Here is a 57,671-nt window from a genome sequence, read left to right as displayed (position 1 = left end):
TGCGGTCTGCCTCAATCTTGATCGGCTGTAAATGACAGAGGCCGCTGGCTTGACTGGCTGTGCCGTACTGGCGCCTGGTTTTGGCGGATGCATGCCCTAAGCCACGACTGACGGCATCATCATCACCGACGTGTTTGGTGTCGGCTGACCACTGATGGCGAAAGCAATACGCTGTCACCGTGTGCTTGTGGTTGGGCCAAAGGCGTGCGGCCCGCCGCCTTATCTCAACGGTGAAGTTGTTGGCGTCGGCTATGCTCACTTGGGAGACCGGAGTGGCGCATGCATTGAGGTGCGCCTTCATGGCCGCGACCAGAGGGTGCGGGTCATGGGCCTCATAGCAAATCAATCGGTTAGGTTGACCTTGCTTGCCCTTCACCTTGCAGCCAGTGACATGGAAGCAGATCAAATCTTTGTCAAGCTGCTTGTCGTACTCGATCCAAGTCTTGACCCCTAACTGCAACTCGCCAGGACGGCAGCCTGTCAGGGCCATGACCAGCAACGCATGTGCGTATTTGCTTTGCCGAGCACTGACGCACAAGGCCTCTCGCCAGTCGGGTGGCAGTCCTTTCAGGGCAATGCGCTTGCTTTTGCGCTTTGATCGCTGGGTGTCGTGGCCTTGGCGCTGAATGGTGGCCACGGCTTGCATCTGTGCCAAGAGGTCGGTCAGATCAGATCGCAATCGCTGGTAATCAGCCTCTGGGCTTGCCTGCTGTGACAAGGTCATGAGATGGTCCAACTGGACGTGGCAATGAAAGCGCAGTGCAGCCAAACGTTTGAAAAAGGAGTTCTTGCTGGTCGTGCTTTGGACAACTTCAGGGAGCCCTCCTTTCGCCTTGCAAGCACGGCCGAGCAGGCTCTTTGCCACACGCAGGTAATCCAGCCTGGTTGCCGCTGAAGGGCTGCTGAAGGCACCCCCTTTGGGTTTGATCGGCTGCAGGGCATCCAAGCATTGCTGGGCAAGTGTCACCACGTCGTGAATGGCGCTCATCGCTGCCACCCCGCTTTTTGGGTTGACCGGATTCGAGCGCGAACGCGCGGTTCTACTACCAGTGAATTCATATGTGATAACCAACTTGTGAAACTACCTGGGGCAAGGCTTGACGCCGCCAGATGCCAGGCGCAGAGCGCCCTCTGAGTGATGACACGTCCCTCTGGCCGGAGTGATGGCACGTGAAACGCGGAGTGATGACACGTATTGGCGGGAGCGATGACACGTGGACAACTCGTGGCACCACCCCGCTTCGCAGGGGACTTGACCAGCGGCTGCACAGGAGCGATGACACGTGGACAAGTCACCCCAAACACAGGCTTATCCACAAGGCCTGGGGTCAATGTGTGCCCTGCCTGCGCGCAGGGTGAGGTGCCGCCCATCGGGTGAATCGACCACCAGGTTGCTGGCTTCGGGGTATTGGGCAAATACCTTGTCGAGCTGCAGCTTGAAGTTTTTCTTGAAGCTGTGCTGCCCTTGGTTGCCAGGCCCGTTGTAGTCGGCGCCAAATTGGCCCTGAAGACGCTGCCATGGGATCGTCACCGTCTGCCGGGTGCTTCGACCCAACACAAACAACCGGTACACCAGCCACGCGTAGATGTCCATCGCGAACGGCGATTTGGACAGACTCCTGTATGCCTCCATTTTCAAAGGCACGGCACTGGTCATGACCTCGTTAAAGAATCCCTCAGAAATCTGCAAGGTGTTGACCCACCCCGATGCCTGATTTGCATCAAGCGGGTCCCACAGCACGGTCAGCGCGTCGCTGATGAGTAACCGACGTGACTCCTCGCGGGCCCCTGCACTGTGAACCTCGATGGAAATCACACAGCAGAACAAGCGCATGCACTGCTCCTTGAACCGGGCAATGTTGCGGCTGTCGTTGTGACGCAGGCCCAACTTGCGCATGAACTCAGCCTGACACGATCCGAGGTCGAGCAGTCTGGACTTGGTCCGTTTGATTTCTGTGAACATCCACATCAAGGCCAGACGCGGTATGCGCCCGTAGGGCAGCCCGTATCGCGCTGACGTCGGGGCGATGGTCAGTGTGAGCAACCCAGTGCTTCGCGTGTACATCATGCCTGTAGGCAGCCGGGGGTCTTGGTGCGGCAGCGTAACTTGCACGAACACGCGCGCCATGTATGCGTCGGGGCACTTTGCATCAGCGCGTTCGCGCATGCTCAGTGCGTCCTCAATGATTTTTCTATGGCTAGGCGCGACGATTGAGGCGCGCTTTTTTGGTTTCCCTACGCCCTTGCTCATTGACCGCCCTCCTTTTCGAGAGAGGCGGTGGCTTGCCATCGCTGCCGTGCCAAATGCTCAACCTTCGTCGGACGCCCACGGGGCCGCCTGGGCGGCGGCGGAATCGCTGGTCTGCCGGATTGAATCCAGTGAAGAACCTCGTCTTCAAACCAGCACAGGCGCCGACTGTTCGGCATCTTCCACGGGCGTGGAATCAAGTGTTGATACTTTGCGTTGCTTGCGCAGGTTCGGATGGTCGTCGCCGTTTTGCCAATGATTTCGACCAAATCCTCGATGAACAGCACCTTCCGCTGAGAAGGTGCTGCGTGCTTTGAATGTTTCATGGACCCCACCAATGCTGGGAGGGCGAAGCTTGTTCGCCGATCAGCAGCGCGAATGGCCGCGCTGCGCCAAAAGTCAGCGAACGACTTGGCGCGGTGGTGGGGTAGGTGTTTCGACCAACGCTGATTCAATGGCGTTGGTGAAGGCAGGCCAGCCTTGTTGAGCGGGCGCGGGAAGCAATGGCTTGCTCAGGCTGTCAATGAGCCGATAGAGCGGCACACAAACGCCAGTGAACGTCAAAAGGCACACTGACAGGCAAACCAGTGCTACACCAGCCATGGCGATAACCACAGCGGCCGAGCCCGAAGAGGGCCCAAGCACCCAGCTTGAAACGATGGATCCAGTCATGCACAGCAACGCCACCAGGCTGACGCGAAATGCGAAAGCCAGTTGGGCTGTGTTGAGCTGACGAAGGAAAGATAGCACCGTTCGGAACTGCGTTGAGTTGCAACGAACGATACCGAAGACTGTTGCGCCAGTCAAACGGCTATTGCGACACTGGTGCGACAGTGCGCAACGAAATTTGCTCTAAATCGCCATGAATGCCGAATCAGAGTTATCTCGATAAATGATTGATTCAGAAGGAGAATTTTTGGTCGGGGTGAGAGGATTCGAACCTCCGGCCTCTACGTCCCGAACGTAGCGCTCTACCAGGCTAAGCTACACCCCGATCTGATCGATTACAACGCGTTGAAATCAAGCGTGTCGGTTGATCGAATCGAAGGCCAATTGTAGCAAAGCATCCCGGTATTCAGACTCGGGCAGCTTGGCCAGCGCGGCCTTGGCGCGCTCAGCCTGAACGTGCGCGGCTTCGCGTGTGGCGTCCAGCGCACCGGTAGCGCGCACCACTTCCACGATGTCATGCATGCGCTCGACTTCGCCATTGAAAATGGCGTTGCGGATCATTTCGCGCTGCTCGGGCGTGCCACGCGACATGGCCACCAGCACGGGGAAGGTTGGCTTGCCTTCACGCAGGTCGTCGCCCACGGTCTTGCCGAGTTCTTCGGTAGAACCATCGTAGTCCAGCAGGTCGTCGATCAGCTGGAAGGCCGTGCCCAGGGCGCGCGCATAGGCACCACAGGCGTCTTCGATGTCCTGAGGCGCATCAGACACGATGGCGGCCAGGCGGGCGGTTGCTTCGAACAGGCGCGCCGTCTTGTACTCGACCACCAGCAGGTAGTCATCCACCGTGATGTCGGGGTCGTGCATGTTCATCAACTGCAGCACTTCACCTTCGGCGATCACGTTGGTCGCTTCGGCCAGCAGCTCCATCACGCGCATGCGTTGCACGGAGACCATCATCTGGAAGGCGCGCGAATACAGGAAGTCGCCCACCAGGATGCTGGGCGCATTGCCGAACATGGCGTTGGAGGTCTTGCGACCACGGCGCAGGTCGGACTCGTCCACCACGTCATCGTGCAGCAAGGTGGCGGTGTGGATGAACTCCACGATGGCCGCCAGCTCGAAACGCTGCGGGTTGGTGCAGCCCAGCGCGCGGGCGATCAGCACCAGCAACATCGGGCGCAGACGCTTGCCGCCGGCGTTGACGATGTAATGCGAAATCTGATTGACAAGGGCCACCTCGGACGCCAGTCGGCGGTGGATAACCTGATCGACCTCTACCATTTCAGGGGCAGAGAGGATGCGATAACTGGCTTGTGGGGCGGAGATGGAGGTCACGCTATAAGCAGACTAAAGAAACCTGCTGACGCAGGCAAAACAAGGTGCACTGAAGGGAGATTATAGGAAGCAGACGGCGCCCGCCCCAAGTCGGGGCTGAATCCTTTCAGAAACAAGGTGCAAAGCGGCGGACAATAAACCCATGAACACGTCCATTCCGAACAAGGCGACGCCCGCAAACGCCCTCCGTCTGGCCATCATCGGCGCAGGCCCCGCCGGCCTCAGCCTGGCCCTGCAAGCCGCCCAGGCCCTGCCACAGGCCCACATCACCGTTTTTGATGCCCGCCCCGCCGACAAGGATGTTTCCGGCGACGCCCGCACCCTGGCCTTGTCTCAAGGCACCGTGCAGGAGCTGCAACGCATGGGCGTGTGGGATGCCATCGAGGCCACCGGCCGCAGCGCCCCCATCCTGCAAGTGCATGTCTCGCAACAACAACCCACCGTGTTGTGGCCGGGCGAGCAGCAACCTGAAGTGCGCATCACGGCCCGCGAACAAGGCGTGCCGCAACTGGGCGCCGTGGTCAGCTACGGCACCCTGGTCGCCCCGCTGCAACAGGCTTGGTTGACCCAGGTCGATGCCGACGAGCACCGATGCGCCATGCGTTTTGGCACGCCGGTGCGCGGCCTCAAGAACCTGGACACGGGCATCGAAGTGGATGCCGACATCGCCGAGCAGTTCGATCTGGTCGTGGTGGCCGAAGGTGGCGTGTTCGCCGATCAGGCCAAACTGAGCTGGCCCCATGGCGTCAGCCACGATTACCAGCAAACCGCCTGGGTCGGCCAGGTGTTGCTGGAGGACGATGGCCAGCCCGGCACGGCGTTCGAGCGCTTCACCACATCAGGCCCTGCGGCCTTGCTACCTCTGCCACCCGGCCCGGTCGTGCCCGGCGGCCCCAGCGGTCGGCGTGCGGCGCTGGTCTGGTGCGTACAACAAGGCGATGACCCGGTGCGCGCACTCAACGACGAGCAGCGCCTGACCCTGCTCAACACCATCTTCCACCCCGCGGTGGGCCGCATCAAACAGTTGTCAGCCTTGAAGGATTTCCCGCTGGGGCTCAACGCGCACCGCCAACTGGTCAACGAGCGCGCCATCGTGCGCATCGGCAATGCGGCGCAGACCCTGCACCCGGTGGCAGGCCAAGGCTTCAATCTGGGCATGCGGGATGTGCACGAGCTGCTGGAAGCACTCAAGCGCACGGTATGGGCTGTGGAGGATGACACCCCCACCAGGCAGATGAAGGTGGAGCGCGCCTTGAGGCAGTTTCAGCGTCGACGCCAGCCTGATCGCTGGGCCCTGCTGGCCACCACGGACTTCCTGGCGCGCAGCTTCACCTGGCCGGCGCCGGCACTGGCCACCTTGCGGGGCCTGGGGCTGGGTGCCGTCGGCAACCTCAGCCCGGTCAAGCGGCTGATCGCGCGCTCGATGATGTTCGGCTGGCGCTGACAGCGGCCCCAGCCAGATATCAGCTCAACGCAGGGCGACGTAGACCACGGACAGGTTGTCTGCCTCACTCAATTCAGGCACGGCTTGCGATTGCGCCATGTACAGCGCCAGGGCAGCCAGGGCGGCGAACAGGGTGTTTTGCAGCAGCTTCTTGCGCATGATTCGGCTCCTCGTTGGGAATGCCTTCATGCTATGAAAACGCCGCCCCGACCAAATCGTGAGAACGCGGGCGGAAGCAGCGCTGTTTCAAATCTCAGGTGCCGAACTTCATGGTCTGCGGCCGCCTCGGGCACTCGCAGACGCTTCGCTGGCCTCCTCGCCCTCTGAAGCCGCCTGCGCCACCTCCAGGCTGGCATCACAGCCACTGCCTGCCGAGATCATCCGCCGTGCCCAGCGCAGCCACAGCGCCCTGGGCCAGCGGCGCCACCAGGCCTGATCCGCCTCTACCGCCACCCCCAGCAAACCACAGCGGTAGCACCCTGACTCGCCAGACCACACCAGCGCCGCACACGCGCCATGGCGCCTGCGGCTGACGATCACCCCCACCGGGCAAGGCTCGGCCAGACAGCACACCCCGCAGCCATTGCAGGGCGCGCCCTGTGCCGGTTTGGGCGGCGCTTCAGGGTGAATGTGAATGATCTGGTGCATGAGTTGCAGAGTTTGAGACAATCTTGCCTTATGAACACCGCGACATCTTCATCTTCCGCCGACGTGACCGCCAACCAGTCGGTCGAACAGTACATGAACGCCGTGGGCCAGGCCGCCCGTACCGCCGCTGCCGTGATGGCCGCCGCACCGACGGCCGCCAGGAACAACGCCCTGCTGGCGCTGGCCGGCCAGATCCGCGCCCATGCCGGTGAACTCAAGGCCCGCAACGAGGCCGACATCGTCGCCGCCGAGAAAAACGGCCTGGCCGCCCCCATGGTCGATCGCCTGCGCCTGACCGACAAGGTCATCGAAACCATGGCCGAGAGCTGCGAACAGGTCGCCGCCCTGCCCGACCCCGTTGGCGAGATCACCAACATGCGCCGCCGCCCCACCGGCATCAGCGTGGGCCAGATGCGTGTACCCATCGGCGTGTTCGGCATGATCTACGAATCGCGCCCCAACGTCACGATCGAAGCCGCTTCGCTGGCCATCAAGAGCGGCAACGCCTGCGTGCTGCGCGGTGGCTCCGAAGCCATCCACTCCAACCTGGCCTTGTGGAAGCTGGTGCAAGCCGCCCTCACCCAGGCCGGCCTGCCCGCTGACGGCGTGCAACTGGTGCAAACCACCGACCGCGCCGCCGTGGGCCAGCTGATCACCATGCCGCAGTATGTGGACGTGATCATCCCGCGTGGCGGCAAGGGCCTGATCGAGCGCATCAGCAAGGAAGCGCGCGTGCCCGTGATCAAGCACCTGGATGGCAACTGCCACACCTATGTCGACAGCGAAGTCGATCTGGATCTGGCCGTGAAGGTGACGGACAACGCCAAAACGCAGAAGTACAGCCCCTGCAACGCCACCGAATCACTGCTGGTGCACGTGAACCAGGCCGCCAGCTTCCTGCCCCGCATCGGCGCCGTGTTTGCGGCCAAGGAAGTCGAGATGCGCGCTTGCCCACGCGCGAAGGCCATCCTGGCCGATGTGTCCGGCGCCAAGGTGGTCGATGCCACCGAGCAGGACTGGTACGAGGAATACCTCGCGCCCGTGATCGCCGTGAAGGTGGTGGACACGCTGGACGAGGTCATCGCCCACATCAACAAATACGGCTCGCACCACACGGACTCGATCCTCACGACCAACCACCCCAACGCGATGCGCTTCATCCGCGAAGTGGATTCGGCCAGCGTGATGATCAACGCGTCCACGCGCTTTGCCGATGGTTTCGAGTACGGTCTGGGCGCCGAAATCGGCATCAGCACGGACAAGTTCCATGCACGCGGCCCGGTAGGCCTGGAAGGTCTGACCTCGCTGAAGTTCGTGGTGCTGGGTCAAGGTGAAGTGCGCAACTGAGCTGCCGGCTGACAAGACCCGACACAAGCCCGGTTTCACGCCGGGCTTTTTCTTGACCTGATGAAACGCGACCGCACGTGCTGGACCTCACCCCGCTCAACATCGGCCTGATGCTGATCGCCTCCGCCGGCGCCGGCCTGGTCGACGCCATCGTGGGCGGCGGCGGGCTGATCATCGTGCCCTCGCTGTTCGGACTGTTCCCCCAAGCCGTGCCCGCCACCCTGCTGGGCACGAACAAGGCAGCCTCCATCTGGGGTACCGGCTGGGCGGCCTGGCAATACGCCAAACAAGTCACGCTACCGTCGTCCAGGTTGATGGGTGCCATCGTGGCGGCCATGGTGGGCGGGCTGATCGGAGCCTGGCTGGCCACGCTGGTGCCGGCATCGCGTTTTCGGGCGATGCTGCCCATCGTACTGACCGCCGTATGGCTCTACACCCTGTGGCGCAAGGACATGGGGCGCCATCACGCGCCACATTGGTCACCACAAACGGAAACGCTGCTGACCACAGGCATCGGCGCCAGCATCGGCTTTTACGATGGCATCTTCGGCCCCGGCACCGGCAGCTTCTTCGTGTTCGCGCTGGTGCGCGTGCTGGGCTGGGATTTCCTGCATGCCAGCGCCGGCGCCAAGCGTTTGAACTTCGCCACCAATGTGGCGGCGCTGGCCTGGTTCATTCCGCACGGGCATGTGGTGTGGGCACTGGCGCTGCCCATGGCGATGGCCAATGTGGCGGGCAGCGCGATCGGCACCCAGTTGGCCTTGCGCCATGGCGCGGGCTTCGTGCGGGGCGCCTTCCTGATCGTGGTGGGCGCGCTGATCCTCAAGACCGGCTGGGACGCCTGGTTGCGCTGAGCACGCCACCGCACCGGATCACCTCACTTGGGCGAGGCACCTTCCAGGTAGGACTCGACTTCTGCGCGCGGCACCTGCGGCCCCACATAGCGCAGCCAACCGATCGAATGCGCATGAAGGCTCTGGATGAAGAGTTTGCCATCCACCTCGGTGGCCGCAGTCGTTTCCGGGTAGGCGCCAGACGAATCCTGCAGGTCATCCACGGCCGTGCCATGCTCGTCATAGGCGATCACATGGCCATAGGCCTTGGGTACCGGCCACAGGAAACGCGGCAAGCGCAACGTGAGCTGACGCATGAAAGGATAGGTGGCCACCGCATCGATCACGGGGCTGCGCGGCTTGGTCAGCCCCACCCACAGGCGGTTGGACGCACTGCGCGTGAGGTTGTCAGGGAAGCCGGGCAGGTTGTCCACGAACACACGGGCGGCGCCTTGCTTCAAAGCCTGATCGAGCGTGGGCACGCCGTTGTCGCCCGCCGCCGTGCGCACCAGAGAGAGCTTGGCCAGGTCCACCGCGAGGATACGGTAAGTGCCCGTTTCCGACAGGTACATGGTTTTGCCATCACGTGAAAATTCAATGCCATTGGGGAAGCACATGCCTGAGATCGCCACGCGCGCCACCAACGTGGTGGGGTCCTGCGCGATGACGCGGCCCGTACAGCTGTGTTCCAGCACGTCCAGCACGCTGGCCTCGAAGGTGCTGCCCGATTCCTTGGCACCAAAGCGGCGCGAAGCATCGGTCAGCCAGATGATGCCGCCGGGGCCCACCTTGACCGCATCGGCGTAGCGCACGCGGTCATTGGCCACAGGGTGCGACACCTTGTCCAGCAGGGTTTCGACCTTGGCATCCACGCCACGACCCGAGACGCGCAACAAGCCCTTCATGGCATCGGCCACCAGCAAGCGGCCCTGGCCGTCCACATCCAGGCCCAATGGGCGCCCACCTGTGTTGACCACGACCTCAGGCTGCTGTCCATCGGTGTTGATCTTCAACACGTCACCATTGCTCAAGCCCGTGTAGAGCACGCCGCCATTGGCCACGATGAACTCGGGGCCTTCCTGGCCACTGGCCAGCGACAGTTGCTGCAGATCGGCCAGTTTCTGGTTGGGAGCATGCGCCCCCGTGTAGCCCGCATCCTTGGGTGGATGCCAGGCCACCGGATCAGCCGGCGTTGGCCAGAAAGCCAGATAAGCGACGAGTGCCACCACCGGCGTCCCCCAGGACACCAGCCAGTTGACCCGGCCATATTGCTTGTCGTTGCTGCGCATGTAGTTATGTCTCCTCAACGCCAGCAAGTGTCCATCAAATCCAAGCAAACCCGAACATTGTCCGTACCGCGCTTACAACTGGCGAGATTTGAAAGCTTTCAACTGAGGCTCGCTGCCCACACCGGCCTTGCTTCTGGCCTGTTCTCGTGCGAGGGCAATGCGTTGATTGGCGCGGCCCATCACCCGCCGCTGCCACAGGCGCTCGGCGCGCAAGGCCAGGTAATCGCCCGCACGCCAGGCTTGCTGCAGCAGGAACTTGCCAGCTGCCACGCTGTCAGGCGAACGGGTGGCGATCTCGGCGGCCAGTTGCTGCGCGTGGGCCATCGGGTCATCACTCAGGTGCGTCACCAGACCCAGGGCATGGGCTTCCTGGCCTGAGATCACACGGCCAGTGAAGGTCAGTTCCTTGGCCACGTCGATGGGCACCAGCTCGCGCAGCAAGGCGATGCCGCCCATGTCAGGCACCAGGCCCCACTTGGCTTCCAGCAAGGACAGCTTCGCGTCTGGCCGGCAGATGCGGATGTCGGCCCCCAGCGCCAGTTGCAGGCCCGCGCCAAAGCAGTTGCCCTGCACGACGGCGATCACGGGCACCCCGACCTTGCGCCAGCCCACGCTCCAGCGCTGAAACTGATTCGCAAAGGGCCACAGCAATTGCGTGGCGCGCAGCAAGGTGCGCACAGGCTGGCTCATCGCCGTCTTGAAATCCAGCCCGGAGCAAAACGATGGTCCATCACCACTGAGGATGATGGCGCGCACCTGACGGTTGCGGCGCATCTTTTTTTGCGCGGCCAGCATGGCATCGAGCATGGGGAAGTCCATGCCATTGTGTTTGTCGGCCCGGTTGAGCACGACGTGCGCCACAGCGCCCTCCACACGAATCAGAACCCGGTCATTCATGAGCACAGACTCCCTTGGTGCGACACCACATCAGACGCACCATCACATGGACAAACGGGGTGCCCCATGCGGAACACCCCGTGATTCGAACTGGATCAGTCAGCGCTTATTTTTCAACGAAAGCGCGTTCGATCACGTAGTCGCCGGCTTCGCCTTGAGAGGGCGAGATCTTGAAACCACGCTCATCCAGGATCTTGCACAGGTCGGTCAGCATGGAGGGGCTGCCGCACATCATGGCGCGATCGGTATGAGGGTTGAGCGGCTGCATGCCCAGATCGGCGGCCATCTTGCCGTTGACGATCAGGTCGGTCAGGCGGCCCTGGTTGCGGAAGGGCTCACGGGTGACCAGCGGGTAGTAAAGCAGCTTGTCGCGGACCAACTCGCCCAGCAGTTCGTGGTCAGGCAGCTCCTGCGTGATGTAGTCGTGATAGGCCAGCTCGCTCACGGTACGCACGCCGTGCACCAGCACCACCTTGTCGAACTTCTCGTAGGTGTAGGGGTCCTGGATGATGCTCATGAACGGCGCCAGGCCCGTGCCGGTGCCGAACAGGTAGAGGTTGGGCGCGGGCTTGAGGTCGTCCACGACCAAGGTGCCCACGGCCTTGCGGCTGACCAGGATCTTGTCGCCGACCTTCAAATGCTGCAGGCGCGATGTCAGAGGGCCGTCCTGCACTTTGATGCTCAGGAACTCCAGATGCTCTTCGTAGTTGGCACTGGCGACCGAGTAGGCGCGCATCAGGGGCTTGCCATTGACTTCCAGACCGATCATCACGAAATGGCCGCTGGCAAAGCGCAGCGCCGGATCACGGGTGGTCTTGAAGCTGAACAGCGTGTCGTTCCAGTGATGGACGTGGGTGACGGTCTCTTGGTTAAACGCGGCCATATTGTGTGAGTCCTGCGGGTACGTGCGCCACGGCGTGTTGCCCTGGGTTGCCTGACGAAAACCCTATATTCTCCCCCATATCTGCGCTGTGTGCAGACCGCCCCCGCGTATCCGGGGCCGTATCCGTGGCCTTTTGGCGGGCATAAGCTATGCTCGAAAAGTCATATGGCGCCCATGCGACCGCTGCGCCACGCTGCCCGCCTCATTCACATCCTGAAATCGACCGTGACCTGTTCTGCCTCCGCCCTTGACCCACGCACCGCCCTCGTCGTGTTTTCCGGCGGACAGGACTCCACGGCCTGCCTGGCCTGGGCCCTGTCGCGCTACAGCCGCGTCGAAACCATCGGCTTCGACTACGGGCAGCGTCATCGCGTGGAGCTGGACTGCCGCGTGCACGTGCGCACCGAACTGGCCCGCGCCTTCCCGCAATGGGCACCACGCCTGGGCGAGGACCACATGCTGGACCTGGGCCTGCTGGGTCAGATCTCCGACACGGCACTCACCGAATCGCGCGCCATCGAGATGCAGGCCAATGGCCTGCCCAACACCTTTGTGCCTGGCCGCAACCTGCTGTTCTTGAACTTCGCCGCCGCACTGGCCTACCGCCGTGGCGCATCGGTGCTGGTGGGCGGTATGTGTGAAACCGACTACTCCGGCTACCCCGACTGCCGTGACAACACGCTCAAGGCCTTGCAAGTGGCCATCAGCCTGGGCCTGGACAGCCCCATGACCATCGAGACCCCGCTGATGTGGCTGACCAAGGCTCAAACCTGGCAGCTCAGCCACGATCTGGGTGGACAGGCGCTCAACGAGCTGATCATCGAGCACACGCACACCTGCTACCTGGGTGATCGCCAGCATCGCCATGCCTGGGGCTACGGTTGCGGCACGTGCCCTGCTTGCCAGCTTCGTCAGGAAGGTTACGAGTCGTTCGCGCGACAGGCCTGACATGCCGATTGCCTGTAAAGTGCACGCGACTCGACCGGCACGAACCGGCACGCAAGGGACCGCATCTTGACCACCACCAACATCCTCATCCTCGTCGTCGTTGCCCTGCTGCTCTTTTGGGCAGTGGGCGCCTATAACCGCCTGATCCGGCTGCGCAACGAAATCGGCAATGCCTTTGCCCAGATCGACGTGCAGTTGAAGCGTCGGCATGACCTGATCCCCAATCTCGTCGAAGTGGCACGCAAATACATGGAACACGAACGCGAGACGCTGGAGCGCGTCACGGCGGCACGCGCGCAGGTGATCGCTGCCACGGACCTGGTCAAATCGAAGCCCAATCAGTCCGGCCCCATCATGAGCCTGGGCATGGCCGAAGGCGTGCTGTCCAGCGCCATGGGCCGCTTCAACGCCGTGATGGAGTCCTACCCGGAGCTCAAGGCCGACCAGCGCCTCAAGGACCTCAGCGAAGAGTTGACCCACACCGAGAACAAGGTCGCCTTCTCTCGCCAGCTGTTCAATGACGCCTCGCTGGACTACAACAACGCCGCCCAGCAGTTCCCGACCAATGTCGTCGCCAGCCTGTTCAGTTTTCAGGAAGCGGCCATGCTGCAGGCCACCAGCTCCGAGGCGGAACGCAACCCCGTCAAGGTCAGTTTCTGATCCATCGCCTGGCTTGTCATGCAGTTCCGACAACATCAGCGTGCCGCTCACATCCGCACAGCCCGGCTCATCGGGCTGTTTGTCTTGCTGCTGCTGGCGCTCTCGATCACCGTCAACCTCCTGCAAGCCCTGCTCTACAAGCTGCTCCTGCCTTTCAGCGTTGGCTTTCCTGCACTCTTCTTCGAAACCAATACCGGGCTGGTGCTGCTGTTCGTGCTGGGCGGCTGCGTCGTCGAGGCGCAACGCCTGCGTGACGGCGGCGGCCCCCGCGTGGCGCACTGGCTAGGCGGCAAGGAAGTGCGCGATCCCGACGACGCCACCGAACGCCGCCTGCTCAATGTGGTCGACGAGATGGCGCTGGCCAGCGGCCAGACCGTGCCTCGCGTCTACGTGCTGCACAAGGAAGACGCCATCAATGCCTTCGTGGCCGGCTGGGGCCCTGAAGACCTCGTGCTGTGTGTGACACGTGGCGCGCTCGATCGCCTCACCCGCGCCGAACTGCAAGGCCTGGTGGCGCATGAGTTCGGCCACATCAAGGAAGACGACCTGCCCCTGGCCATGCGCGTGTTATCGCTCGTGTGGGGGCTGTCGCTGGTTCACGGTTATGGGCAGAACCTGATGGCACCCGATGACAAAGGCCATGTGGGCCCGATGTCATGGTTGATCGGCCTCGTGTTTTCAATCACGGGCTGGCTGGGCTGGATGGCAGGCCGGATGCTGCAAGCGGCCGTATCTCGCCAGCGAGAATTTCTAGCGGATGCGTCGGCCGTGCAATTCACGCGTTCGCGAGATGGCCTGGGCAACGTGCTGCGCAAGCTCTGGCATGACCAACAGGTACTGGCCGGGCACATGCGCCACCCGGCTGCTGGCATGGTCTCCTACCTGCTCATGAACGAGCCTGGCCCAGCCAGTTGCATGTCGAGCCACCCCCGCCTGTCGGAACGCATCCGTCGGGTCTGCGGCACGGTCTTGCCGCCCATGCCTGCGCCCCTGGTGCGCATGGACGTGGTCGAGCCCCGGATGCCCCCCGGCGGCGGGCTCGCTCTGGCCGCCAGCCCCAGCCTGCCAGTGCCTGCGCTCACTGCGGCACAGATCCGTCAACGCCAGGAAGCCAACAGCCGAGAAGCACTGAGCCGCTTGCAGCACTTGGTAGGCCCGACCGAACGCCGCGTCATCACCCTTGCCTTGATGATGGACACCCACAATGAACGTGAATGCAAGCTGTGGCACCACATGGCCGAGGGTGTGCATGACGCGAAACGCATCCTTGAAGACGTTGCTGCACTGAGCCCCAACCGACGCGTACCGGAATTTGAACGCCTGACAGCCAGCATCGCCAGCGATCCGATCGAACACCGACGCACCCTGGTTGAAAGCGCGCGAGACCTGCTGCGAGCCGATGGCAAAGTCAGCCCCCGAGAGCGCCTGTGGTGGCTGGCATTGCGCCATCGCGTCAACGAGCGCCAGAACCGCCAGGCCTTCATGCGCCCGACCACGGGCCAAGGGCATGAGTTGCTGGACATGAGCCTGGATCAACTGAACCATGTCACCGCCCTGACCACCTACATGGCCCGCTTCATTCCGATGGACGAATCGAGCACGGGCCTGGCACCGACAGGGCTGGCCTGGTTCAAAGGCGTGATGACGCGCTGCGGCAGGACGGGCGACATGGCCCCCGGCCCGTCACCGGATGCGGACGCACTCATGCACGCGCTGGCTGGCGTGCAGGAACTGTCATGGATGATGCGGCCCCTGCTGCTCAAAGCCTGGGTGGAAGAGGCTGTCAATCACAGCAAGCAAGGCGTGTTGTCAGACCAGACGGCCGATGCCCTGCGGTTGGCAGCGGGCTTGATTGATGCCCCGCTGCCCCCCATGCTGGAAGCGCACTACCCCACCAAGCCCTGACCTGCGTCAGGAGCATGCGGTCGGTCAGTTGTCAGCGTCTCTGCTGCCAGCCTTGGGCAATCTGGTCAAGCCGAGCAAGCCGTTGCGCAAATCGTCAGGCGCAGCCTGGCCAATGTACATGCGCATGTAGATCTGATAGGCCAGCTCATCCTTGATGGACATGACGGTGCCGCCATCACCCGTCAAGGCTTTGCCGTTGTGCGTGGCCATCCAGCCAGTCCCGGGGACCCAATCCAGATTGACCACGTCGCCCTTGGAAACGCGCTTGACGTTCGAGTACGCCGCACCAATCTGACCAATAGGCCCGATCAGCTTCTTGAACTCATCTTCCGTGGCCGACTGCTTGAAGTCGGACAGGAAGATGCGGGTGATGGTCGACGAGGTGAACTCGCGCAGGATGTTCAACTGGATACGGCGAACACCGTCGAGCTTGTAGATGGCCTCCGGCGTGGTGCGCTTTTCTGGCAAGTACAAGGCCGTCACATCGGCCTTGAAATAACCACGCTTGCGCACAGCAGCGCCGTTTAGCACCAGCTTGTGGCCGTATGCCGTGACGGTTTCAGCCAGCTCCACCCCTTCCAGTTCCACAGCCGCATTCGCGGGTGCAGCCCAAGGCAGCAAGGTAGATGCTGCTGCGCCAGCCAGCAATTGGCGACGCAGCTTGTCAACAGGCTCGTTCTGATTCAAGTTGTCTGACATGAAGCCTCCAACCCGAGTAAGGGTGATTAAAGGGGCTTGGACACCGTCAACCAGAAGGCCTGGCCTTCCGTACGGTTGCGGGCATCGAATTCCTTGAGGAACTTGCCTTCCAGCAGCATTTCGCCACCGTTCTTCAACCAGCCAATGGCAGGGCCGGCGGCATTCACGCTGGCCTTGTTGCCGTTGATGATTTCCTTGGCCAAGGTCGGCGACAGGCCGGTCAGATCTTGCGTGTCCTTGGTGAACTGGCGCACGAAGTAGCCTTGAAGACCCACACGCACGTCATCGCTGACGAACTTCATGAGTTGCCAGTCCAGATTGAACATGTTGCCGGAGTAGTAACCGTTGTCCTTGTTGCGGGTGTTGAATGACAACACGCCACGAACACCCACGTCCCAACCATCCCCGATGAATGCGTATTGCACGGAGGGGCGGAAGGTCACGAAGTTGCCAAAACCTGGATTGACTCGCTGAGCGACGTTGTAGTCACCCGTAGGCAGCACGATGGTGGGCGCCAGGGTCACTGCCTGGTGATCACCGATCTCCCAGTGCAGCAAAGGCGAAAACTCCAGATCGCCGATGCCAACTTCGCTGCCATTTTGCGTGGCGGCCTTGCTCGCCAGCGCCTGATCCCACGTCACGCCACCACCTGATGGAACCAAACTCGATCCAATACCAGCAGGGGCGACCAGCCCAAAAGTGCCCTTGCGATGCACCAGCGGCAACATGACCGTGAACCCCACGTTCGCGCCCAAGAACCGAGCGGTGTCCAGATAGGTCACACGCGGCAAGAGTGCTTCACTGTCCACCTTGGCTGACGCTGTCGCCCGGAATGGCAGTGGCTGGCCAGTCAGCGGATTCGGAACGACTGACGTAGCCTGCTTGCCATCGTCGCCTTTGATCTTGCTGGCGTGATACGCCACCATCGGCATCTGCACGTACCAACCCGGCACCAAAGGCGTCGTCATGTCGCTGCCCCCCACACCAGGCGAGTAGCGTTGCAGCCCGTTTTCTGCCGCCAAGGCCTGCGAGGCACCAGCCAACGCCAGCACCAACGTGGACACCTTCATGAAGGAGGAAGCAGAAACAGAACGATTGCTGTGGCGGGCCATCACGACTCCTTGATACTTTCAAACTGACAGGCGGATATGTCCGGGTGGGATTTGACCCACTGTCCCGAATGGGGACACCTACTTTGCCCTGCCTTGCACCGAAACGGCTCAGGGCTGTATCGTACTAGCGACACAAAATGTCACACGCCCTGTGAACTTCGGCAAACCCCCGCCTGAATGAAGGGGGCGTTTCGTCAGGGTTTACTCGCCCTCACCGAACTTGTCGTTGATGAGTGCCACCAGGGCCTTGGAGGCATCTTCTTCCCGCGCACCGTCGCACTCCAGTTCAACGGTGGAACCCAGGCCGGCGGCCAGCATCATCACCCCCATGATGCTCTTGGCGTTCACGCGCCGGTCATTGCGGCTCATGTGCACCTCGCAGGGAAAACTGCTGGCCAGCTTGGTCAATTTGGCCGACGCACGCGCGTGCAGGCCGAGCTTATTGCTGATGGTGACGGTGGTCTTGATCATGTGAAGTAGGTTGACTGACCTGATTGTGGGGGCGGCTGGTGGCTATCTGCATGACCCCCTGCGTCCCACCTGCCACGGCACGGGTGATCAGGGTCTCCAGGGGTTCGCCCGCATAGTTCAACGCACGCCACAGCATCGGGACATTCGCCCCGGTGACCACCTTGACGTGCACGCCGTCTGCCAGGCGCTGCACGCAATTGCAGGGGGTCGCGCCAAAAACATCGGTCAGAACCAGGGCCTCTCCGCGTGCATCGCCTTCCACGACACGCGCCAGCAGCAAGCGCGCTTGCGCTTCAACCTCGTCGGGCGGCAAATTGGGCGGGACATCCAGTGCCTGCAAGCCTTCAGCCGCTTCCGGGAAGCAATGCTGCGCCGCCAACTTCAGAGCTGAAGCCAGTGGTGCGTGCGCAATGATGAAAAGGCCGGCCATACAGCTTGGATTATCGGCAACTCAGCCGGGAAATTGGAGACCGCGGAAAAATGCTTCCGCCACATCTTCACTTGTTTGGGCCTTGACCACCACGGCCGGCCGCCACACCGATGCCTGAAACACCGTCATTCCGTGGGAAAAATGCCACGTCCGAATGTCCATATCCAGGGGCCTGCCCAGTCCATCTGGCCGTTGAGCCTGAAATCGCCAGCCACGCGCCTGAGGCATCGGCGTCATGTGCGGGACCTGAATCGGCCCCAGATCGCTTTCCAACATGCCACGCCCCTGACTCGCGCCCTGATCAGCCATCTGCGAGGCAAGGCCCAGGTTGCGTCGCATCATCGCGCGCCACTCCAGCAAGGCAGAGGGCACCATCCCCGCATCCGGCAAGGTCACATAGCTGATCGCCCACGTCCCCTCTTCAGTCTGACAGGACAACATTCGCATGGTCACGGGCGTGGTCATGCCAGGCCAGGCCAGCTCGCGAGCATGCCTATCGGGCTTGCACGGGAACTGCGCCACCAGGCCATCGGCAGCCTCCGGCCGCACCTCACGCCAGTTCAAGGCGGGTGAACACGCCGACGCCAGCAAGGCGCACGTCAACCCAACAGCCAGTTGAAGCCTGGCCACAACGCGAAAACCTGAAGAAAACCTGATCATTTGCTCATTATGCAAAGGAGCGCCTTTGTCACCCATGCGTGGGATGGACAAGACTTCCGGACAGCGACAAGACTGGTCAGAGTACCAAAAACACCAGTCCATGAACGCCGTACCCGCCCCCCCTTTCAATGCGCCGCCTGAACTGCTCACTGGCGCGGAAGGTGACCAAGGCGACGAAGAACTCGCGTGCTGGCATGAACGCCTGGGGCAGGTGGGGCGCGAACTGGCAGAACCCCTGACCGCCGCCCTGGAGCGCGTCACCACTTTGACCACCACCGGGCGCATTGACCGCGCTGGCCTGCGCGCCCTGCGCGATGAGATCGACCGTGCCCGCCAGACGGGCATCTGGTGCCAGCAGATTGCCCGACTGGCGTCAGGTCGCATCCGCCAATCCCAGGAGCGCGTGCACCTCACCAACACGATTCAAAGTGTGCTGGCATACCGCGCCCGTGAGATGCACGCCCAAGGCCTCCAACTCAAACAATCGCTGCTGCCTATCGAGATTCAGGCCGATGCGTCCATGCTGTTTGGCCTGCTCAACGCACTGGTGGACTGGCTGCTGGACTGCGCCCACGGGACGGTGGAGTTGCGCCTGGCGATGCGCCAATGGCCGGCACGCGCACAACTGACTTGTGCCTTCCAGCATCACCCACCTGACGAGCCCGCCCCCTCAGGTGAGGCGCTCCAGGCGCGCATCAACAAGATGCACTGGCACCTGCTGGAGCAGACCGCACGCACACTGGGCCTGGTGTTTGATCGCCAGATCGACCCGTCTCGCATTCAATTGCATCTTGAATTTCCAGACACCATCGCGCCCATGGGCCAGCGGGATGACACACACGCGGACTCACACGGCTTTGCCGACTCGGTCAACTCCAAACCCCTGGCCGGCAGCCATGTGCTGGTGATCGCCTCACGCCGTGACTTGCGCTTGCAGATCGGTGAAGCGCTCAAATCCATGGGGCTGGTGCTGGACTTTGTTGGCTCGGTGCGCGAAGCAGCCGAGTTCTGCCGCGAAGGTTTGCCGCACGCCATCGTGTTCGAGAGCGAACTGCGCGCAAAGGCTTTCGATCAGCTGATCAGTGGCATCCGCGAGGAGGTGCCCGAGTTCGTGTTCATCGAACTGGCCAGAGAAGGCCGAACCTTCGACATCTCCACCATCAGCGCCACCGGCATGGCCCGAGTTGGGTGCGAAGGCCTCGGCAATGCGCTGCCCTCAGCCCTCGTGTACGAACTGTCTCGCGTGATGTAGCCATATCGGCGCACGCCGGCCCCCGATGGGGCAGATGGCGCCCGCTCAGCCGGCTTCTGCCAGCAATTGAGCCAGCAGGGCATGCAAGGCTGCAAAATCGGGCTCGCCCACATAGCGTTTGACGATGATGCCCTTCTTGTTGACCACCAACGTGGTGGGCGTCAACTGAACCTCGCCAAAGCCCTTTGCCAGATCGCCAGAATGGTCAATGGCCACACGAAAAGGCAACTGACGTGTCTGCGCAAACTGCATCACATACGCAGGCGGGTCATACTCCATGGCAATGGCGAGTGTTTCCAGGCCCTGGCCCCTGAACTTCTGGTACGTGGCCACGATCTGCGGCATCTCCTTGACACAGGTGCTGCAACTCGTGGCCCAGAAGTTGACCAGCATCACCTTGCCTTTGAGCTCGGAGAAGGTGTGTTGGCTGCCATCAAGCTGGGTAAACGTCAAATTGGGCGCGGCCTGTTGCGCGCCAGAGAAGCAGGCTGCCAGCAAGATGGGCAGCAAAAGTGTCAGCATTCGGCGGATCAAGCGCATCTTGGTCACCACGGGAAAGATCTGAGGATAGAAAATGAATCGTCGCACCGTATTGTCGTCGTCCTGGGCCACCTGTATCGGGCTGATCACACTGGAAGCCCTGCCTGCTACAGGGTGGGCCGCCCTTTTCAACCAGGCAGACGCCAGCGCCGCCTTGCGTGCCGCACTGGAGCGAGGCGCCCAGGTGGCCGTCAAGCAGCTTGGTGCGGCCGATGGTTTTCTCGCCAATGACAAGGTGCGTATCGGCCTGCCGGACGTGCTCGAAAAAGCGGCCCCCATTCTGCGCACGGTCGGGCGTGGCGCCCAGCTTGACGAGCTCATCACGTCCATGAACCATGCCGCCGAAAGCGCCGTCGCCCTGGCCCAGCCGCTGCTGATCCAGGCCATCAAGAGCATGAGCGTTCAAGACGCGCAGCGCATTGTGCAAGGTGGCGACAACGCTGTCACCGAGTATTTCACCAGCAAGACACGCGCGCCACTGAGCCAGAAGTTCATGCCGGTGGTCAGCAAGTCACTGGAGAAGCTGTCCATCACCAGGCAGTACAACGATCTGGCGGGCAAGGCCAGCAAACTGGGCCTGGTTCAGGGTGACATGGTGACCGTGCAGGATCACGTTACCCAGAAGGCGCTGGATGGCCTGTACTTCGTGATCGGTGAAGAAGAGCGCCGCATCCGCAAGGACCCGGTGGGCACGGGCAGCGCCCTGCTCAAGAAGGTTTTCGGGGCTTTGTGACTGTGGAAGGTGGCGCAGCGGCTGGCGCCAACGCTGGCGATGCTGCGCTGGGCGATGCGCCTCCTGCATCCGGAGAAGACGCCGCCAACGCACCCTTGCCGCCCACCTTCTCGACCTGAGGATCCGCCCAGGGCCCCGTCACACGGAACTCCTGGGTACCCGCGTCAGCCACCTGCTTGCGCAACAGCACTTGCGCAATGAAGGTACCCAGCCCGATGACCGGGTTGATGGCCGCATAAGCCAGCGACGCACCGCCTGCGTTGACCTCGGGCACCACATACACATGCAGGTTCTGCGTTTCATGCGCCAGGTCGGCCTGCCCCTCCATCAGCACCACAGCCTGCACGCCGCGCATGCGCAGATTGCGCGTGGTCGCCAGTCCCTGGCCGATCTTCACGTCGCCATCGATGCTGTCAAAGGCAAATCCTTGCTGGAACACATCGCGGAAGTCCAGCGTCAAACGCCGGGGCAAAGACTGCAAACTCAGCACCCCCAGCAGTTTGGCCATACCGGGGTCCACCTTGAGGAACTGCCCTTCGCTGATCTGCACGTTGACATCCCCGGTCATGGACAAGGCGTCTGGCTCCATGGGCGTCCCCAGCCAGCTGACCTGCCCGGTGAGTTTGCCCTTGCCCCCCTTGATGGTCTGAGGCAAGCCCAGTCGGGTCAAGAGGCCCCCGCTGTTTTGCAAGTCCAGGGTGAAGCTGAAAGCCGAACGCGGCTTGAGCTTGACGCCAGGACGGCGCGCGGCGCTTTGTGCACCCAACACGGTCCAGTTGCCGCTGGCGTTCAATTGCGCCTCAGGTGAACTCATGCGCAGTTTCGTCAAACGCCATTCGGGAACAGGCACCCCGCCCGCCACCGGTACCTGACGGTTGACCGCATCCACCTCCAGGCGCCCCAGTGGCAGCCCTCGCCATTCCAGTTGATCAATGATCACATCCAGCGCAGGCAAGGACGAAGACGAAGCGTCTGCAGACAACATTTGCTCGGCCGCACGCTCCTCCAGAGCCTGAGCCTCCGCGGCCGGAACCGACAGCCGAGACAGGCGCGCCACAACACGGCTGTTGGCGCCCCCACCCGTCGCCGGGGCGCTCTCCGGCATCCATTCAATGAGCCCAGCCACCTGCTGCGCATCCAGTTGCACACGCCAGACGCCCGGTGAAGGATGCGCCAAGGTACCGGACACATCCTTCAAGGTGCGTTGCTGGAACGTCAACGCCGATGTCTTGACGCTGACGCTGTCCGGCAGATAGGTTTCGGCCGCATCCGCCACCGCGCCAGCACGCGTCGATTCCGCAGATTTGAACAGGGCCGCCACCCCCGCCCAGGCATCCAGATCCAGTGCAGGCATCGCAATCTGCGCGGCCACGCCCTTGGCGGGCAGCGACTGCAGGCCCGTCGCTTCGCTCAAGCCAGCCTGAACAAGGCTGATCAAACCGCGAGACACCTTGGCGTGATCGCCACTGGTATCCCGGCGCAGATCCACCCGCAACCAGGGCACGGCGTTGGACGTCATCTGAAGCGCCTGCGGATTGCCCAGATCAACCACAATCGCGTCGCTCAAGCCTTGCGCATCCTCCAGCCGATGGGTGACACGCAAAGGCCAGACGGCCGATGCCGGCTTGTTCAAAGGGGCCGGCAAATTCGCCGCCATGCCCTGCAGATTCGAGCTGATCAGCACCTCAGGCAAGGCCCGCTTGCCCTGTGCATCGACACGCCCCATCGTGACGTTGACCGTGACCGGTGATTCTCCTGAAAAGCGCTGAGCAAGCTTTTGCAGGAAGGGAAACTCGCTCGCCTGACGCAAGCCTTCTGCAGACATCAAGCCCTGCGCCACAAAGCGCGTGGTGCCATCGGACGCTCTGCGCCCGTCCACATCCACCGCGTGCCCCCAAACGCGCGCTTTGGCCTTCACATTGAGGTCGGTTTCCGTGAAGCCGATCGTGCCTTGCAAGGCAGCAAACAATGGCAGAGAGGGGTTCAACCGCAAGCTGGCCCCGTCCCGCTCCAGCATCGACACCGTCCCTCTCAGGCGCGTGTCGTCCGCATGATCCAGCGGAATGTCGAGCGACAGGCGCATGGCGGCCGTGCCGTTTGACTGCGCCGCCCCCAGGACATTGTCCGTCCAGCGCCCGATAGGCGATGCGGACAAGAATCGCACCATGTCATTGAGCGGCCCTTCGCCTTGGCCCTTGATGGTCAGATGCGGATCCGCGTGCCCCAGGTCCTCGATGAGCCCTTCGACGTCATGCAAACCGAAGGTCCCCGAGCCCACATCACCCAGACGCCCCTTGGCATCCTTGATCTGCATGCGCTGCCCCTCGAACAGCAACAAGCCTTGCATCGAGGTGAACGCCGGCCAGTTGACCTGACGGGCATCGGCCTGCGTCCCCATCAGGCCCTGCGGCACGTAATCCAGGGACACATCACGCAAAGGCACCTTCACACGGAAGCGCCCCCCCTGATCGTCCTTGAAGGGGAACTCATTGAGGTCCCCCTCCACATCAAAAGACACCTTCTCACCCTGCCCGCTGCGCAAGGCCAACCTCACATAGTCGCGAGGCGCTTTAGGGATGGCCAGCGGCAAATAACGCCACACTTTGGCAGCGTCAGCACGGTCGAGCCGTCCCGTCAGACTTAACAGCCCCGGAAAGCGCGATACCACCTTGCCATCCAGCGCCGACAGCCCCGAGCCGGTTCGCCAATGCCCCTCCAGTTGCCCGCTGACATCGGCATTGGCAAAGCTGGCCTCGCTGACATCCACCTTCAATTCGGCGGGCAAACCTTTGACCCGCGAGGGCGAGATCGTCCACGACACCTTGGCCTGCAAGGCCTGAAGCGGAATGCGGGGCTCTTCAAACACACCGGGGAAGGCAATCCAGCCCTGCTTCACATCCAGATCGGCATGCCCCCCGGTCTCATCGGCCACGACGCTGACCGTCGCCTGATCCATGCCGGGACGGCTGTCCTTGGCAGAGGCAGCCCAACCCAGCCCATGCACACGGCCACTGGCCTTGTAACGTTGAGGCGACTCCAGCAGACCTTCCCAGCTCCACGCCAGTTGCGACACCACACCATGCGGCGCCACATCAGCCAGCGTAGCCCGAACTTTGGGGGCCAGCGGAAGCCGATCGGCCAACTGCGCCAGCAGATTCAGGTCAAGCCGATCAGCCTGCGCCTCGCCTCCCCTCGTCAAGCCCCACACGGCATCAGACAGGGCCTCAGGCCAAGGCGCATGCCGCCACACCAGACTACCGCTGCTGGCAGGCCAGACCAGGCCATCGCTCAACTGGAAGGTGAGCTTCTGGAACGACAAGGAGGAGGATTGCGCCTCATGCGACACCGCAACCTGACCGTCCAGGCGCCGAAACGCAAGCGGCGCCAATCCGCGGGCCAGCCTCACATTGACATCGCGCATGGCCACGTCCAGCTTCAAGCCGCTGGGCAAGCCCTTGCTCAGACTGAGGGTGGCCTGCATGGCGCCCCGCCCGCCTTCCACGTCGACAGGCAGCTTCACATGCTGCTTGAGCCGCTGCACGTCCACGAACGGCAACTCGGCGCTGATGGCCCCCGACCAGGTCATCCACTGGCTGGGCCGTGTGGCATCCAACTCCCAACGCTGCCACAAAGGCACGGACTCGCCATCCTTGACAGGCACGCCAGACGCCAGCCACAGCGGTTGCGTCATCGAAGCAGACACGTTGAAGCGCTGGCCGAACTCTGCCGGCGGCGTGGCGGAGACCGTCAGCTCGTGCAAACGCCGCCCCAACCCTGGCCGATTGCGCAGTGTCAGGTCCAGCTGCTGCAAGGCCAGCGTGGGCGCCCCCATCAGCTCGTCTGTCCAGCGTATCGTTCCCTGACGAATCTGGATGCGGGCCTGCGACAGCACCCAGTCGGTCGCAGCCGAGCCACCTGCCGCCCCCGAGGAGGGCGCGATTTTCAAACCCGCCACATGCCACTGGCCGGCGGCATCGCGCCGCACATCCAGCTCGGGCGCGACGATCACCAATTGATCCAGGCGCAACTCGCCATCCGCCAGCGCACGCGGCGACAGGGTCGACAGCGAGACGCGCGCCGTGACCTCAGGCAGACGCAAAGCCACCCGGCCTGCCGCATCCAGAAGTTGAACCTCGCGCAAGGACAAGGTGGGCCAGATACCATCAGCACGCCCGATGACCTTGCCAATGCGCACGGGCACCCCTATTGCTTGCGTGGCTTGCTCAGCCAGATCAAACCGCCACGAATCAATACGCGGCAAAATCTGAAGCAGCAAGACACCCCAGGCCAGCGCGGCCAGCAACAGCACAACGCCAGCCAGTATGGACAAACCCAGGACGACCCGACGCCCCACCCGCCCCAAGGTCAAGGCAGAAGCTCTGAGGACGCCGCGCTGGCTGGTTCTGGTGCCGGCCTGGCGCTGGTTGAACGGTTCGGGGGGCAATGACATGAAAGAAGGGTTGCATCAGTCGAACCACCTACATTTCAGGCCACTCTGGTGCCCTACCATCGCATTGAGGTACAGCATCAGGGATCGACAACCGATAACCCTAGCACAGACCACCACGTCGGCCCCTTGGTTCCATGTTTGATTTCCCATTTGACGCTGTAAAGACAACGGCCCTGGCCGAGCACTCGCGCTACGTTCAACGTATCCGCAGGCGCTATCCCGCCGAACTGGCCGCATTTGCCGAGACCGCACCTGGGCAGCCCCGAGCCGCCCAAATCAGCACACTCATCGACCACCTGCTGGCCCAAGGCCGCGAACTGGGCGCCGCCCTGCGCGTGGCCCGCCAACTGGTCATGGAGCGCCTGGTGGTGCTGGATGTCGAACAAGGCTGCGCCATGCTGGACATCACGGCCACCATGACGGAGTTGGCCGAAGTCACCCTGGATTACGCCCTGCGCACCGCCGAGGCTGAAGCCGATGCCAAGCACGGCGCCCCGCTCAACGAGCAAGGCCAGCGCATCGACATGTGGGTCGTGGGCATGGGCAAGCTGGGCGGGCGCGAACTCAACGTCTCGTCCGACATCGACCTGATCTACGTTTACGAAGAAGACGGCCATACGACCGGGTTGAACGACGACATCGGCATCATCAAGGGCCGCGTCACCGTCCACGAGTACTTCACCCTGGTAGCTCGCCGCCTGTCCACCCTGATCGGCGACACCACCGAAGACGGTTTCGTCTTCCGCGTCGATCTGGCCTTGCGCCCCAACGGCAACTCCGGCCCCTCGGTGGTCAGCCTGAGCATGCTGGAAGAGTATTTCCTGGTGCAAGGTCGCGAGTGGGAGCGCTTTGCCTGGCTCAAAAGCCGCATCATCGCGCCGCGCCGCGCCATGCCGGGAGGCGAGCACCACAAGCGCGCCCTTGACCTGCGCGACATCGTCATGCCCTTCGTTTTCCGCCGCTACCTGGATTACGGCGTCTTCGAAGGCCTGCGCCAGCTGCACCGCAAGATCCGCGACGAAGCCAACCGCCGTGCCGCCGGCCGGCCTGAGCGCGCCAACGACGTCAAACTCTCACGCGGCGGCATCCGGGAAATCGAATTCACGGTGCAACTGCTGCAAGTGGTACGTGGCGGGCAGTTCCCTGAAATCCGCACCCGCTCCACGCTCAAGGCCCTGCCACGCCTGGCCGCACGTGGACTGATTCCCAATGCCACGGCCAAATGGCTGGCGCAGGCCTACATCTTCCTGCGCCGCATCGAGCACCGCATCCAGTTCCTGGACGACCAGCAGACCCATATGCTGCCCACAGAAGACAGGGATCTGGCCTGGATTGCCGACAGCCTGGGCCTGCTGGGCCGGGAACATGGCACGCCCATCAACCCGGACTGCCACACCGGCACCTGCCAGCTGCTGGATGCCTTGTGCAGTGTGCGCGAACTCGTCGCCACGGAATTCGATGCCCTGCTGCATGACGGACGCGGACCCGGCTCGTCGGGCGAAGGTGGCTGCAAAACCTGCGGCGGCCCGCCCCTGCCCGTGGACAGCGATGAATTCCTGGCCAAGCTGCCCGAGCCTGTGGCCAGCAAGGTCCGTGACTTTGCCGCTCAAGCCAAAGTGGCCATGCTGTCGGACGCCGCCAAGCTGCGTCTGGCCAAACTGATCGGCCGCGCCACCCTGACAGCCTACGGCAAGGACAGCAAAGGCTTGCAGCCAGACGAGTCCGACTGCCTGGGGCCCGACGCCGTCCTGCGCTTCATTGAGTGGCTCAACCCCCTGCTGCGCCGTGACAGCTATCTGTCGCTGCTGGCCGAACGCCCCGAGGTGCTCAACCGCCTGCTGCGCCTGCTCGGCCTGGCCAAATGGCCCATGCGCTACCTGCTGCGCCATCCTGGCGTGATCGACGAACTGGCCGATCCGCGCCTGATGGAAGGCCGCTTCGACGCTGCGGCCTATCAAAAAGAACTCAACGAACGCCACAACGCCTGGACGCGCGCCGGTCAGGCCGACGAAGAAGCGCTGCTCGACACCCTGCGCCGCGCCCACCACGCCGAGATCTTCCGCACCTTGGTGCGCGACGTCGAGGGCCAACTCACCGTGGAGCAAGTCGCCGACGACCTCTCCGCGCTGGCCGATGCCACCCTCAACACCACCATCCAGTGGGCCTGGGGCCACCTGCAGCAGCGCCCTGGCAAGCAAGGCGTGTATGCCGTGGGCCGCCAGCCGCACTTCGCCGTCATCGCCTACGGCAAGCTGGGCGGCCTGGAGCTGGGCTATGGCAGCGATCTCGATGTCGTCTTCCTGTACGACGACACCCAGGACGAACAACCGGCTGATGCCGGCCCGGACACCGCAGGCCCCATTGACGCCTACATGATGTTTGCGCGCAAACTCGTCAACTGGCTGACGCTGCGCACCTCCGTGGGCGAACTGTTCGACATCGACACCGCCTTGCGTCCCAACGGCAACTCCGGCCTGCTGGTGACCAGCTTCCACTCGTTTGACGACTACCAGCGCCAACGCGGCAGCAATACCGCCTGGACCTGGGAACACCAGGCCCTGACCCGCGCCCGCTGGTGCGCAGGCGAGCCCGCCCTGGCCGAGCGCTTCGAGACCACCCGCCGCGCCGTGCTCAGCGCCGAGCGTGACCCGGCCGCCTTGCGCGAAGAGGTCACCACCATGCGCGAACGCATGCGCGAGGCCCATACCTGTCCGTCCACCGAGTTCGACATCAAACACAGCCCAGGCGGCATGATCGATGTGGAATTCGCCGTGCAGTTCCTCATCCTGGCCTACAGCCGCCTGCACCCCGAACTGCTGGACAACAAAGGCAACATCGCCCTGCTGGATCGGGCCGAACAAGCAGGCCTGCTCCCACCGGGCATCGGGCACGCCGCAGGGCAGGCCTACCGAGAATTGCGACGCATCCAGCATCGAGCCCGCCTGGATGACGCCGCGACCAGGTTCGAACTGGCGCAAATGCCTGCCCTTCAAATCCCCCGGGATGCCGTGCTGGCACTCTGGTGCGCCGTTTTTCCGCCCAAGTGAGGGCGCCAGCGCACCAGAGCGAAAAACGACAGCCGCCCTGGCTCTGGCTGGCGATGTGCCTGCTCCTGGGTGTCCCAGCGGCCTGCCTGGGCTGGGTACCGCTCGATCAGCCCGATACCACTTGGCCAAGCTGGGCTTCACGTATAGCCTTGCACCCCAACCAGCCCTGGCATCAAGCGCCATGGACCTGGTGGTCCGCCGCATGGCTGCACGGCAGCGCCCAGCACCTGCAGCGCAATCTCATGGCCCTGTCACTGATCGCCGCGCTCGGCTATACCGCCCGGGTACCAGGGCGTACAGCCTGGGCCTGGCTCCTCGCCTGGCCGATCACCCAATTGGGCATGCTGGGCCAGCCTCTGCATGTCTATATTGGTCTGTCAGGGGTATTGCACGCAGGTGCGACCCTGATTGCCCTACATCAGGTTACAAAATCAACAACCCAATCAGGGCAAATACTCGGATGCACCCTGCTGGGTGCCCTGATATTGAAAATTATCATGGAAAACCCCTGGCAGCACACGCTGATCAGGCCCCCAGGCTCGGATATAAATGTGGCCCCCTGGGCTCATGTGAGTGGTGTCCTGTCAGCCTTGCTCGCCCATCTGTTCGCTTCTGTTACCAACCGCCCCCCATCTGTGAAATGACCGTCACGATGGAGTCGTACACTCATTCAAGCGCCCCGAGAAAACCCCCGGGAACTTAGGCCGCGCTAAAAGATCTTGTACCAGTGCCGAAAACACGGCCTGTGCATCAATATTTGAAACAACCCAACAGTTCAACCATGCAAACCCGCCTGCAAGCCATCACCCGTCAACGCTCCATCCGCACGATGGCGCTGATGCCCGTTGTCATTGCCTCAGCCCTGGTGATCGCCGGCTGCGGGGACAAATCCAAACCGGAAGCCAAGGCCAGCCAGGCGGCAGCCCGTGTCAACGACGAAGAAATCACCGTCCACCAGATCAACCAGTTGCTGGAACGCCAGCAAGGCCTCAAGCCAGAGCAAGCCGAAGCGGCCAGCCACCAGGCCCTGGAAGGCCTGATCGATCAACAACTGGCCGTGGCCAAGGCCGAAGAACAAAAGCTGGACCGCGACCCACAGATCGTCGCCCTGCTCGACTCCACACGCCGCAGCATCCTGGCGCGCGCCTATATTGAAAAGGCTGCTGCGGCCGGCGCTGGCACACCTTCGTCAGACGACGTGCGCAAGTACTTTGACTCCAAGCCGGCCTTGTTTGCCCAACGCAAAGTCTATGCGCTGCAAGAATTCACCGTTCCGGCCACACCCGAACAGTCCGCTCCGTTGATGGAAAAGCTCAAGGCAACCAAGACGGCTGCCGATTTTGGCGAAGTGCTCAAGGCCAGCGGCCTGAAATTCACGGCCAACCAATCCACTCAAGCTGCCGAGAGCCTGCCCCTGGGCATCATTGAACCTTTGAGCAAGGTGGACGACGGTGAAGCGCTCTACATCACGGCCAAGGACGGCTTCAAGGCCCTGCTGATCGTGGCCAGCAAGAGCCAGCCGGTCACTTTCGAGCAGGCCAAGCCCGCCATCGAACAATACCTGACCGTCGAGCGCCGCCGTGAATTCGCCCAGAAGGAACTCAAGGCCCTGCGCACTGCTGCCAAGGTTGAATACATTGGCAAGTTTGCGAACAAGCCAGCTTCTGGGGCTGCTGCGGCCAGCGCAGCTACCGCGCCAGCCGCACCATCTACACCTGCTGAAAGTGCCTCCGATGGTATTGATCCCAACGCGCTGAACAAAGGTTTGTCTGGCCTGAAATAATCCGAAGCTCCCCCTCCAACAAGGGGGATGCAGGACCGCACAACCGGCATCACACCTTCAAAACAACATGAGTTTTTCTGATTTTCTAAGAGTCCTTCGCGCCAGATGGATCCTGGCAACAGCGATTTTTGTCGCGTTGACATCCATTGCGCTCGTCGGTAGCCTGGTCTGGCCAAAGAAGTACACGGCCAAAGCCGTACTCATGATTGACTTGAAGGTTGACCCGGTAGCCGGCACATCTGCCACGGGCATCATGCCGTCTGCCGCCTTCCTGGCCACACAAGTGGACATCATCGAGAGCAACCATGTTGCGCAGAAAGTCATCAAGAATCTCCAACTTGACGACAACGCTCTCATGAGGACAGAGTGGGATAAGAGTGGCGCGAAAGGTGACTACATCGCGTGGTTGTCACGTCGAATTTTAAATAGTCTCAAGGTCGAGGCTGCGCGTGAGTCAAATGTTGTTGAAATCAGCTATGAGGCCACAGAGCCCAAATTCGCTGAAGCGCTTGCCAACAATTTTGCCAAAGCCTATATCGACTCCACCGTTCAATTCAAGACGACGCCAGCCAAGCAATATTCTGACTTTTTCGAAGAGCGCGCCAACCTGGCTCGTCAAAAGCTGGAAGCTGCGCAAAACAAACTTTCTGAGGCTCAGCAATCCAAAGGCATTTTGGTCACTGATGAAAAGTTGGATACAGAGTCGATTAAATTGAACGATCTGTCCGCTCAACTCACTGCCCTAAGAGGTGCACTGGCAGACTCTTCCAGCAGGCGAGCACAAGCAATGAACAACGGTGATGTCTCGCCAGACGCCATGGCCAGCACACTGCTCCTGTCATTGCGGAGTGACCTGAGCCGCTCCGAGGCCAAATTGGACGAATCACTAGAGCGCTATGGTGAAAACCACCCCATCATTGTCGAACTCCGCGCCAGCATCGCGTCAATCAAGGACAAGATACGCCGAGAAACTGGTCGCGTCGGTAACAGCTTGACCGCGTCCAGCCAAATCAACCAGAGCAAAGAGGCCACGATCCTCGCAGCTTACAACGAGCAACGCGACAAACTGCTTAAACTGAAGCAGGACCGCAACGAACTGCTGGTCATCGAACGGGAAGTTGGTGCAGCACAGCGTGTCTACGATGCAATCCAGGCCCGTCAGAGCCAGATGAACCTAGAAGGCAGCAACAGTCAGAACAACATCGTGGTGCTTAACACCGCGTCTGAACCGGTCACGCCCTCGTCACCCAAGATCGGCGTCAATACCCTTATTGGTGCGGTTCTGGGTGCGATCATTGCTGCCTTCGTCACGATGGTGGTAGAGCTGGCGGACCGCAAGGTGCGCAGCACTTCCGATCTGGTCACGTTGCTAAGGGTGCCAGTTATCGGTTATCTGACGGCATCCCAAAGAGCAAAAAACCCATGGTCTCGATCTCACGAAGGTGTTCTCTACCCATTGGAAAGTATCGGCATGAATAGCGCCGATGCGCAGAACCCTAACGCGCCAGGCAGGTTGCTTTAAGTCATGGATACATCCAAGAAGTTCTCCAATTCCGGCTTTGTCTCGGCCGACCCTCATTTCCCTGACACTGCACAGATGAAATATCAGGAGCCGACGATCGGCGAGATCATCAGCAAAGCCAATAATTTGACCGCTGAGCAGATCGAATCTATTGTCAACTACCAACGCAGCAACAATGTTCGCTTCGGCGAAGCTGCTGTGGCCTTGGGTTTGGCGAATGCTGACGACGTCATGTGGGCGTTGGCGCAGCAGTTCCACTATCCATATAGTGGGGAACACGAAGACACCTACAGCAAAGAACTTGTCATCGCCAAGAGCCCGTTCTCGGTCCAGGCTGAAGCGTTCCGTACGACGCGCAGTCACCTGATCATGAAAATGTATAGCGGCACCGGCCCTCGTAAGGCATTAGCCGTCCTGAGCACGGAGAGCGGGGATGGCAAAAGCTACTTTGCAGCCAACATGGCCGCTGCATTTTCCCAGCTCTCTGGCAGAACACTGCTGATTGATGCCAATATGCGCAACCCGCGGCTTCACGAGATCTTCAAGCTGTCGAACGCATCTTCGGGCCTGACCAACATCCTGACGGGCCGAGCAGTAAGCAACGTCATTCAGTCAGTCAAGTCCCTCCCAAGCCTGTTCGTGCTTCCCGTCGGGACGGTGCCACCAAACCCACTCGAATTGGCAGAGCGCCCTGCTTTCGGCTTGCTGATTCGTGAACTGCTTACCAAATTTGATCACGTGCTCGTAGACACTCCAGCCATGTCTCAAGGCATGGACGGCGCAGTGATCGCGGCCAAGTGTGGCGCAGCCGTACTCATGGCCAGACAGAATCACACCCGCATCAACAATCTACAGTCTTTGGTTGGTGCCTTGCGTATGTCAGATACTACCGTTGTAGGCAGCATCGTCGTTGACTATTGACATGCCACATTCCGTGAAATGGCTATGGTTGAATACTATATTCATGGCATGGCTTTTTCAGCTACAGACGAATGCCCAGGCACAGATCAGTGAAAGCAAGGCCTGCCCAAGCAGCAATATTCAAACACCGGCAGGTCACGAAGCGTCTGACATTCAATTTGCCATACTCAAAGGCGGCCCTGGTAGCACCATCATCCTGACTGGCGACTACCTGATTGACACCACCATTGAATTACTGGATGGTGTCTCACTATGCTCGATCAAAGGCGCTACGCTAACTTGGAGTGCACCAAACCGAGCCGGTATGCTCATCAGCGGCTTGCGCGCACGCGGCACCTCGGTACGAAACCTGATACTGGACGGTCGCGGCATCATGATCAAGGGGACAGACCATACCGTTGAAAGCAACCTGATTCGCAACATCATGGGAGGCAGCGATGCCAAACAGAGATGGGGAGAACGCCATGGTGTCTTCGTTGCGGATCAGGGCAAGAACGTTGTCATCCGCAACAATTTGTTCCTCAACATCATCGATACCGGGATCATGGCCTACGGGCTAGACCAGAGCACCATTTCGGATAACAACTTCCAAGGCGTATCGGAAGGCATCCACCTGTGGTCTTGCAAAGATACTGTGGTCCGCAAGAACAGCGGGCACGGTTTCAAGGCAATGTCCATCGAGGTTCAAGGGGACAACCACCCCGGACTGATTATTGAAAACAACAGCTTCAAGAAGTGGCACAAGAGCCATGAAAAAGGTGCTTACGCCATGTCCGTTGTGGCTGGACAGTCCGCAGTCGTGAAAGGCAATACGATTGAGGGAACCCCGTCGATGGCCGCTGGCTTGGAGGTGGGCGGTATAGGTGCCACAGTGTTAGGCAACCGACTCGTTGACGTTGACCTCGTCATTACGGACGCCCCCAATACGCTCATCAAAGACAATACGCTCACACGCGGTCGCATTGTGAAGGATGTCAACAAGGCAAAGTTTGGCACCTTGACGATCCAGGAGAACACCATCATCGACCCCCCAAAGGTCGGCATTTATGCCGACCACTGGTGGGGATTCGATCAGGTCACCATTGCTGGCAACATCATCAACAAACGTATCTCGGTGGACACCCCCGAGTTCGCAGGCATACAGGTTGTGGATTTTGACAAGCAGGCACTGCTCATCCATAAGAACCAGATTACCGTATATGCCACCAATGGTAAGGCACCGCTGCCAACAGCTCGAATCACGTGCCTCGCAAACGGTGGCTATAAAGGCAACATGAAAGGTACGCAAATCGTCGGCAATACATGCGACGGCGGCAATATCGGCACCTTCTCCACCAGCAGTTCGCAGGGCGGCCATATTGGCGTCATCTACCGTGACAACAAACTGCTCAATCTGAAGGACACGATTGTTGGTGACAGCGAAGGGTTGCAGGCGACTGGCAATCACATCGACAATGTCACCAACGACCAAGCTCGCATGAAGGGGCGGTGAGTATGCTCAAGGCGTTTTAATCAACGTGTCAACCATGTCAACACCCACGATTGCAACGAGATCATCTTTTGAACGAACCCGCTGATCACGTCGCTCCAAAAAGTAGGCAGCCAAAATGGCATTGATCAGCCCCAGTACAAAGCATGCAGGGAAATAGTAGTACCAAGTGGGAAACCAGGTATCCACGGGGATGGTTGCATCTGACACCACACGCGAATCCGTTCTGGGCACGTCGCGATTGAGCGCCATCATGCTGTGCTGCAGCATGGCATTTTCATACCGATCTCCAATGGACGTAACGTTCTGCTGATCCGTTTCATAGCTCTTATAAAGCTGCTCTTTTCCGAGCCTCGCCGACTTCAGGTCGTCCTCACGCTCGCTCAACTGCGTCACCACCTGGCCCTTGCTGCGTGCAGCCAGGGCAATCGACTGCCGGCGCTTTTCCTCATAGGTTCTAATGCCCTGCTCAATGCTTCGAATCGAAGAGTCCAACGCCTTAACCACTGGGTGCGCGGCCCCCATGCTTGTGACAGCCTCCGCCTGCTGATTACGCATGTCTGCCAGACGACTGCGCTGAGCAGTCAGGTAACTGTCATCTAACTTGTCTCCAACATCTACGGACTGACCAGCCACGCTGCTGAGAGCTTGCCCATCAACGTAGGCGCGAACGCTGCGTGTGGTCAATTGGCTCATCTTCAAGTACTCACCCAGAGCAGCATCAATGGCCGTTCCATCTGACATGACACCCTTGCTGGCAGCCTGCGCCAAGGTTCTTTGCGCAACCAGCAACTCCTGACGCAAACGCGCTTCAGCCTGCTCGTACGAGCGATCCGCATAACGATCGAAACCACGATTGAGCAGATCGGAAACAGCCACCAACTCGTTTGCAAACAAATTGGCCATATTGGTACTGAACTCCGGCGAGGGAGACACATACCCGACGCGCAAGAGAAACGATCCGTTTTCGGTCGCGGGCATCAACCCACCACCGATCACGGAGGCGACCCAATCCTCGAATGGTGGCCGAGGTTCATCCAGGTTAGACCACATACCCCGCAGCATGGAGATACCACCAGGGCCCAAGCGCGCCACAACTCGGTCCGTGAGTAGGCGACTGCGCAGCAGGCTCAGCTTGGCACCGATGACATTGGCCTTCGCGTCGGTCTCCACCACCTGAGCGGGGCCCTGAGTAACCTCCAAAAGAACCAGTGCCTCAGCCCTGTACATGTGAGGCATGGCGAACCAAAGCCCCACAGTGACCAGTTGAGAGCTCAACAAAACCAACCCAGCCACTACCGGACGATAACGCACCGACCGAAACACTGGAACAGCACGTAAGAAGCGTTTGTTCATACAGGATCCCGATGGAGGTGACTCAAACGACATACCTCCCGTATAGCATTCAACACGCGAGAAGCGCACGCCTCCCAGGCCAGCGATTCGTCGATACGCCGAGCCGCAGCAATAGCCAAGACCCTTCGATTTTCAGACGTCCACTCGGACGCCAATGCCTCAAACATGCGTTTCGCCACCACAGCCGGCTGCCCCGGTGGGGCGTAATGCGCCATGTCACCACACACCTCATGCAGCACGGGGAGCTCCGAACAAACGACGGGCGTTCCGACACGCAAAGCCTCGATTGGTGGATAGCCAAACCCTTCTATCCATGACAGAAACAGAAACAACTCGGCGCGTTGATACAAGCCATCCAACTCCGCATCCGATACCCGCCCCAGACCCAGTACGCCCTCCTGCCTGACATCGGAAACGCCGCATAACGCCAAAGGCAGCGCTGCCTCGCCAGCCAATTCTCTGTACGCCGCGTACCCAGCCAGCACCCCTTCCAGATTCTTGTGTGGCAAACTTGAAGCCATCGCAAAAATGAACCGCCCGCTGACGCCTGCAGGCAAAGTAGGTTGCGCCGTCGCTATCGACGCAGTGTCCACACCATTGAGCACCACGCTGATCCGGCTGGTTTGCACACCTTCTGCCAACAGAGCGGACAGGGTGGCGTTTGAAATTGCCACGATCCGATCTGCTTGACGCATGGTATGCCTGAACGCTCGCCCCACCAAACAAGTTTCCAGGCGAGAGAAGTACTCAGGTCGATGCTGGAAATACCAAAATGGAATCAGATCATGAATCACCGCAACGCGCCCGACACGCCGAGGCCATGCAAGCGCCCCCGGCACAAACCCTTTGGGTGAAAAATACAAGTCCACTCCTAGTCGCCTTATTAGCAAGGCGCACCCTATCAACATCCACCACTGCCGCCAAACATGGCTGGGCATCGCGTCCCGCACGCAGTGCAGGGTGGTTCGGTCCGAGCTGACCACCGACGCAAAATCAGCTCGGTTTGAGCCATTACAGACAAGAACCAGTTGCTCATCCTCTAACAGTTGCCGCGACATTTCACGCGCCAACCCCAGTGCGTAACGATAGATCCCGATGCTCTTGGGTGCCTTGGGCGTCAGTTCGCTGACGTCATAAAGGTATTTCATTTTGCTCCCAAAGCAGGCACTCGGATCCGCCCGGATACAACCAAGTACTCGACGATCGCTACTCCGGCCACGAAGTAATACATGGCCGCAATAGAGGGCGTTTCAAATATAGGCTCACTCACGGCCGTCAGCAGCAGCATGCCCATGACAATGACCATCAAAGTAGCCACACCCCGATAGTTCATACTGGTTTCAGGATCCAGATTGGTCATTCTGGCCCCTTTGGCCGCAGCAATCACTGGAGACAGAATCAGGTAGAGCCACAGACAAAGATAGACCACTCCTCCACGGGAAAGACTAGAGATAAAACTGTTGTGCGGCTCGCGCACGACCACCCCTTCACCGTAGTCACCGCCGGGTGCGGAGAAATTGGTCAAAGCCTGCCCGTACCCGAGGCCAAATACCATCGTTTCAGGGCTGACGCTCCACTTGTTCAAAGACGATGACCACCAGTCCATACGCTGCTGCACACCATGCGCACCGACAGCATCGCCATGCTTGCCCGACACCGACAGGATACGGTCAACAAAGGCGCTAAGTGTGACGTCGGAAATGCGGCCTGGAATTTTGACCTCAAAGGTTTCCAATAGGCCAAGCGCTGCGATCATGAGCACCACACCTGCCAGCGTAGCGGAAAATGCCTTGCGGTAACCAAAGTACGCCAGCACCACAGGCAACAGGAGAAACGCGCCATACAAATTGCGTGACTGCGCCAGCACAATGGCCGCCAGCGACCCCAACATCACCACCACCACCAAGGGATACCGCAACCAGGCTGCCGCAGGATACAAGCGAGGTACGGCATACCACGCGGCCACGGCAGCAATCGCGTTGTAAGGTGCTGTCAACATATGACCCAGCACAGGGATTGTTTGCTGGTAGCTCTGAAAACCAGGCGAGATCGCCAGAATGTAGGGCGACAGGGGGGCCATGGCGCCGTAGATAGATCCCCCGATGATCCATATCGTCAAAAAGCGCATTCGCCACGCCATCCAACGCCCCATCATCAAGCCATAAATACAGACTGACAAACCTGCCAGGAAATACATCAGATCGACAACAGACAGCACGTCACGCAAAGCTGCCATACCATAATCACGGATATTTGGATACAGGTGAATTGCAGGCGGCACAAGCAGCGCCGTCATACAAACCCAGAATGCCGGTATGTGACGCAGTACCGGGAAAGTCTTGGGTAACAAAAATAACAAACCGATTGCCACGCCCAACTCGGCCATGGTGAACTTGGCCCCACCTGCGCCTATTACGATGTTGCTGAAGCCATAGTTGAATAGCATCTGGCCAAGAATCATGGCCAGAACCACGCGCACGTACCATGGCGCGCCCCTGATGGCGATCTGAAATGCCAGCAGCAGCAGTCCTACCAGGACAATATAGCGAGCGACATACAGAACGAGAAACGGACTGATCATCAGCCAATAGGCCAAAAAGCCGGGCAGCGCCAGACCCAGAAATGCAACGAGGAACAGGGCGAAAATATTACCCTGCACCCAGGCCTTCATATTTGACAGCGAGCCAAAACTGGCCCATGACATCACAGCCATATCAATCCTTTGCCAGCAGATGTCGCCCCAACTGGATGCCGGGTTTTTCAATAAGACGGTGGAACAGGGCCGCCATGATCAGAACAGTCGCAGAACAAACTCCTACCGACACGACATACCTCATCAATGGCGACCACTGTGAAATATGCCAAACCTGATCCATACCCCACAAAACGGGCACCATCAAGAATGTATGAATCAAGTAAATGCCATAACTCCAATCCCCCAGGCGGCTGAACAAGGGTATAGATAGCATCGAAGACAAGCGGCCATATGGCCTGCTCAGCAGGTACCAGAACAGCAAGAAAAACACCCAAACAATGGGCTTGACCGACGCAAGACAAAGCACAGCCATGCCCAAGCTGAACTTGTCCTGAATGCCTTTTCCTGCATGCTGCAAATACCAGTGCGCCAGCAACATGCCGGACAAAAACACATTGAGTTTGAGCACGAGCAAGCTGGGCTGAACGTAATGCATCCAGAGACCTGGCGTAACAAAGTAACCGAGATACAGCGGCAATACCAGCGCGCACAAAGTGGTCACAACAACCAGCCACACCATGCGCCAACGAAGCCAATACCCCATGGCACACAAGAGCGGATAAAGTACATAGAACTGCATTTCCAGAGACAAACTCCAGTCCGGCAAGGGCACGGACATCACCCATGACGGGAACAGTCCGAACACAAATGTCGCGTGAGCAACAATACCTTCAAGAGTAGCCAGCCCGATCATCGCCTCCAGGGGGGCGGCGGCAGCGCCATGAGATGCACTCCACCAGGCATCTCGCATGGCCGTCCACTGTGCCACGCACAGGCCGCAGAGCAACAGCATGACGTAGTACAGCGGTGCAATGCGAAATAAACGGGTTAGATAAAAATCTCTGACAGCGGAGACGGTGATCGACTGCCCGAGTGTCCGCTGGGTTGTGTAGACCATCAAGAAGCCTGAAATGATCATAAACCCGTCAACTGCCGCGCCAGGAGCGGAAAGCACCGGCACATCGAACGCACACATGACTGCCAGGTGTCCCCAGAACACCCACAAGGCTAGCCCAGCACGCAGGGCATCCAGAAAAGACAACTTGGGCATGGAGCGTAAGGTCATGCCTCAAGTGCTCCATAGACCTGCTCAACCTGATGCGCCCAGGTCAGTCTAGACGCCTGCGCGATGGCGGCGTCATGCATAAACTGCAATGCGTCGTCATCCAGAGAGGCGAATCTGAGCATCGCTTGTGCCAGTCGATCCACCAAATCTTCGTAGCTGGCATCTACCGTTGAAACAACGATCCCGCAAGACTCGTTGAGAAAGTGCTTAGGCCCCCCGAGATCCACGCAAATCACAGGCAATCCGCGCGACAACGACTCCAACACCACGGTCCCTCCCGAATCATGAAGACTTGGAAACAAGAAAGCATCCGCCTCGTGATATAGCGCCATCAATTCAACCTGCGGGATACGCGCGCGCATTGTCAATCGATTGGACAGCCCCAGCGCCAATGCCTTTGCAACAAGGCATTCACGCATCTCCCCGTCACCGACAACCAACAACTCCATATCTGCGCCGTGCCTTATAGCCTGAGCCATCGCATCCAAAGCCAAGTGCAAACCTTTGAGTGCCATGAGACGACCGGCGAACAGAAATGTGGTGCGGGGTTTCCGCCTCACTGGCGCAGAGCGTGGCACAACTGACGGCGCACCAATCTCATTTGCCACAACCACTTTGTGGGCCATGGCACGCGGGATGAAATTCGCCGTATCCTCTGTGCGGCAAAATATCTTGTCAGCTCGCCCAAGGGCTGCCTGCGCAAACGGATCGACCTTGAACGAAAACAGCACGACATCACGAATGAGCTCACGCAAGCGCAAACGCCAAGGGGTTCCACGATAAAAACGTGCCGGCGCCCGTTCCCCCCCACCGAGTGGCCCTGCGATATAGCGCTTGCCGACATATCCCAACCAGCATGGATAGCGGATCGATCCCAAAGTGATGTGATGAATCAGATCGAAGTCGTCCCGAGCCTGCAATGCGCGAGCAAAACCGACGACTCGGATCTGCCAGTACGTGATGTAGAGCTGCGAGTCCAGATGAGCGCGCTTGAAATCCGACCAAAATGGCTCGACGTGGAAATACTCCATTCGCAGATTGGACACAGGCGAAACTCTCAAGGCCTCTTCGACATCATTGCGAAACCAAGCATGCGTTAGTACGGTCACATCATGCTTTTGCGCGAGTGAAAGTGCCCAATGCCACCCTACGCCGCACTCCGACCCCAAAATGGGCGAGAACGCGAACGCGGACAACAAAATCTTCATGGCAGGTTTTCCTTTGGACTCATGTTTCGACAGTCTCGCTTGAACACCACCCAATGCCAAACGGTGGGCACGATATACCCTGCATTGGCAACCCAGATCGCGCCATTCAAACCATAGTGGGGTATCAACCAAGGCGCAAGCCCAAGGGAACACACCGTACCAGCAACATACGAGTAGAAAATGTGCTCGGTCTTGCCCAACGCCAACCCACCAGCCTGCGTCACAAACGACACCATGGCAACCAGCGGCCCGAACGATGCTGCAGGCAACACGGCGGCGGTCGGAAGATACCGCTCGCCATACAGTAACCGCACGATCACATCGCTCAGCAAGACCAACACTACCACCACCGCTACAGATGCGGCCACAACCGACACAGCCAAGCGGTCTAGCGTCCGCACCAACGCCAAGAGCCCATGCTCGTGATAAAGCCGGGATGCGTAGATCGGCAAATAGTTGGCCATCGTCTGCCGAAGAATGTTCAGCACGTTGATGATGGTATTGGCGGCGTTGTAGTGCGCTACCCATGCCAAGCTTCCGAATTCCGCGATTTGAAATGGCACCAACATAACCGAGCCGAACATGAACAACTGACTGGCGCAAACCCACTTCGAGTTCAGCCAATGCTCACGAGCGACAACACTCAACAGAGACAAACCCGGCCACGGCAGATGCCAGATCGGCAGTCCGCAGCGCCGCCCCCCCCACAAGAAAGACACCAAAAAGCAAATCGCACCCGATGCCAGAGCCAATTCAACCGAACAGATTTCCAGGTACAGCAGCGTCAGCAGGCACAAGAGATAACCGCCATAGGCGATGACATCCATAGCCAATGCCAAGCGAATACGGGCGGTCGTGAAACACAATCGACGCACCGCCTCCTGCATCAGGTAACAGAGAATGTAGGCAAAAACAGATACCGTGAACCAAGGCCCGGGAAAATAGCGCCACCCCACCAGCACCACGGCCAAAGCGACCACTGGCCAGACCATCACATGAAGTGCCAGCACAGCCCTGAAACGCCGCACCAATTCCACCTCGGGCTCCCGCACACCCAACACGCTAAAAGGCTGAGTAAGCCACGAGCGATGCATGGCGCTGACGAACAGCGTCACCGTGATGGACAGACCAAAGGCTGAAAAAGCCTCCAGAGACACTAGCCTGGCAACCACCAGGGTCACCAAAAATGTGCAGGCCGAGACAACAACCTGATCAAGCAGCGCCCAGAACGCGTCCGAACGCCAAAACAGTCGCGCACTCACTCGTGATAGTCGTAAGCTTGGAAACCTGCCGACTTGACCAGGTTGTCGCGCTTGGCAGCAGTGTAATCACTCACCACCATTTCCTTGACCAACTCAGCCAACGAGATCTTCGGCGTCCAGCCCAACTTGGCCTTGGCCTTGGATGGATCACCCAACAAGGTCTCCACCTCTGTCGGACGGTAGTAGCGTGGATCGACGCGAACGATCACGTCACCCACTTTGCACTTGGCGAGCATCTCGCCATTCACTGGCTCAACAGCTTTGACTCGGCCCACTTCGGCCTCGCCCTCGCCCTCAAAGGCCAGTGTGACGCCCAGCTCCTTGGCAGAGAACTCGACGAACTGACGCACGCTGTACTGAACGCCAGTGGCAATCACAAAGTCTTCCGCCTGGTCCTGCTGCAGCATCAACCACTGCATCTCGACATAGTCCTTGGCATGCCCCCAGTCACGAAGGGCACTCATGTTCCCCAAATACAGACAATCCTGGAGCCCCAGCGCGATGCGACTGATCGCGCGCGTGATCTTGCGCGTCACAAAGGTTTCACCACGCACCGGGCTTTCGTGATTGAAAAGCACGCCATTGCAGGCGTACATGCCATAGGCCTCACGGTAGTTCACCGTGATCCAGTAAGCGTACATCTTGGCCACGGCATATGGACTGCGAGGATAGAACGGCGTGGTTTCCTTTTGAGGAATCTCTTGCACCAGACCATACAACTCGCTGGTCGAAGCCTGGTAGAACTTCGTCTTCTTCTCCAGGCCCAGTATGCGAATGGCCTCCAGCAAGCGCAGTGCGCCAATGCCGTCGGCGTTGGCCGTGTACTCAGGCTCCTCGAAGCTCACACCTACATGGGACTGCGCAGCCAGGTTGTAGAGTTCGTCTGGCTGCACCTTTTGAACGATACGCACCAAGCTGGTTGAGTCCGTCAAGTCTCCATAATGAAGAATGAAATCGCGGTTGTTGACATGCGGATCTTGATAAAGATGGTCAATCCGATCGGTGTTGAACAGGCTGGAACGGCGCTTGATGCCATGAACTTCATAACCCTTCTTCAGCAAAAACTCGGCCAGATAAGACCCATCCTGCCCCGTAACGCCCGTAATCAACGCAACTTTCTTCGACATAAATACTCACTTGTTTCCAAACAAACGGGGCCGCATATTGGCAGGGACAGCTTTTTCAAGGTCCCTGGCAAAAGACTCCTGGAGCTTGAACTGCTCCGCTTCATTCGCACCAAACGATGACATCCGCACCAGGAAGCCATCCACGATCATGCCCTGCAGGCCAAAACGAATCTGCTGCAACTTCCGACTTGCCCCAGGGAGTGCCGTCGTGTCATGCAGCGTCACCCAATAACTGATGGGCTCAACAAGCCCGCTTCTGTCGGCCACCAGATGCATGGCGGTGATCTGATGATCATCCAATTGCACCTTGGCCGCCCCGCGCTCCGTGACCACGAAGCCCTGCGCCCGGTAGCAAAACTCCGGCCTGTGCGCAGCCGTACTCCATGAATTCTGATTCTTGCCATAAGCCAGCGCCAGCATGATGACCTGCCCCTTGGCGTTGACGTATGTTCGATTCAGCGTTTGGGAGTACACCTGCTTGAGAGTAGCCTCCACCGTTGGATCGAACACCACAGGCGGACCAGACTCATCCAGCCGCCAATCACCAAATCTGACTGGAATCAACTGGGGCAACACAATCGGCGCCAACTCGTCGGCCATCACTCGGCGAGGCTTCATCCACTCGGAGGCAAGCAGCCCCCCCAGCATCAAGCACGCCGCCACGATGATGGCGGCGGGCAAATTTTTCCTTGGCTGTTCAAACGCGAGGGCCACGAGCGCCTCCTTCATCATCAAAACGCACCGCCAGCAGACGATCGAAACCATAGGTCAAGATCAAGGCCACGGTGAACAGTACCAGCCCAGCAAACCCATGGGCAAAACCTTGACCTGCCTCATCACCCATATGGTAGGTAATGAGGACCAAAATGATCACACGCGTCACATTAGAAATGAAGGATATGGGCACAATCATGACAGCCAGCAAGATATTTCGCGCCTTGGACTGGTAGTTCATGATGTTCATATAAAGCATGCCCAGTGACTCCAGTGTGAACAGGGAGTTCAGGCCGGAACACGCATCCGCCACCAGGAGTTGATAGGGCCCTATCGTCAGGACAACACCCGCGCGCCCGATCGGATACCCAACCCAGTAAAGAACCTGCTCGGCAACCACCGACACAGCACTCTTGAGCGGCATGGTCACAGCTTGAACCAGGGCCCCAGGCAAGGGAATCATGAAGATCAGAAAAAACAGCGGGAACCAGGCTCTACGCAAAGCTGCCCAGCCATTCAATAACAGCAAGCCTGCCGTCAGCGTCAGCATCTGAGAGATCACCTCAAGTTCGATCATCGCCTGGGATCGGCCCAGGACATAGCTCGACAGGCCAAGGATCAGAAACGCAAAGCCCGCAACCGGCGCAGTACCGCTGGACGCACCCAGAATCCTCGCGCGGCCACTCCAGAAAAGCCACGCCGAAGCGCCAAGAATCAAAGGGCCATGCCCCTGCTCCTCTGACGCCCAGGTACCACCTGCCAAGTCAATGTAGGTGGGGATGTACAGCGCCAGGAACGCCGCCAGAAACACACCAACTGACAGCAGCGAGACTGCGGCCCCTTCGATGCCAACTGACGACTGTCGCTCAATAGGGTCGGTCGAGATTGAAGAAGAGGCAGTCATGTGGAATCAAGTTGAGAATCGCGCGAACCTACGAGCCTATACAGGCAACACTGATTGTTACCCAATCGCCCAACAAGTTCCCCTCCCCCCCCTTAGGAAGTACCCCTAATTTCGTTTTGTTACGCCCCATTTAGGGAACCCCGATACAACCCTGACATCCAAGCTCCAGGAAACAAGGCAAAACGTCACACGCTTGGGAAAACCCTGCCCCGCATTCACTGGGTTTCCCTGAGAGGCGAATCAAGCGAGGCTCATAGAATGACGACATACAGAGAGGAAGCGGGGTTCCCCCCCGCGCTCAACTCGATCCAGACACCCCCAAAGGGGAAGTTAATGAGACATCCAGATCCCAATTTTGGCTATCCATCGCTGTCGTTCGCAGAGCACGAACGGATGCTGTCTCGACTCCGAAACAAGTCAGGCAAGAATTTCATGCGAACTGGGGCCCACGTCCTTGACACACACATTGACGCCATTGGTTGGGATGAGGCCGTGTCTCGCATTGCGTCCTGGGCCTCGCAACATCAGTCCCGCTATGTGACGCTGTGCAATGTGCATTCCGTGGTCACCGCCAGCCAGTGCAACGAATTCAACAAGGTCATCAGCCAGGCTGATCTGGCCCTGCCCGATGGCGCCCCGGTGGCTTGGGCCCTGCGCCGCGAGGGCTTCCTGAAGCAAGAGCGCATCAACGGTCCAGACCTGATGTGGCGCTACCTGTCCGTCGCAGAAAAGATCGGCCAATCCGTCTTCTTCTACGGCAGTGCTGATGACACACTGGAAAAGCTGTCTGCACGCATCAAGAAGCAGTTCCCCAAGTTGCGCATTGCCGGCATGGTCTCGCCTCCGTTCCGTGAGCTGACGGCCGAAGAAGACCAGGCCTATGTGGATCAAATCAACAAGTCCGGCGCCCACGTGCTGTTTGTGGGCCTGGGTTGCCCCAAGCAGGAAGCCTGGATGGCCAGCCACCGTGGTCGCATCCGTGCTGTGATGCTGGGCGTTGGCGCTGCGTTTGACTACCACGCCGGCACCATTCAGCGCGCGCCCAAATGGATGCAGAAGAGTGGCATGGAATGGCTGCATCGCCTGGCGAGTGAGCCAAAGCGCCTGGCTCGTCGGTACGCCATCACCAACTCGGTCTTCATTTATCGAATGGTGAAGTCTGTGCTGTTCGGCAATCAGCCAGCCCGCAAGGAAGGTGCAGGTTGATCTCATCCTGCTTGTATTCGCCCAAAGCCGCTCTTGATGAGCGGCTTTTTTGTCTCCGCCTCTTGTGCAACTTACACTGGTCACCAAGATCGTAGACATACATCACCCAGTGGTACGCAGAACATGAGTTCACTCGACACCTCGCCGAGCCTCCCCAACGCCGCCAACGTCAAGACGCCAGAACTGCTGCTGCTGGCCGTCGGCCTGCTCATCATGTACGTGCCAACGTACATCGCGCTGGATCAAACCGTCTGGAACATCGTCGGCCAAGGTCACGGCCCGGTCATCCTGGCGTTGTCACTGTGGCTGATGTGGCAACGCTGGCCCACGCTGAATCAGCTCCGGCCACTCAGTGCACCATGGGCGGCCGCCCTCGCTTTTGGCCTGGGATTGCTCACCTATGTCTTCGGGCACTCCCAAGACATTCTGATGTTCGATGCGGGCTCCCAGATCCTGGTGCTGACAGGTCTGCTGCTGTTTTACTGGGGATGGCCGGGTCTCAAGCTCATGTGGTTCCCGATCTTCTTCATGCTCTTCCTGATTCCCTTGCCTGCACCGCTGGTTGAAGCGGTGACCGGCCCCTTGAAGTCAGGGGTGTCGCATGCCGCAGAAGCGATCATGTACCAGGCGGGCTACCCCATCGGCCGCAGTGGTGTGGTACTGACCATCGGGCAGTACCGCCTGCTGGTGGCGGACGCCTGTGCCGGCCTGAATTCGATCTTTGCCCTGGAAGCCATTGGCGTGTTCTACATGAGCGTGGTTCAACACACCTCCCGTGCACGCAACATCACGCTGGCTTTCCTCATCATCCCTATCTCGTTCGCCTCCAATGTGCTGCGCGTGATCGCGCTGGTGCTCATCACCTTCTACTTCGGAGACGAGGCCGGACAAGGCTTTGTGCACAGCTTTGCCGGCATCCTGCTGTTCATGGTGGCCACGGCCTTGACCATCGGCACGGATTCGATCCTGGGCTACTTCTTCAAGAACGATTCAAACAGAACACATCATGCAAGTTGATTCGAAAATCTTTGTGGCTGGACACCGCGGCATGGTGGGCTCGGCCATCGTCCGACGCCTGCAAGCAGCCGGCTTCCACCACGTGCTGACGCGCAGCCGCACCGAACTGGACCTGCTCAACCAGCAGGCTGTACACGCCTTCCTGCAGGCAGAAAAGCCTGACTACATCTTCATCGCGGCAGCCAAGGTCGGAGGCATCCAGGCCAACAACATCTACCGCGCGGATTTCATCTATCAGAACCTCATGATTGAGGCCAACCTCATTCATGGTGCCCACCTGGCGGGTGTTCAGCGTCTGATGTTCCTGGGCTCCAGCTGCATCTACCCCAAGCTGGCACCGCAACCCATGAACGAGGACGTGCTGCTGACGGGCCCTCTGGAGCCAACCAATGAGCCGTATGCCATCGCCAAGATCGCAGGCATCAAGATGTGCGACGCCTACAACGCGCAATACGGCCGCCAGTACATCAGCGTGATGCCCACCAACCTCTACGGCCCCAATGACAACTACGACCTCAACAACAGCCATGTGCTGCCGGCGCTGATCCGCAAGGCCCACGAAGCCAAGTTGCGTGGCGATGCCTCACTGGAAGTCTGGGGCAGCGGCACACCCATGCGCGAATTCCTGTATGCCGACGATCTGGCCGATGCCTGCGTCTACCTGATGGAACAAGGCTACAGCGGGCCACTGGTCAACATTGGCACGGGCACGGACGTGACCATCCGGGAACTGGCACAGACCGTGATCAAGGTGGTGGGTTTTGCAGGTGATCTGCGATTCGACGCCAGCAAGCCTGATGGCACGCCACGCAAGCTGATGGACGTGTCCCGCCTGGCCTCCCTGGGCTGGCGCGCACGCACCAGCCTGGAGGAAGGCATCGGCCTGGCGTATGCAGACTTCCTGAGCAAGTAAGCTGGCTGAGCCCGCTCAGCCCAGGAAGCGCAGGTTGCGAACGGCGGTGTCGAAGTTATGGATGTTGGGCAGGATGCCCGAACCACTCGTCGCACCGATCAGATCGGCATCTGCCACATCAAACCAGCGGCCCAGGGTGTAGGCGTACTGATCGACCGACACCTCGGGCAGCAAGGCGCCGTTGAGCAACTGGTTGGGTGCGTTGACGAACTTCCCCGCACTGTCAGGGCTGCGGTACTCAGGGAAGTGGCCATAGACGTCGCCCCCCTGCACAGCCCCACCCATCACGAAATGGTGCCCACCCCAGCCGTGGTCACAACCACCGTCGTTGTTGGTGAAGCCGCGGCCAAAGTCAGATGCCGTGAACGTGGTGACCTGCGAGCGTAAACCGCCACCTGGCATGGCATCCAACACGGTATCGAAGTAGGCCAGGGCATGATCCAGCTGGGCCATCAGATCAGCATGTTTGCTGATGTGGCCACTGTGCGTATCGAAGCCCCCCAGGCTCACATAGAACACCTGGCGGCTGCCACCTGTACCGGAACGCGCAGCCATCATCCGCGCGACCATCTGGAGTTGCCCAGCCAGCGGGTTGTAGGTCGACGCGCCGGTGGAGGGCAATACACAGCACAGCTTGGCGTCTGCTGCCTGCGATGTGGCACCTGGGGTGCCCCAGGGTGCCAAAGCCATGGCGGGCAAGGAAGCCGTCAACACGGATTGGGCATCCTGCGCACGCTTGGTCACAGCCGCATGATCAGAGCCCAGCATGTCACCGCGCGCATCAGCGCCCGAGACCGATGCCATCGCACTGCGCACACCGGCGGTCATGAACGACGGCACATTGCCGTCGGCCGAATAGCCAAACCTATTCGGCCCTGCACTGGCAACCTGGAACTGCTTGGTCGATGCACCCGAGCACCACACGGCGTTCGTGTCCACACCCACGGATGCGAACATCTGATTGCTGTTCTTGCTCGACTGGTTATCGGCGAAGCGTCCGCCCCACCCAGCTGTTGAACCTTCGGGAGAAAAGGACTGCCACGTGGACTGCTGGTCATTATGAGAAAACAACTTGGCAGGCCGCGGGTGGGTCACATCGGCATACTGCGTAGGCGTTGTAGGCCGATTCAAAGTGCCCACATTGGCCACCACCGCCAGACGACCGGCGTTGTACAGCGTACGAACCTGAGGGAGGTTGGGGTGCAGCGCAAACTGGCGCCCCGTGTTGCGTCCGGCGGCATTCCGATGGGAGATCGGCAGGACAGCCGATGAACTCAAGGCAATCGAATCGGCCGACGAAGCCGAGTCGCTGACGCGCGGATCCCGCACCCGGGTGTAGTGCCCCCACGAGGTGCTGTCCGTCGCCAGCACGGTGTTGAACGCGTCATTGCCCCCGGCCAGATACACGCACACCAGCGCCTTGTAGCCACTGCCTACAGATTGCGCCGACGCATTTTGAAACGCAGACAGGTTGAGCACCCATGGCGCTGCCACACCCATGCCAGAAACAGCAGAACCGATGCGCAGAAACTCACGACGACTGGTTTTCTTCATATACACCTCGATCACTTCTGAACAATGAACTCTGGCGAGATCATGATCAGGAATATGGCTGCACGGGTACGGTTGTCCAGCAGCGCATCCTTGGCCGAACCGGTCGCCCCGTCGATGTTGATGCTGTTGACGGCGGTTTCAACCGAAGCCCGCAACGATGACGAGATCACCCCGCCCATCAAGCGGCTGGCCACCAGCGTGACCAGCGCAGACGGCGTCGCGGCAGCGGCACGCTCGGCCACAAAAGAGAACTGCACATCACGTCGCTGAGCCGTATCTACCGGGCAGTTGGGGTACGCAGCGTCAACCACCTTGACGACACCGCACTTGCCATCCGCGTCATAGACCTTATACGACCCAATGCCGTATTGGACGGCTTCCATGACCCAGTTCACATAACCTACTTCGGCAGATTCGGAGTGGATCTGAAGCTCAGGCGCCACCTTGCCCGCCGTGGCTGTGGCGGTGCCCGCTGGCGGCACGTAACCGGGGCGGAAGAAGTTGAACACCGAGGGCGAGAAGAAGGACATCTGGGCCAGCTGCGTACCTGGATTGGACGTCCAGCCGATGTCGTAGTACTTCAGGCGTGCTGGGCTGAAGGTTTCCTTCGGCGACGCCGAAGCCCTGATCCTGTCAGACGTGTGCGAGAACGCCCGCAGCAAGGCCGTCATGCGCAGCACCGGTTCGCGCACCTTGCCGTAGCCCGACAAAGCGCGGGTTGTGGCACTGCGGGCCTCGCTGTGCAACAGCATCGCGCGCACGGTGGCGCTGATGTCGCCATCCGAATCCCTGAACGCCGTGGCCACGTCCCTCACATAAGTGGCACTGGGGTTGCTGGTCACGAAGCGCTGAATCAATTGCTTGCCGATGAAGGGGGCCACATTGGGGTGCGATGCAATCGCGCTGATCGCAGCCTGGAAACTGGCTTCCGGGTCGGCCGTTGTCTGGGCAGGGATGGTCGTCCCGAGGAAAACTTTCTCAGACGTGGAGTGGAACGCGGGATAGCCCACCATCGGCTTGAAGGCGCTGGCGGTTTCTTCGCGGCACGAAGCGTTGCTCCAGAAACAGTTCCAGTTGCGCGCCCCGCTGCTGTGATCCAGGGCAAAACCCGTGAACACCTTGGCCAGCCCCTGAATGTCAGCTTGCGTGTAAGTCTCAACGGGCTTCCTGGTCACAGGGTCCAGATAGATCGAGCCATCGAGATTGAGCTTGTACAAGCCGATGGAGAACAACTGCATGATCTCCCGCGCAAAGTTCTCGTCAGGCGTACGGCCGGTCTTGCTGTCTTCCTTCTGATTGCGAAGGTAGGTCAGGTAGTGGCCCATGGCTGGGGTCTTGGCCACGGCTGCCAGCAGGTCCTTGTATTTGCCGCAGCAATTGGCTGTCAGCACATCCAGATAGCCCACAAACTTGTTCTTTTCGTGCCCCAGGTAGCTGTCAGCCAGCGACGCCACGAGGATCTCCGACCAGGCCATCACCAAGCGTTGCTTGAGTTGCGGCTGCTCTGTCATGGCCTGGGTCAGGAAGCCATTGGGAATGTCGGTCAGGGGCGCGCGCACCGACGACGAGCCTGCGTCGTACTGGTGGTCACGGTCGCGGAGTTCCAAAATGGCGCGGTGCGTGCGCGAAGGCAGCAGGGTCGGCGAGAACTGCTCATTCAGCCAGGCGTCATAGCCCATCGTGACCACACGCTGCACTTCGGCCTCAGTGGGCCCGAAACTTGCCTGCGTCAAGAACCGAAACGCGTCCGTTGACGTCACTGCGGTGGTGGCCCCTGCACCGGCCGACGGCGCTCCACCGTCAGTCGTTGGCGTGTTGCCAGCCGACTGGGATGACTCCGATCCAGACTGCGGATCCGCAGAAGGCGTGTTGTCGCCACCGCCACCGCCACCGCCGCCACAGGCAGCCAAGCCCGAAATCAAGGCCAGCAGCACGCCCCCCCGAGCCAAGAAAGATCGAGCAGCAGGTGCGAAAGGTACAGTCACTGTCATGATTTAGTTATCCGTGAGCACAGCGCTTAACAAGCCACATTTGGTAGACCGCATGTTTCAGGCCATGCCAGACCGCCCCACCATTTCATGACGAAATACACGGACTGCGCCGAACATGCAAAGTCTTGTTTCAACTACGCCGGTTTGCGTTCCAATTGCACTGGCAATTTTGGTCAGACCGCAGGAGAGTAGCCGAGCCATGTACGCACAAAGCGTCATGCTTGTAACAATACGCAACACCCCTCAGCTTAGGGGGCGGGTTTCCGACTAATGTAAGAGACCATATACGTTCCTGAGGCGAACGCAACTGGGGCATTGACCAATTTGCCAGGCGAATTGGAACAATTCGTATATTGACGAGTCACACCCCCTTCGCGCCTCTCGATTGTCCGTTTGCATTCCACTGGATACTGCATGTCCATCAACCAGTTTCTTTCCATTCTCAAAGCTCGCTGGGGGCTGCTGGCCACTGTGCTGCTGCTGACAATTGTCACCACGGTTGCGCTCAGCCTGTATATGCCCAAGAAATACACGGCCGTGGCCACGATGGTCATCGACGTGAAGTCGCCTGACCCCGTAGCCGGCATGGTGCTGCAAGGCATGCTGGCCCCCGGGTACATGGCCACTCAGATGGACATCCTCAAGAGCGACCGGGTTGCGCTCAAAGCCATTCGCACCCTCAAGCTGGATCAAAACCCCCAATTGCACGAGCAATGGCGGGAAGAGGCTCAAGGCAGGGGCGAGTTTGACGACTGGATCGTCGACGTCGTCCAGAAGCCCCTGGATGTGATGCCGGGCAAGGAATCCAGCGTCATCAACATCAGCTACACCGCGACTCAGCCCGCTTTCGCTGCCGCGCTGGCCAACGCCTTCATGCAGGCCTATATCGACACCACGCTGGAGTTGCGTGTCGAACCCGCCAAGCGCTACACCACCATGTTCGACGCGCAAGCGAAGGTTTTTCGTGAGCGCCTGGAACAAGCCAGGGCGCGCCTGTCCCAGTACCAACAGGAGAACGGCCTGGTCATGGCCGACGAGCGCCTTGACGTCGAAACCAATCGCCTGAACGAGTTGTCCAACCAACTGGTCATGCTGCAAGCCGTATCGGCCGATTCCAACAGCCGGCAAGCCGCCGCCGTGGTCAATGGCGACCGGCTGCAGGAAGTCATCAACAACCCTGTGATTGCCAACCTCAAGGCAGACCTTTCCCGCCAGGAAGCTCGCCTCAAGGAGATCAGCAACAAGATGGGTGAAGCCCATCCCCAGGTCACCGAATTGCGCGCCAACATCAATGAGTTGCGCTTGCGCATTGATGGCGAAACCAAACGCATTGCCGCCTCGGTGGGCATCAACAATGCCATCAACCAGTCACGCGAGTCACAACTGAAAGCAGCCTTGGCCCAACAGCGCCAGCGTCTGCTGGAGATCAAGCAACAGCGCGACCAGGCCGCGCTCTACCTGCAAGACGTGGAAAACGCTCAACGTGCCTACGACGCCATCCAGACCCGCCTGAGCCAGGCCACCATCGAGAGCCAGGCCAACCAGACCAATGTGTCCATCCTGAAGGCAGCCTCGGCACCGGCGGACCCATCCTCACCCAAGGTGTTCCTGAACATTGCCCTGTCCGTCCTGCTGGGGGGGATGTTGGCCGTGGGCTGCGCACTGGCTGTCGAACTGTCTGATCGTCGCATCAGAACGGGTTCGGACATTGCATTGGGCATGGACACCATCTTGCTGGGCGAGCTGCAACCGACGGACGCCAAGATTGGCAGGGCCACCGCCATGATCACGAGGCTGACAGGCCCCAAGACGCCCCTTCTGGAGCGCCCGACAAGCTAAGGTGCCTGGTGTCAATTCAACACCAGCACCGTTCGCACACCAGGCCCAAGCCCCACAAGACGCAGCCAGTCAAACTCGAAAGCATGAACTACCCCATGTCGGACCTTCCAGACCGCGCCATTGGCGACATCATCCGGGACACCAAAAACCTCTCGCCGGAGCAGGTTGAACTGGTGCTGGAATACCAACGGCAGCACAACGTCAAATTTGGCGAGGCGTGTGTCGAGCTGGGGCTGGCCCGCAGGCAGGACGTGATCTGGGCACTGTCCCAGCAATTTCACTACCCTTATGCGGGTGGCATGCAAGGCCGGCTCAGTAACGAATTGACCGTGGCCAATGACCCGTTCAGCCCGGATGCAGAGACCTTCCGGGACCTGCGCTCGCAACTGATCAGCAACCTGGCCGCCCCTGGCGAGCCCAAACGGGCACTGGCCATCCTCAGCAACGACGTGGGGGATGGCAAGAGTTACTTCGCGGCCAACCTGGCGGTGGCGTTCAGCCAGTTGGGCAGCCGCACGCTGCTGATCGATGCGGATTTGCGCACCCCTCGCCAGCATGCCATCTTCAACGTGGAAGGCAACCACGGCCTGAGTGGCGTGCTGTCTGGCCGCCAGGAAACCAATGTCATCCGCCCCAGCGACTACCTGCCCACGCTCTACCTGTTGCCAGTGGGCACAACGCCGCCCAACCCGCTGGAGCTGGTGCAACGCCCCGTTTTCGAGGCGCTGTTAGGTGAGTTGCTGAGCAAATTCGATTATGTGATCGTGGACACCCCGGCCGTTGCGCACGGTGCGGATGCGGGCGTGATCGCCGCAAAATGTGGCGCATCACTGGCCATTGCGCGCAAGAACGTTTCTCGCCATGACCAGCTCAAGAAGTTGGTGCAGAAGCTCTCACGCAAACCCAGCAAGTTCTTTGGTGTGGTTCTGAACAACCGCTGAAGCGACCAACCAGACGCACGACATGCAGCAGACCCTCACAGCCAAGGCACCATCTCAACGGATCAAGACCATCGTGCTGGTGCTCGGCATGGGCCTGGCCGCATTTCTGGGAAGCAACTGGAAGCCGACCAACATGCTGGCGGACACCTTGCGCCCGATCCACTTCAAGCAAGACATCCCGGATGCCTTCGGTGCATGGCAAAACGATCGCGGCATGGACCACATCGTGCCAGACCCCACCCAGCAGGCGTTTCTCAACAAGCTCTACAACGACACCGTCACCAAAACCTACATGAACAGCGCTGGCCAGCGCATCATGTTCTCGGCCGCCTACGGCAAGCTGCAGGCCGATGACACCCTGCAGTTGCACAACCCTGAGATCTGCTATTCGGCCCAAGGCTTCGCCATCTCAGGCCTGCGCCCGGCCACCATCACAGTGGCGGGCAAGGCCCATTCAGTGCACCAGATGCTGGCCAAGACGGCCAACCGCCCAGAAGTCGTCACCTACTGGATCGTGGTGGGCGAAAAAAGCGCCAACACGCGCACACAGCAAAAACTCGTTCGCCTGAAATACGCGATGCAGGGCTATTTGTCTGATGGCTTGCTCATGCGCGTCTCCAGCATCGACACCGATCCGGATCGCGCCTTCAAGCTGCACGCCCAATTTGCCAACGATCTCGCCGCCCAGATGAACGAGCCAGCCCGGATCCGCTACTTCGGTCAGCCATGATCCTTGCGTTCTCCAAGACCCTTTCTGCTGCAGGCCCCCAAAACAGCCCCTTGACGCGCTGGATCATCGCAGCCTTCATCTTTCTGGCCCTGCTGTCAGGCCTGATTGCCACCACCGGCGCCAACAAGGTGACGTTTGGCATGATCGGCGTGGTGGGCGCCTTGTTCATTGCGGCCATCCCCCCCGCCAGAATGGTGCCCATCCTGGCCATCATTTGTTTTCTGGTCATCGGGCAGCTGGAGTACTTCCTGCGCATCAAACAAGGGTTGTGGATCCCCTATGCGCTTGCCGTCTTTCTGTATTTCAGGCTGCCTGGTGCTTATCTGCAATCGCCACAGTATCAATACAGACAGATCAACACACCGTTTATCCTGTTGGTTCTCAGCTTCTTGGTTTGTGTCGCCATATCGATCATCCTGAATGCGCCCTCCCCGCTGCAGGCCATTGCAGGCGGCAAGAACTACACCATCATGTGGGCCATCTATCTGGCCACAGCTTACTTCGCGATCAAGATCGACGACGTTGAAAAAGTCCTGCGTTGGTTGATCCCTCTGGCCTTTCTGCAGTTGCCATTCATTCTGTACCAATACCTGGTCGTGGCGGCCAATCGCAGCACACGAGGTGGGCGCTTTGGCGTGGCTTGGGACGCGATTGTGGGCAGTTTTGGCGGGGACCCCATGGCCGGCGGGGCAAGTGGGTCGATGGCCTATTTTCTAGTTGCCGCTGTGGTTTATGCCTTCGCGTTATGCCGAAAAAAGCAAGCGCCATGGTGGATTTTCTATGCCGTCTTTGGCATTGCCGGACTCAGTATCGGATTGGCTGAAGTCAAGGTTGTGGTGCTGCTGCTTCCTTTGGGATTTGGCGTATTGCTGTTGCCAGACATGGCCAAACGCCCGCTGTTTACCGTCGGCGCCTTTGTGTGTAGCCTTTTTTTAATGGTCGGGCTGCTGATGCTCTACGACCATTTGCATTACGCAGGAACAGGTCTGGAATCCAAGGATCTGGGCGATCTTTACATCAAAACATTCGGATATAGCACCGACGGCGGCATGATCAATTTCGAAACAGGTGAAATGGGTCGAACTGCAGCCTTGAGTTTCTGGACTACAGAAAGCTGGGGGCGTGATGCGCTTCATGGCCTGCTTGGCTTCTCTCCTGGTGCCAGCCGCAGCGACAGCATTTTGGCCATTGGCGAACTAGCAAAAAAATATCCGTTCCGACTGGACAGATCTACTGCAGCGCAGATGCTGTGGGAAATTGGTGCGCTTGGCTCTGCTCTGTTCGTGCTAACGATACTGACTGGAGCCTACAGAGCATTCAAAGCAAGCCTGCGCTACCATGATTTGCCACTTCGCCAAGCCACACTACAAGCTACCAGCGCCATGCTGTTGATGAACATCGTGATGTGGCCCTACGGGAGAGAACTCCTCGAAGTGCCCGCTCAAACCTTCACTTTGATGCTTTGCCTTGGTTACGTCGCCCAAGTCGATATCCTGCAGAAGCTCGACCAGATAAAACGCACAAGAGGTCACTGAGGGCATGACCCAAGAAGCTTACTCACAGTCCCAGGTCAAGCGGGGATTGATTCATTTCCTTGGTGGGAAGACGTTCACGGCGGTCGTCGGATTCTTGCTCCTGCTGACGCTCGTGCGTCTGTTGCCCAGAGCCGAATACGGGACTTACATTGCACTCACGGCCCTGCTGGAAATCGTCCAACTGTCCAGCAATTTCGGGTCCATCAATGCAGCGTTTCGATACATCCCTGAGTTACGCATAGGCCAACATGGCGCAGCGCTCCAGCGCTTGACCTGGCAACTCACTGCGTTCCGGCTGGTGACGCTGGCGTTGGCCGTGGCGCTGCTGCACACGTTTGCCGGCACGGTTGCCATGTGGCTGGATTTACCAGCCATGGTGCCAGCCATTCGCCTCTACGGGCTGGTCATCCTGTCCGAAGGGCTGGCGCGCTTCCTGGACGTCGTTTTCGACTCTTTGCTGTTGCAGGGTTATGCACAAATCTCCATCCTGATTCGCAACGGCCTGCGACTGGCCGCAGCGGCCTACCTGCTCAGTACCACTGGCCACGCGCAAAATCTGGACTTGCTGCACTGGATTGTGGTTGAAGCCGGGGCCAGTTGCCTAGGTGCGTTGGTGTCCATCTTCTTGCTGCACGCCTATTTGACACGCCTGGAACGCGAACCCGCCGGCCAACACCAGGCACAACACGACATCACCTTTGCGCGAATTCGCGCCTTTGCGCTGCCCACCTTCGGCGCCCAGGTTCTCGGCCTGGCACAAGGCCCCGACGCAGCCAAGTTGCTCATTACCAAACTGGCCAGTGCAGCCCAAACTGGTGCATTCGGCTTCGCGGCCATGCTCAATGCCATGCTCCAGCGCTACCTGCCGGTGTTCCTGTTGATTGGCATGGTTCGCCCTGTGTTCGTTGCCGCCAGGCAAAATGGTCGATCACCCGAAGATCTCGTGGCCATGGGCAACTTGCTCTTCAAAGTCAACGTTTTTTTCCTCAGCCCCTTCATCGCCATCCTGTTGATGGCGGGCAATGATGTGGCCAGATTGCTGTCCGGCGGGAAATTTCCTGACTCTGGCAACTACATGATGATGCTGGTCGTGCTGCTGGTGTTTCAAACCTTGCACGCCGTGCTGGGCCTGCTCGCACTGGTGGCGGAGGAAAGCCGCGCCAGCCTGCGAGGCACAATTGGAGGTTTGATGGGCCTTGGACTGAGTCTTGCATCTGCACAATGGCTTGGCCCAATGGCCATTTGCGGAGGTTTGATCTTGAGTGAAATGATCTGGTGCCTGATCATGAACCGCGCGCTGAAACGCCACGACTTGGCCTTCACCACCCAGATTCTCAG

At 59.9% G+C, this 57,671-nt stretch carries 49 protein-coding genes and 1 tRNA gene (2 of these 50 cut by a window edge); 22 read left to right on the top strand and 28 right to left on the bottom strand.

The genetic code is table 11. The annotated features are described in order from the left end of the window. The 5 genes from HY836_RS12760 to HY836_RS12740 all read right to left on the bottom strand — a co-directional run. Nucleotides 1-988, bottom strand: the 5' portion of a protein-coding gene (locus HY836_RS12760) for a hypothetical protein (RefSeq protein ID WP_290676531.1). 68 nt of this gene lie to the left of the window's left edge; 988 of the gene's 1,056 nt are visible here — the first part of the coding sequence; its start codon is at nt 986-988; its stop codon lies beyond the left edge, outside the window. Nucleotides 989-1,309: 321 nt separating this feature from the next. Continuing rightward, entirely contained in the window at nt 1,310-2,251 is a 942-nt protein-coding gene (locus HY836_RS12755) for a replication protein RepA (protein WP_290676530.1), read from the bottom strand. Next, nucleotides 2,248-2,574, bottom strand: coding sequence for a hypothetical protein (locus HY836_RS12750; RefSeq protein WP_290676529.1), 327 nt, complete (start codon nt 2,572-2,574; stop codon nt 2,248-2,250). Before HY836_RS12750 ends, HY836_RS12755 begins: the two co-directional genes overlap by 4 nt. A 591-nt stretch (nt 2,575-3,165) precedes the next feature. Beyond that, nucleotides 3,166-3,242 (bottom strand) — tRNA-Pro (locus HY836_RS12745). Between the two features lie 26 nt (nt 3,243-3,268). After that, a complete protein-coding gene (locus HY836_RS12740) occupies nt 3,269-4,198 on the bottom strand; it encodes a polyprenyl synthetase family protein (RefSeq protein ID WP_290676628.1) in 930 nt (309 codons plus the stop codon). 196 nt (nt 4,199-4,394) lie between these two features. On the opposite strand from HY836_RS12740, the gene HY836_RS12735 reads away from it, so the two are divergent. Continuing rightward, a complete protein-coding gene (locus HY836_RS12735) occupies nt 4,395-5,696 on the top strand; it encodes an FAD-dependent monooxygenase (RefSeq protein ID WP_290676528.1) in 1,302 nt (433 codons plus the stop codon). 24 nt (nt 5,697-5,720) lie between these two features. Here the strand turns inward: HY836_RS12735 and HY836_RS12730 are convergent, their stop codons facing one another. Continuing rightward, the gene (locus HY836_RS12730) at nt 5,721-5,855 is read right to left on the bottom strand and encodes a hypothetical protein (protein WP_290676527.1); all 135 of its coding nucleotides are present in this window, start codon (nt 5,853-5,855) and stop codon (nt 5,721-5,723) included. Nucleotides 5,856-5,963: 108 nt separating this feature from the next. After that, on the bottom strand, nt 5,964-6,344 hold the full coding sequence (locus HY836_RS12725; protein ID WP_290676526.1) for a hypothetical protein: 381 nt from the start codon (nt 6,342-6,344) through the stop codon (nt 5,964-5,966). Between the two features lie 30 nt (nt 6,345-6,374). On the opposite strand from HY836_RS12725, the gene HY836_RS12720 reads away from it, so the two are divergent. Together HY836_RS12720 and HY836_RS12715 are read left to right on the top strand one after the other, a co-directional pair. Next, the gene (locus tag HY836_RS12720; protein ID WP_290676525.1) at nt 6,375-7,691 is read left to right on the top strand and encodes a glutamate-5-semialdehyde dehydrogenase; all 1,317 of its coding nucleotides are present in this window, start codon (nt 6,375-6,377) and stop codon (nt 7,689-7,691) included. A gap of 110 nt (nt 7,692-7,801) precedes the next feature. Further along, complete coding sequence (locus tag HY836_RS12715) at nt 7,802-8,545, top strand: TSUP family transporter (protein ID WP_290676627.1); 744 nt, start codon at nt 7,802-7,804, stop codon at nt 8,543-8,545. A 23-nt stretch (nt 8,546-8,568) separates the two neighbouring features. On the opposite strand, the gene HY836_RS12710 is transcribed toward HY836_RS12715, so the two are convergent. The 3 genes from HY836_RS12710 to HY836_RS12700 form a co-directional block, all read right to left on the bottom strand. Next, entirely contained in the window at nt 8,569-9,813 is a 1,245-nt protein-coding gene (locus HY836_RS12710; protein ID WP_290676524.1) for an SMP-30/gluconolactonase/LRE family protein, read from the bottom strand. A 72-nt stretch (nt 9,814-9,885) separates the two neighbouring features. Beyond that, the gene (locus HY836_RS12705) at nt 9,886-10,710 is read right to left on the bottom strand and encodes a crotonase/enoyl-CoA hydratase family protein (protein ID WP_290676523.1); all 825 of its coding nucleotides are present in this window, start codon (nt 10,708-10,710) and stop codon (nt 9,886-9,888) included. A 106-nt stretch (nt 10,711-10,816) separates the two neighbouring features. Next, entirely contained in the window at nt 10,817-11,593 is a 777-nt protein-coding gene (locus tag HY836_RS12700) for a ferredoxin--NADP reductase (protein ID WP_290676522.1), read from the bottom strand. 183 nt (nt 11,594-11,776) lie between these two features. Here HY836_RS12700 and queC point away from each other — a divergent pair, with 183 nt between their 5' ends. The 3 genes from queC to HY836_RS12685 all read left to right on the top strand — a co-directional run bounded on the left by queC (nt 11,777) and on the right by HY836_RS12685 (nt 15,106). Continuing rightward, nucleotides 11,777-12,541, top strand: coding sequence for a 7-cyano-7-deazaguanine synthase QueC (gene queC, locus HY836_RS12695; RefSeq protein ID WP_290676626.1), 765 nt, complete (start codon nt 11,777-11,779; stop codon nt 12,539-12,541). A 66-nt stretch (nt 12,542-12,607) separates the two neighbouring features. Beyond that, entirely contained in the window at nt 12,608-13,201 is a 594-nt protein-coding gene (locus HY836_RS12690; RefSeq protein ID WP_290676521.1) for a LemA family protein, read from the top strand. Between the two features lie 18 nt (nt 13,202-13,219). Beyond that, complete coding sequence (locus HY836_RS12685; protein ID WP_290676520.1) at nt 13,220-15,106, top strand: M48 family metalloprotease; 1,887 nt, start codon at nt 13,220-13,222, stop codon at nt 15,104-15,106. 24 nt (nt 15,107-15,130) lie between these two features. On the opposite strand, the gene HY836_RS12680 is transcribed toward HY836_RS12685, so the two are convergent. The 5 genes from HY836_RS12680 to HY836_RS12660 all read right to left on the bottom strand — a co-directional run bounded on the left by HY836_RS12680 (nt 15,131) and on the right by HY836_RS12660 (nt 18,283). After that, nucleotides 15,131-15,805 (bottom strand): chalcone isomerase family protein, encoded by a 675-nt coding sequence (locus HY836_RS12680; protein ID WP_290676519.1) that lies wholly within the window; start codon nt 15,803-15,805, stop codon nt 15,131-15,133. Between the two features lie 26 nt (nt 15,806-15,831). Next, nucleotides 15,832-16,917: a transporter gene (locus HY836_RS12675; RefSeq protein ID WP_290676518.1), complete on the bottom strand. Its 1,086-nt coding sequence runs from the start codon at nt 16,915-16,917 to the stop codon at nt 15,832-15,834. Between the two features lie 201 nt (nt 16,918-17,118). Then, nucleotides 17,119-17,388, bottom strand: coding sequence for an HPr family phosphocarrier protein (locus HY836_RS12670; protein ID WP_290676517.1), 270 nt, complete (start codon nt 17,386-17,388; stop codon nt 17,119-17,121). Continuing rightward, nucleotides 17,357-17,818: a PTS fructose transporter subunit IIA gene (locus HY836_RS12665; RefSeq protein ID WP_290676516.1), complete on the bottom strand. Its 462-nt coding sequence runs from the start codon at nt 17,816-17,818 to the stop codon at nt 17,357-17,359. Before HY836_RS12665 ends, HY836_RS12670 begins: the two co-directional genes overlap by 32 nt. 21 nt (nt 17,819-17,839) lie before the next feature. Next, entirely contained in the window at nt 17,840-18,283 is a 444-nt protein-coding gene (locus HY836_RS12660; protein WP_290676515.1) for a hypothetical protein, read from the bottom strand. A 295-nt stretch (nt 18,284-18,578) separates the two neighbouring features. Between HY836_RS12660 and HY836_RS12655 the strand changes: the two genes are divergently transcribed. Then, nucleotides 18,579-19,730 (top strand): hypothetical protein, encoded by a 1,152-nt coding sequence (locus HY836_RS12655; RefSeq protein WP_290676514.1) that lies wholly within the window; start codon nt 18,579-18,581, stop codon nt 19,728-19,730. A 45-nt stretch (nt 19,731-19,775) separates the two neighbouring features. On the opposite strand, the gene HY836_RS12650 is transcribed toward HY836_RS12655, so the two are convergent. After that, nucleotides 19,776-20,252 carry a TlpA disulfide reductase family protein gene (locus tag HY836_RS12650; protein ID WP_290676513.1) on the bottom strand — a complete coding sequence of 159 codons (477 nt, stop codon included), beginning with the start codon at nt 20,250-20,252 and terminating at the stop codon, nt 19,776-19,778. A gap of 52 nt (nt 20,253-20,304) precedes the next feature. Between HY836_RS12650 and HY836_RS12645 the strand changes: the two genes are divergently transcribed. Beyond that, nucleotides 20,305-21,003: a DUF4197 domain-containing protein gene (locus HY836_RS12645; protein WP_290676512.1), complete on the top strand. Its 699-nt coding sequence runs from the start codon at nt 20,305-20,307 to the stop codon at nt 21,001-21,003. On the opposite strand, the gene HY836_RS12640 is transcribed toward HY836_RS12645, so the two are convergent. Further along, entirely contained in the window at nt 20,978-25,453 is a 4,476-nt protein-coding gene (locus HY836_RS12640; protein ID WP_290676511.1) for a YhdP family protein, read from the bottom strand. The two genes, HY836_RS12645 and HY836_RS12640, sit on opposite strands and share 26 nt — an antisense overlap. 134 nt (nt 25,454-25,587) lie before the next feature. Between HY836_RS12640 and glnE the strand changes: the two genes are divergently transcribed. From glnE to HY836_RS12610, 6 genes are all read left to right on the top strand, one after another. Then, nucleotides 25,588-28,500: a bifunctional [glutamate--ammonia ligase]-adenylyl-L-tyrosine phosphorylase/[glutamate--ammonia-ligase] adenylyltransferase gene (gene glnE, locus HY836_RS12635; RefSeq protein ID WP_290676510.1), complete on the top strand. Its 2,913-nt coding sequence runs from the start codon at nt 25,588-25,590 to the stop codon at nt 28,498-28,500. Between the two features lie 53 nt (nt 28,501-28,553). Then, nucleotides 28,554-29,144, top strand: coding sequence for a rhomboid family intramembrane serine protease (locus tag HY836_RS12630; protein ID WP_290676509.1), 591 nt, complete (start codon nt 28,554-28,556; stop codon nt 29,142-29,144). 137 nt (nt 29,145-29,281) lie between these two features. Further along, complete coding sequence (locus tag HY836_RS12625) at nt 29,282-30,283, top strand: EpsD family peptidyl-prolyl cis-trans isomerase (RefSeq protein ID WP_290676508.1); 1,002 nt, start codon at nt 29,282-29,284, stop codon at nt 30,281-30,283. Nucleotides 30,284-30,350: 67 nt separating this feature from the next. Next, nucleotides 30,351-31,805 (top strand): chain length determinant protein EpsF, encoded by a 1,455-nt coding sequence (gene epsF, locus HY836_RS12620; RefSeq protein ID WP_290676507.1) that lies wholly within the window; start codon nt 30,351-30,353, stop codon nt 31,803-31,805. A gap of 3 nt (nt 31,806-31,808) precedes the next feature. Further along, the gene (locus tag HY836_RS12615) at nt 31,809-32,726 is read left to right on the top strand and encodes a polysaccharide biosynthesis tyrosine autokinase (protein WP_290676506.1); all 918 of its coding nucleotides are present in this window, start codon (nt 31,809-31,811) and stop codon (nt 32,724-32,726) included. Between the two features lie 43 nt (nt 32,727-32,769). Next, entirely contained in the window at nt 32,770-34,218 is a 1,449-nt protein-coding gene (locus HY836_RS12610; protein WP_290676505.1) for a right-handed parallel beta-helix repeat-containing protein, read from the top strand. Nucleotides 34,219-34,224: 6 nt separating this feature from the next. Here the strand turns inward: HY836_RS12610 and HY836_RS12605 are convergent, their stop codons facing one another. From HY836_RS12605 to xrtB (HY836_RS12565), 9 genes are read right to left on the bottom strand one after another with little or no spacing between them, the layout of a single operon-like run. Then, nucleotides 34,225-35,571 (bottom strand): hypothetical protein, encoded by a 1,347-nt coding sequence (locus HY836_RS12605; protein ID WP_290676504.1) that lies wholly within the window; start codon nt 35,569-35,571, stop codon nt 34,225-34,227. After that, nucleotides 35,568-36,719: a glycosyltransferase family 1 protein gene (locus HY836_RS12600; protein ID WP_290676503.1), complete on the bottom strand. Its 1,152-nt coding sequence runs from the start codon at nt 36,717-36,719 to the stop codon at nt 35,568-35,570. Before HY836_RS12600 ends, HY836_RS12605 begins: the two co-directional genes overlap by 4 nt. Beyond that, nucleotides 36,716-38,284, bottom strand: a complete 1,569-nt coding sequence (locus HY836_RS12595) for an O-antigen ligase (protein WP_290676502.1) — start codon at nt 38,282-38,284, stop codon at nt 36,716-36,718. The genes HY836_RS12600 and HY836_RS12595 overlap by 4 nt, the downstream gene beginning before the upstream one ends. Before the next feature lies 1 nt (nt 38,285). Beyond that, nucleotides 38,286-39,392 (bottom strand): acyltransferase, encoded by a 1,107-nt coding sequence (locus HY836_RS12590; protein WP_290676501.1) that lies wholly within the window; start codon nt 39,390-39,392, stop codon nt 38,286-38,288. Beyond that, nucleotides 39,389-40,600: a glycosyltransferase family 4 protein gene (locus tag HY836_RS12585; protein ID WP_290676500.1), complete on the bottom strand. Its 1,212-nt coding sequence runs from the start codon at nt 40,598-40,600 to the stop codon at nt 39,389-39,391. The genes HY836_RS12590 and HY836_RS12585 overlap by 4 nt, the downstream gene beginning before the upstream one ends. After that, the gene (locus HY836_RS12580) at nt 40,597-41,862 is read right to left on the bottom strand and encodes a lipopolysaccharide biosynthesis protein (protein WP_290676499.1); all 1,266 of its coding nucleotides are present in this window, start codon (nt 41,860-41,862) and stop codon (nt 40,597-40,599) included. The genes HY836_RS12585 and HY836_RS12580 overlap by 4 nt, the downstream gene beginning before the upstream one ends. Continuing rightward, a complete protein-coding gene (gene gmd, locus HY836_RS12575) occupies nt 41,859-42,989 on the bottom strand; it encodes a GDP-mannose 4,6-dehydratase (protein ID WP_290676498.1) in 1,131 nt (376 codons plus the stop codon). The genes HY836_RS12580 and gmd overlap by 4 nt, the downstream gene beginning before the upstream one ends. Before the next feature lie 6 nt (nt 42,990-42,995). Continuing rightward, nucleotides 42,996-43,703, bottom strand: a complete 708-nt coding sequence (gene epsI / locus HY836_RS12570; RefSeq protein WP_290676497.1) for an exosortase-associated protein EpsI, B-type — start codon at nt 43,701-43,703, stop codon at nt 42,996-42,998. Beyond that, entirely contained in the window at nt 43,687-44,607 is a 921-nt protein-coding gene (gene xrtB / locus HY836_RS12565; RefSeq protein ID WP_290676496.1) for an exosortase B, read from the bottom strand. The genes epsI (HY836_RS12570) and xrtB (HY836_RS12565) overlap by 17 nt, the downstream gene beginning before the upstream one ends. A gap of 432 nt (nt 44,608-45,039) precedes the next feature. Here xrtB (HY836_RS12565) and HY836_RS12560 point away from each other — a divergent pair, with 432 nt between their 5' ends. The 3 genes from HY836_RS12560 to HY836_RS12550 all read left to right on the top strand — a co-directional run bounded on the left by HY836_RS12560 (nt 45,040) and on the right by HY836_RS12550 (nt 47,743). Beyond that, nucleotides 45,040-45,813 (top strand): WecB/TagA/CpsF family glycosyltransferase, encoded by a 774-nt coding sequence (locus HY836_RS12560; RefSeq protein ID WP_290676495.1) that lies wholly within the window; start codon nt 45,040-45,042, stop codon nt 45,811-45,813. Nucleotides 45,814-45,936: 123 nt separating this feature from the next. Continuing rightward, the gene (gene xrtB / locus HY836_RS12555) at nt 45,937-46,830 is read left to right on the top strand and encodes an exosortase B (RefSeq protein ID WP_290676494.1); all 894 of its coding nucleotides are present in this window, start codon (nt 45,937-45,939) and stop codon (nt 46,828-46,830) included. Then, the gene (locus tag HY836_RS12550; RefSeq protein WP_290676493.1) at nt 46,820-47,743 is read left to right on the top strand and encodes a GDP-L-fucose synthase; all 924 of its coding nucleotides are present in this window, start codon (nt 46,820-46,822) and stop codon (nt 47,741-47,743) included. The genes xrtB (HY836_RS12555) and HY836_RS12550 overlap by 11 nt, the downstream gene beginning before the upstream one ends. Nucleotides 47,744-47,758: 15 nt before the next feature. Here HY836_RS12550 and HY836_RS12545 read toward each other — a convergent pair whose 3' ends face one another. Beyond that, complete coding sequence (locus HY836_RS12545; protein ID WP_290676492.1) at nt 47,759-49,297, bottom strand: DUF1501 domain-containing protein; 1,539 nt, start codon at nt 49,295-49,297, stop codon at nt 47,759-47,761. An 11-nt stretch (nt 49,298-49,308) separates the two neighbouring features. Then, nucleotides 49,309-51,288 carry a DUF1800 domain-containing protein gene (locus HY836_RS12540; protein ID WP_290676491.1) on the bottom strand — a complete coding sequence of 660 codons (1,980 nt, stop codon included), beginning with the start codon at nt 51,286-51,288 and terminating at the stop codon, nt 49,309-49,311. Between the two features lie 414 nt (nt 51,289-51,702). Between HY836_RS12540 and epsF (HY836_RS12535) the strand changes: the two genes are divergently transcribed. The 5 genes from epsF (HY836_RS12535) to HY836_RS12515 all read left to right on the top strand — a co-directional run. Then, entirely contained in the window at nt 51,703-53,127 is a 1,425-nt protein-coding gene (gene epsF, locus HY836_RS12535) for a chain length determinant protein EpsF (protein WP_290676490.1), read from the top strand. Between the two features lie 95 nt (nt 53,128-53,222). Beyond that, nucleotides 53,223-54,068 (top strand): polysaccharide biosynthesis tyrosine autokinase, encoded by an 846-nt coding sequence (locus HY836_RS12530; RefSeq protein ID WP_290676489.1) that lies wholly within the window; start codon nt 53,223-53,225, stop codon nt 54,066-54,068. Nucleotides 54,069-54,090: 22 nt separating this feature from the next. Further along, on the top strand, nt 54,091-54,798 hold the full coding sequence (gene epsI, locus HY836_RS12525; RefSeq protein WP_290676488.1) for an exosortase-associated protein EpsI, B-type: 708 nt from the start codon (nt 54,091-54,093) through the stop codon (nt 54,796-54,798). Beyond that, nucleotides 54,795-56,333 carry a hypothetical protein gene (locus tag HY836_RS12520; RefSeq protein WP_290676487.1) on the top strand — a complete coding sequence of 513 codons (1,539 nt, stop codon included), beginning with the start codon at nt 54,795-54,797 and terminating at the stop codon, nt 56,331-56,333. The genes epsI (HY836_RS12525) and HY836_RS12520 overlap by 4 nt, the downstream gene beginning before the upstream one ends. A 4-nt stretch (nt 56,334-56,337) precedes the next feature. Further along, nucleotides 56,338-57,671, top strand: partial view of a hypothetical protein gene (locus HY836_RS12515; RefSeq protein ID WP_290676486.1) — the 5' portion only. Its footprint extends 220 nt past the window's final position; 1,334 of the gene's 1,554 nt are visible here — the first part of the coding sequence; it begins with the start codon at nt 56,338-56,340; its stop codon lies off the right edge, out of view.

Source organism: Aquabacterium sp., assembly GCF_016234775.1.
In the GTDB taxonomy this organism is placed as follows: Bacteria; Pseudomonadota; Gammaproteobacteria; order Burkholderiales; family Burkholderiaceae_C; genus Aquabacterium.
Note: the sequence above shows the minus strand (reverse complement) of the source record. Positions and strands in the feature narration are given on the sequence as shown.

Bases quoted from the DNA above. Each gene is read 5' to 3' on its own strand.
- HY836_RS12755 (WP_290676530.1), bottom strand. From the start codon at position 2,251: ATGAGCAAGGGCGTAGGGAAACCAAAAAAGCGCGCCTCAATCGTCGCG.
- HY836_RS12750 (WP_290676529.1), bottom strand. From the start codon at position 2,574: ATGAAACATTCAAAGCACGCAGCACCTTCTCAGCGGAAGGTGCTGTTC.
- HY836_RS12740 (WP_290676628.1), bottom strand. From the start codon at position 4,198: ATGGTAGAGGTCGATCAGGTTATCCACCGCCGACTGGCGTCCGAGGTG.
- HY836_RS12735 (WP_290676528.1), top strand. From the start codon at position 4,395: ATGAACACGTCCATTCCGAACAAGGCGACGCCCGCAAACGCCCTCCGT.
- HY836_RS12730 (WP_290676527.1), bottom strand. From the start codon at position 5,855: ATGCGCAAGAAGCTGCTGCAAAACACCCTGTTCGCCGCCCTGGCTGCC.
- HY836_RS12725 (WP_290676526.1), bottom strand. From the start codon at position 6,344: ATGCACCAGATCATTCACATTCACCCTGAAGCGCCGCCCAAACCGGCA.
- HY836_RS12720 (WP_290676525.1), top strand. From the start codon at position 6,375: ATGAACACCGCGACATCTTCATCTTCCGCCGACGTGACCGCCAACCAG.
- HY836_RS12715 (WP_290676627.1), top strand. From the start codon at position 7,802: ATGCTGATCGCCTCCGCCGGCGCCGGCCTGGTCGACGCCATCGTGGGC.
- HY836_RS12710 (WP_290676524.1), bottom strand. From the start codon at position 9,813: ATGCGCAGCAACGACAAGCAATATGGCCGGGTCAACTGGCTGGTGTCC.
- HY836_RS12705 (WP_290676523.1), bottom strand. From the start codon at position 10,710: ATGAATGACCGGGTTCTGATTCGTGTGGAGGGCGCTGTGGCGCACGTC.
- HY836_RS12700 (WP_290676522.1), bottom strand. From the start codon at position 11,593: ATGGCCGCGTTTAACCAAGAGACCGTCACCCACGTCCATCACTGGAAC.
- HY836_RS12685 (WP_290676520.1), top strand. From the start codon at position 13,220: ATGCAGTTCCGACAACATCAGCGTGCCGCTCACATCCGCACAGCCCGG.
- HY836_RS12680 (WP_290676519.1), bottom strand. From the start codon at position 15,805: ATGTCAGACAACTTGAATCAGAACGAGCCTGTTGACAAGCTGCGTCGC.
- HY836_RS12675 (WP_290676518.1), bottom strand. From the start codon at position 16,917: ATGGCCCGCCACAGCAATCGTTCTGTTTCTGCTTCCTCCTTCATGAAG.
- HY836_RS12670 (WP_290676517.1), bottom strand. From the start codon at position 17,388: ATGATCAAGACCACCGTCACCATCAGCAATAAGCTCGGCCTGCACGCG.
- HY836_RS12665 (WP_290676516.1), bottom strand. From the start codon at position 17,818: ATGGCCGGCCTTTTCATCATTGCGCACGCACCACTGGCTTCAGCTCTG.
- HY836_RS12660 (WP_290676515.1), bottom strand. From the start codon at position 18,283: ATGACCACGCCCGTGACCATGCGAATGTTGTCCTGTCAGACTGAAGAG.
- HY836_RS12655 (WP_290676514.1), top strand. From the start codon at position 18,579: ATGAACGCCGTACCCGCCCCCCCTTTCAATGCGCCGCCTGAACTGCTC.
- HY836_RS12650 (WP_290676513.1), bottom strand. From the start codon at position 20,252: ATGCTGACACTTTTGCTGCCCATCTTGCTGGCAGCCTGCTTCTCTGGC.
- HY836_RS12645 (WP_290676512.1), top strand. From the start codon at position 20,305: ATGAATCGTCGCACCGTATTGTCGTCGTCCTGGGCCACCTGTATCGGG.
- HY836_RS12640 (WP_290676511.1), bottom strand. From the start codon at position 25,453: ATGTCATTGCCCCCCGAACCGTTCAACCAGCGCCAGGCCGGCACCAGA.
- glnE (WP_290676510.1), top strand. From the start codon at position 25,588: ATGTTTGATTTCCCATTTGACGCTGTAAAGACAACGGCCCTGGCCGAG.
- HY836_RS12630 (WP_290676509.1), top strand. From the start codon at position 28,554: ATGTGCCTGCTCCTGGGTGTCCCAGCGGCCTGCCTGGGCTGGGTACCG.
- HY836_RS12625 (WP_290676508.1), top strand. From the start codon at position 29,282: ATGCAAACCCGCCTGCAAGCCATCACCCGTCAACGCTCCATCCGCACG.
- epsF (WP_290676507.1), top strand. From the start codon at position 30,351: ATGAGTTTTTCTGATTTTCTAAGAGTCCTTCGCGCCAGATGGATCCTG.
- HY836_RS12615 (WP_290676506.1), top strand. From the start codon at position 31,809: ATGGATACATCCAAGAAGTTCTCCAATTCCGGCTTTGTCTCGGCCGAC.
- HY836_RS12610 (WP_290676505.1), top strand. From the start codon at position 32,770: ATGGCATGGCTTTTTCAGCTACAGACGAATGCCCAGGCACAGATCAGT.
- HY836_RS12605 (WP_290676504.1), bottom strand. From the start codon at position 35,571: ATGAACAAACGCTTCTTACGTGCTGTTCCAGTGTTTCGGTCGGTGCGT.
- HY836_RS12600 (WP_290676503.1), bottom strand. From the start codon at position 36,719: ATGAAATACCTTTATGACGTCAGCGAACTGACGCCCAAGGCACCCAAG.
- HY836_RS12595 (WP_290676502.1), bottom strand. From the start codon at position 38,284: ATGGCTGTGATGTCATGGGCCAGTTTTGGCTCGCTGTCAAATATGAAG.
- HY836_RS12590 (WP_290676501.1), bottom strand. From the start codon at position 39,392: ATGACCTTACGCTCCATGCCCAAGTTGTCTTTTCTGGATGCCCTGCGT.
- HY836_RS12585 (WP_290676500.1), bottom strand. From the start codon at position 40,600: ATGAAGATTTTGTTGTCCGCGTTCGCGTTCTCGCCCATTTTGGGGTCG.
- gmd (WP_290676498.1), bottom strand. From the start codon at position 42,989: ATGTCGAAGAAAGTTGCGTTGATTACGGGCGTTACGGGGCAGGATGGG.
- xrtB (WP_290676496.1), bottom strand. From the start codon at position 44,607: ATGACTGCCTCTTCTTCAATCTCGACCGACCCTATTGAGCGACAGTCG.
- HY836_RS12560 (WP_290676495.1), top strand. From the start codon at position 45,040: ATGCGAACTGGGGCCCACGTCCTTGACACACACATTGACGCCATTGGT.
- xrtB (WP_290676494.1), top strand. From the start codon at position 45,937: ATGAGTTCACTCGACACCTCGCCGAGCCTCCCCAACGCCGCCAACGTC.
- HY836_RS12550 (WP_290676493.1), top strand. From the start codon at position 46,820: ATGCAAGTTGATTCGAAAATCTTTGTGGCTGGACACCGCGGCATGGTG.
- HY836_RS12545 (WP_290676492.1), bottom strand. From the start codon at position 49,297: ATGAAGAAAACCAGTCGTCGTGAGTTTCTGCGCATCGGTTCTGCTGTT.
- HY836_RS12540 (WP_290676491.1), bottom strand. From the start codon at position 51,288: ATGACAGTGACTGTACCTTTCGCACCTGCTGCTCGATCTTTCTTGGCT.
- epsF (WP_290676490.1), top strand. From the start codon at position 51,703: ATGTCCATCAACCAGTTTCTTTCCATTCTCAAAGCTCGCTGGGGGCTG.
- HY836_RS12530 (WP_290676489.1), top strand. From the start codon at position 53,223: ATGTCGGACCTTCCAGACCGCGCCATTGGCGACATCATCCGGGACACC.
- epsI (WP_290676488.1), top strand. From the start codon at position 54,091: ATGCAGCAGACCCTCACAGCCAAGGCACCATCTCAACGGATCAAGACC.
- HY836_RS12520 (WP_290676487.1), top strand. From the start codon at position 54,795: ATGATCCTTGCGTTCTCCAAGACCCTTTCTGCTGCAGGCCCCCAAAAC.